The organism is Arsukibacterium sp. MJ3 (assembly GCF_000987765.1).
GTDB lineage: Bacteria > Pseudomonadota > Gammaproteobacteria > Enterobacterales > Alteromonadaceae > Alishewanella.
The window spans coordinates 1-57,083 of the sequence record NZ_LAHP01000022.1 but is presented as its reverse complement, the minus strand read 5'-3'; the positions used below and the strand labels follow the sequence as shown (position 1 = coordinate 57,083).

At 47.3% G+C, this 57,083-nt stretch carries 52 protein-coding genes; 37 read left to right on the top strand and 15 right to left on the bottom strand.

Features of this window, described 5'->3' with window-relative positions:
- Window positions 1-335 precede the first annotated feature (335 nt).
- A complete protein-coding gene (gene xseA, locus VT06_RS14410; RefSeq protein ID WP_046555024.1) occupies window positions 336-1,673 on the bottom strand; it encodes an exodeoxyribonuclease VII large subunit in 1,338 nt (445 codons plus the stop codon).
- A 153-nt stretch (window positions 1,674-1,826) separates the two neighbouring features.
- On the opposite strand from xseA, the gene guaB reads away from it, so the two are divergent.
- From guaB to VT06_RS14380, 6 genes are all read left to right on the top strand, one after another.
- Window positions 1,827-3,296, top strand: a complete 1,470-nt coding sequence (gene guaB / locus VT06_RS14405) for an IMP dehydrogenase (protein WP_046555023.1) — start codon at window positions 1,827-1,829, stop codon at window positions 3,294-3,296.
- Window positions 3,297-3,352: 56 nt separating this feature from the next.
- A complete protein-coding gene (gene guaA, locus VT06_RS14400) occupies window positions 3,353-4,930 on the top strand; it encodes a glutamine-hydrolyzing GMP synthase (protein ID WP_046555022.1) in 1,578 nt (525 codons plus the stop codon).
- Between the two features lie 174 nt (window positions 4,931-5,104).
- A complete protein-coding gene (locus tag VT06_RS14395) occupies window positions 5,105-6,019 on the top strand; it encodes a VacJ family lipoprotein (RefSeq protein ID WP_046555021.1) in 915 nt (304 codons plus the stop codon).
- Complete coding sequence (locus tag VT06_RS14390; protein ID WP_082122547.1) at window positions 6,003-8,438, top strand: RND family transporter; 2,436 nt, start codon at window positions 6,003-6,005, stop codon at window positions 8,436-8,438. The genes VT06_RS14395 and VT06_RS14390 overlap by 17 nt, the downstream gene beginning before the upstream one ends.
- Before the next feature lie 131 nt (window positions 8,439-8,569).
- Complete coding sequence (locus tag VT06_RS14385; protein ID WP_046555020.1) at window positions 8,570-11,224, top strand: hybrid sensor histidine kinase/response regulator; 2,655 nt, start codon at window positions 8,570-8,572, stop codon at window positions 11,222-11,224.
- Between the two features lie 18 nt (window positions 11,225-11,242).
- The gene (locus tag VT06_RS14380) at window positions 11,243-12,079 is read left to right on the top strand and encodes an HDOD domain-containing protein (RefSeq protein WP_046555019.1); all 837 of its coding nucleotides are present in this window, start codon (window positions 11,243-11,245) and stop codon (window positions 12,077-12,079) included.
- Here VT06_RS14380 and VT06_RS14375 read toward each other — a convergent pair.
- Complete coding sequence (locus VT06_RS14375) at window positions 12,076-12,981, bottom strand: recombination-associated protein RdgC (protein ID WP_046555018.1); 906 nt, start codon at window positions 12,979-12,981, stop codon at window positions 12,076-12,078. The genes VT06_RS14380 and VT06_RS14375 overlap by 4 nt on opposite strands.
- Before the next feature lie 44 nt (window positions 12,982-13,025).
- Window positions 13,026-14,774, bottom strand: coding sequence for a HAMP domain-containing sensor histidine kinase (locus tag VT06_RS14370; protein ID WP_046555017.1), 1,749 nt, complete (start codon window positions 14,772-14,774; stop codon window positions 13,026-13,028).
- Window positions 14,775-15,016: 242 nt separating this feature from the next.
- Here VT06_RS14370 and VT06_RS14365 point away from each other — a divergent pair, with 242 nt between their 5' ends.
- From VT06_RS14365 to ung, 7 genes are all read left to right on the top strand, one after another.
- Window positions 15,017-15,382, top strand: a complete 366-nt coding sequence (locus VT06_RS14365; protein ID WP_046555016.1) for a response regulator — start codon at window positions 15,017-15,019, stop codon at window positions 15,380-15,382.
- Window positions 15,379-15,993 carry a hypothetical protein gene (locus VT06_RS14360; RefSeq protein WP_046555015.1) on the top strand — a complete coding sequence of 205 codons (615 nt, stop codon included), beginning with the start codon at window positions 15,379-15,381 and terminating at the stop codon, window positions 15,991-15,993. The genes VT06_RS14365 and VT06_RS14360 overlap by 4 nt, the downstream gene beginning before the upstream one ends.
- A complete protein-coding gene (locus VT06_RS14355) occupies window positions 15,993-16,979 on the top strand; it encodes a sensor domain-containing diguanylate cyclase (protein WP_046555014.1) in 987 nt (328 codons plus the stop codon). The genes VT06_RS14360 and VT06_RS14355 overlap by 1 nt, the downstream gene beginning before the upstream one ends.
- 253 nt (window positions 16,980-17,232) lie before the next feature.
- On the top strand, window positions 17,233-19,689 hold the full coding sequence (gene thrA / locus VT06_RS14350; RefSeq protein ID WP_046555013.1) for a bifunctional aspartate kinase/homoserine dehydrogenase I: 2,457 nt from the start codon (window positions 17,233-17,235) through the stop codon (window positions 19,687-19,689).
- A gap of 5 nt (window positions 19,690-19,694) precedes the next feature.
- Window positions 19,695-20,687, top strand: a complete 993-nt coding sequence (gene thrB / locus VT06_RS14345; RefSeq protein ID WP_046555012.1) for a homoserine kinase — start codon at window positions 19,695-19,697, stop codon at window positions 20,685-20,687.
- 9 nt (window positions 20,688-20,696) lie between these two features.
- Window positions 20,697-21,977 (top strand): threonine synthase, encoded by a 1,281-nt coding sequence (gene thrC, locus VT06_RS14340; protein ID WP_046555011.1) that lies wholly within the window; start codon window positions 20,697-20,699, stop codon window positions 21,975-21,977.
- Window positions 21,974-22,642, top strand: coding sequence for a uracil-DNA glycosylase (gene ung, locus VT06_RS14335; protein WP_046555010.1), 669 nt, complete (start codon window positions 21,974-21,976; stop codon window positions 22,640-22,642). The genes thrC and ung overlap by 4 nt, the downstream gene beginning before the upstream one ends.
- A gap of 53 nt (window positions 22,643-22,695) precedes the next feature.
- On the opposite strand, the gene VT06_RS17855 is transcribed toward ung, so the two are convergent.
- Complete coding sequence (locus tag VT06_RS17855; protein WP_082122546.1) at window positions 22,696-22,869, bottom strand: DUF3545 family protein; 174 nt, start codon at window positions 22,867-22,869, stop codon at window positions 22,696-22,698.
- A gap of 170 nt (window positions 22,870-23,039) precedes the next feature.
- Between VT06_RS17855 and VT06_RS14330 the strand changes: the two genes are divergently transcribed.
- Window positions 23,040-23,768, top strand: a complete 729-nt coding sequence (locus VT06_RS14330; RefSeq protein WP_046555009.1) for an SDR family NAD(P)-dependent oxidoreductase — start codon at window positions 23,040-23,042, stop codon at window positions 23,766-23,768.
- On the top strand, window positions 23,759-24,664 hold the full coding sequence (locus VT06_RS14325) for an amidohydrolase (protein WP_046555008.1): 906 nt from the start codon (window positions 23,759-23,761) through the stop codon (window positions 24,662-24,664). Before VT06_RS14330 ends, VT06_RS14325 begins: the two co-directional genes overlap by 10 nt.
- Here VT06_RS14325 and VT06_RS14320 read toward each other — a convergent pair whose 3' ends face one another.
- Both VT06_RS14320 and VT06_RS14315 read right to left on the bottom strand, forming a co-directional pair.
- Window positions 24,665-25,840 carry a mandelate racemase/muconate lactonizing enzyme family protein gene (locus VT06_RS14320; RefSeq protein WP_046555007.1) on the bottom strand — a complete coding sequence of 392 codons (1,176 nt, stop codon included), beginning with the start codon at window positions 25,838-25,840 and terminating at the stop codon, window positions 24,665-24,667. It abuts the gene before it with no gap.
- A gap of 27 nt (window positions 25,841-25,867) precedes the next feature.
- Window positions 25,868-26,635: a class II aldolase/adducin family protein gene (locus tag VT06_RS14315; protein WP_046555006.1), complete on the bottom strand. Its 768-nt coding sequence runs from the start codon at window positions 26,633-26,635 to the stop codon at window positions 25,868-25,870.
- A 225-nt stretch (window positions 26,636-26,860) separates the two neighbouring features.
- Between VT06_RS14315 and VT06_RS14310 the strand changes: the two genes are divergently transcribed.
- The 3 genes from VT06_RS14310 (at window position 26,861) to msrA (ending at window position 29,306) form a co-directional block, all read left to right on the top strand.
- Window positions 26,861-28,306, top strand: a complete 1,446-nt coding sequence (locus tag VT06_RS14310) for a bifunctional 2-methylcitrate dehydratase/aconitate hydratase (protein ID WP_046555005.1) — start codon at window positions 26,861-26,863, stop codon at window positions 28,304-28,306.
- Window positions 28,307-28,368: 62 nt separating this feature from the next.
- Window positions 28,369-28,815 (top strand): peptide-methionine (R)-S-oxide reductase MsrB, encoded by a 447-nt coding sequence (gene msrB, locus VT06_RS14305; protein WP_046555004.1) that lies wholly within the window; start codon window positions 28,369-28,371, stop codon window positions 28,813-28,815.
- A complete protein-coding gene (gene msrA / locus VT06_RS14300) occupies window positions 28,812-29,306 on the top strand; it encodes a peptide-methionine (S)-S-oxide reductase MsrA (RefSeq protein ID WP_046555003.1) in 495 nt (164 codons plus the stop codon). Before msrB ends, msrA begins: the two co-directional genes overlap by 4 nt.
- 167 nt (window positions 29,307-29,473) lie before the next feature.
- On the opposite strand, the gene VT06_RS14295 is transcribed toward msrA, so the two are convergent.
- The 3 genes from VT06_RS14295 to tal all read right to left on the bottom strand — a co-directional run bounded on the left by VT06_RS14295 (window position 29,474) and on the right by tal (window position 33,554).
- On the bottom strand, window positions 29,474-30,628 hold the full coding sequence (locus VT06_RS14295) for a hypothetical protein (protein ID WP_046555002.1): 1,155 nt from the start codon (window positions 30,626-30,628) through the stop codon (window positions 29,474-29,476).
- 303 nt (window positions 30,629-30,931) lie between these two features.
- Complete coding sequence (pgi, locus tag VT06_RS14290; RefSeq protein ID WP_046555001.1) at window positions 30,932-32,563, bottom strand: glucose-6-phosphate isomerase; 1,632 nt, start codon at window positions 32,561-32,563, stop codon at window positions 30,932-30,934.
- Window positions 32,564-32,603: 40 nt separating this feature from the next.
- Window positions 32,604-33,554, bottom strand: coding sequence for a transaldolase (tal, locus tag VT06_RS14285; RefSeq protein ID WP_046555000.1), 951 nt, complete (start codon window positions 33,552-33,554; stop codon window positions 32,604-32,606).
- Between the two features lie 350 nt (window positions 33,555-33,904).
- Between tal and yaaA the strand changes: the two genes are divergently transcribed.
- Both yaaA and VT06_RS14275 read left to right on the top strand, forming a co-directional pair.
- A complete protein-coding gene (yaaA, locus tag VT06_RS14280; RefSeq protein ID WP_046554999.1) occupies window positions 33,905-34,681 on the top strand; it encodes a peroxide stress protein YaaA in 777 nt (258 codons plus the stop codon).
- 82 nt (window positions 34,682-34,763) lie between these two features.
- Window positions 34,764-36,062: an inosine/guanosine kinase gene (locus tag VT06_RS14275; protein ID WP_046554998.1), complete on the top strand. Its 1,299-nt coding sequence runs from the start codon at window positions 34,764-34,766 to the stop codon at window positions 36,060-36,062.
- Between the two features lie 55 nt (window positions 36,063-36,117).
- On the opposite strand, the gene VT06_RS14270 is transcribed toward VT06_RS14275, so the two are convergent.
- Both VT06_RS14270 and srmB read right to left on the bottom strand, forming a co-directional pair.
- Window positions 36,118-37,185, bottom strand: coding sequence for an LD-carboxypeptidase (locus VT06_RS14270; RefSeq protein ID WP_046554997.1), 1,068 nt, complete (start codon window positions 37,183-37,185; stop codon window positions 36,118-36,120).
- 127 nt (window positions 37,186-37,312) lie between these two features.
- Window positions 37,313-38,536 carry an ATP-dependent RNA helicase SrmB gene (gene srmB, locus VT06_RS14265; protein WP_046554996.1) on the bottom strand — a complete coding sequence of 408 codons (1,224 nt, stop codon included), beginning with the start codon at window positions 38,534-38,536 and terminating at the stop codon, window positions 37,313-37,315.
- Between the two features lie 76 nt (window positions 38,537-38,612).
- Between srmB and VT06_RS14260 the strand changes: the two genes are divergently transcribed.
- Window positions 38,613-39,332, top strand: coding sequence for a tRNA1(Val) (adenine(37)-N6)-methyltransferase (locus VT06_RS14260; protein ID WP_046554995.1), 720 nt, complete (start codon window positions 38,613-38,615; stop codon window positions 39,330-39,332).
- A gap of 57 nt (window positions 39,333-39,389) precedes the next feature.
- Here VT06_RS14260 and fldB read toward each other — a convergent pair whose 3' ends face one another.
- A complete protein-coding gene (gene fldB / locus VT06_RS14255) occupies window positions 39,390-39,908 on the bottom strand; it encodes a flavodoxin FldB (protein WP_046554994.1) in 519 nt (172 codons plus the stop codon).
- 132 nt (window positions 39,909-40,040) lie between these two features.
- On the opposite strand from fldB, the gene xerD reads away from it, so the two are divergent.
- The 10 genes from xerD to VT06_RS17850 all read left to right on the top strand — a co-directional run bounded on the left by xerD (window position 40,041) and on the right by VT06_RS17850 (window position 49,112).
- Entirely contained in the window at window positions 40,041-40,961 is a 921-nt protein-coding gene (gene xerD / locus VT06_RS14250) for a site-specific tyrosine recombinase XerD (RefSeq protein WP_046554993.1), read from the top strand.
- A gap of 37 nt (window positions 40,962-40,998) precedes the next feature.
- Complete coding sequence (gene dsbC, locus VT06_RS14245) at window positions 40,999-41,727, top strand: bifunctional protein-disulfide isomerase/oxidoreductase DsbC (RefSeq protein WP_046554992.1); 729 nt, start codon at window positions 40,999-41,001, stop codon at window positions 41,725-41,727.
- A 69-nt stretch (window positions 41,728-41,796) separates the two neighbouring features.
- Window positions 41,797-43,527 (top strand): single-stranded-DNA-specific exonuclease RecJ, encoded by a 1,731-nt coding sequence (recJ, locus tag VT06_RS14240; RefSeq protein WP_046555028.1) that lies wholly within the window; start codon window positions 41,797-41,799, stop codon window positions 43,525-43,527.
- Window positions 43,528-43,647: 120 nt separating this feature from the next.
- Window positions 43,648-44,746 (top strand): peptide chain release factor 2 gene (gene prfB / locus VT06_RS14235; protein ID WP_152659036.1). Its coding sequence is split into 2 segments (ribosomal slippage): window positions 43,648-43,722 and window positions 43,724-44,746, totalling 1,098 coding nucleotides; the frame shifts between segments, so codons are not numbered across the junction.
- Between the two features lie 40 nt (window positions 44,747-44,786).
- Window positions 44,787-46,307 (top strand): lysine--tRNA ligase, encoded by a 1,521-nt coding sequence (lysS, locus tag VT06_RS14230; RefSeq protein WP_082122545.1) that lies wholly within the window; start codon window positions 44,787-44,789, stop codon window positions 46,305-46,307.
- Between the two features lie 285 nt (window positions 46,308-46,592).
- On the top strand, window positions 46,593-46,916 hold the full coding sequence (locus VT06_RS14225) for a hypothetical protein (RefSeq protein ID WP_046554989.1): 324 nt from the start codon (window positions 46,593-46,595) through the stop codon (window positions 46,914-46,916).
- Between the two features lie 11 nt (window positions 46,917-46,927).
- Window positions 46,928-47,389, top strand: coding sequence for a hypothetical protein (locus VT06_RS14220; protein WP_152659035.1), 462 nt, complete (start codon window positions 46,928-46,930; stop codon window positions 47,387-47,389).
- Window positions 47,367-47,618 carry a hypothetical protein gene (locus VT06_RS14215; RefSeq protein ID WP_046554987.1) on the top strand — a complete coding sequence of 84 codons (252 nt, stop codon included), beginning with the start codon at window positions 47,367-47,369 and terminating at the stop codon, window positions 47,616-47,618. Before VT06_RS14220 ends, VT06_RS14215 begins: the two co-directional genes overlap by 23 nt.
- A 22-nt stretch (window positions 47,619-47,640) precedes the next feature.
- Window positions 47,641-48,744: an AI-2E family transporter gene (locus VT06_RS14210; RefSeq protein WP_082122544.1), complete on the top strand. Its 1,104-nt coding sequence runs from the start codon at window positions 47,641-47,643 to the stop codon at window positions 48,742-48,744.
- Window positions 48,745-48,935: 191 nt separating this feature from the next.
- The gene (locus VT06_RS17850; RefSeq protein WP_046554986.1) at window positions 48,936-49,112 is read left to right on the top strand and encodes a DUF1328 family protein; all 177 of its coding nucleotides are present in this window, start codon (window positions 48,936-48,938) and stop codon (window positions 49,110-49,112) included.
- 69 nt (window positions 49,113-49,181) lie between these two features.
- Here VT06_RS17850 and VT06_RS14200 read toward each other — a convergent pair whose 3' ends face one another.
- A complete protein-coding gene (locus VT06_RS14200; protein ID WP_046554985.1) occupies window positions 49,182-50,522 on the bottom strand; it encodes a sigma-54-dependent Fis family transcriptional regulator in 1,341 nt (446 codons plus the stop codon).
- Window positions 50,523-50,714: 192 nt separating this feature from the next.
- Here VT06_RS14200 and VT06_RS14195 point away from each other — a divergent pair, with 192 nt between their 5' ends.
- Together VT06_RS14195 and VT06_RS14190 are read left to right on the top strand one after the other, a co-directional pair.
- Window positions 50,715-51,170 (top strand): hypothetical protein, encoded by a 456-nt coding sequence (locus tag VT06_RS14195; RefSeq protein ID WP_046554984.1) that lies wholly within the window; start codon window positions 50,715-50,717, stop codon window positions 51,168-51,170.
- 170 nt (window positions 51,171-51,340) lie between these two features.
- Complete coding sequence (locus VT06_RS14190; protein WP_046554983.1) at window positions 51,341-51,904, top strand: BON domain-containing protein; 564 nt, start codon at window positions 51,341-51,343, stop codon at window positions 51,902-51,904.
- Window positions 51,905-52,029: 125 nt separating this feature from the next.
- On the opposite strand, the gene VT06_RS14185 is transcribed toward VT06_RS14190, so the two are convergent.
- The gene (locus VT06_RS14185; RefSeq protein WP_200897995.1) at window positions 52,030-52,500 is read right to left on the bottom strand and encodes a hypothetical protein; all 471 of its coding nucleotides are present in this window, start codon (window positions 52,498-52,500) and stop codon (window positions 52,030-52,032) included.
- Here VT06_RS14185 and VT06_RS14180 point away from each other — a divergent pair.
- Window positions 52,465-54,090 (top strand): choice-of-anchor B family protein, encoded by a 1,626-nt coding sequence (locus tag VT06_RS14180; RefSeq protein ID WP_235357439.1) that lies wholly within the window; start codon window positions 52,465-52,467, stop codon window positions 54,088-54,090. The two genes, VT06_RS14185 and VT06_RS14180, sit on opposite strands and share 36 nt — an antisense overlap.
- A gap of 36 nt (window positions 54,091-54,126) precedes the next feature.
- Here VT06_RS14180 and VT06_RS14175 read toward each other — a convergent pair whose 3' ends face one another.
- Window positions 54,127-54,540: a YccF domain-containing protein gene (locus VT06_RS14175; RefSeq protein WP_046554982.1), complete on the bottom strand. Its 414-nt coding sequence runs from the start codon at window positions 54,538-54,540 to the stop codon at window positions 54,127-54,129.
- A gap of 492 nt (window positions 54,541-55,032) precedes the next feature.
- Between VT06_RS14175 and VT06_RS14170 the strand changes: the two genes are divergently transcribed.
- The 3 genes from VT06_RS14170 (at window position 55,033) to VT06_RS14155 (ending at window position 56,973) form a co-directional block, all read left to right on the top strand.
- Window positions 55,033-55,221, top strand: coding sequence for a hypothetical protein (locus tag VT06_RS14170; RefSeq protein ID WP_046554981.1), 189 nt, complete (start codon window positions 55,033-55,035; stop codon window positions 55,219-55,221).
- A gap of 451 nt (window positions 55,222-55,672) precedes the next feature.
- On the top strand, window positions 55,673-56,185 hold the full coding sequence (locus VT06_RS14160; protein WP_046554979.1) for a hypothetical protein: 513 nt from the start codon (window positions 55,673-55,675) through the stop codon (window positions 56,183-56,185).
- A gap of 197 nt (window positions 56,186-56,382) precedes the next feature.
- On the top strand, window positions 56,383-56,973 hold the full coding sequence (locus VT06_RS14155; RefSeq protein WP_046554978.1) for a porin family protein: 591 nt from the start codon (window positions 56,383-56,385) through the stop codon (window positions 56,971-56,973).
- Window positions 56,974-57,083 lie beyond the last annotated feature (110 nt).

Sequence of the window (57,083 nt, the reverse complement as noted above, 5' to 3'; positions counted from 1 at the left end):
CCACTCTCTTTAGCCGACGCGCCCACCGCGACACCGCCTGACCAACTCCCCCAAGCCCTGCTAATATACTTACCGGCTATCCACCTGAAGTCCGGCAACCGTCATGTCTGAAATACCGTGAAAAATATATCAGGCGCAATTTATTACCTCTTTATCGCCCCTAGTCGCCATTATTTGCCGCATTAGCCCCTGCATAAACACATCAACATGTGTAATGGATAGCATTTCTGCTGTGCCTGTCCTATTTCTCGGGCGTTAGAATTGGCTTTAAAGCAGAGTGTCGTTTTAAGATCGCAAAGATTTTCTAAGTAATACCCCAAAGATTAAACCTAAGTTTAACCCTCAGAAACCCCACTCACCACCGCACTAAAACTGCCAGCTGCCAACTGGGTAGTCACGCTATCACCTGCTTTTAACGCTTTGCTGCTGGTGAGTACCTGCTGTTTCTCATCAAAGCTAATGCTGTAACCGCGTGCCAGAGTGGCTAGCGGGCTTACGGTGTTTAGCTGGTTGCTTAAACGGCCGAGGGTTTGTTGTTGCTGCTTAAGTTGCAAACTTATGCCGCGCTGTAGCCGCTGATGAAGCTGTTGCAAATGTTCGTGCTGCTGTTTTACGGCTTTGGCTGGTGATAGATGCTGCAGGCTTTGCTGTAAATACTGCTGTTGGCGCTGAGCGTTACTAAGCTGCTGGCCAATAACCCGGTTTAAGCGCAATTGTAGCTCGTCTATGCGCTGTTGCTGTTGTTGTAGCCGCCGTTTTGGGTGCAGGGCCAGTAAGCGTTGTTCCAGCTGTTTAAGGTTGGGTTTTAGCCGGCTTAACTGGCTACGCTGAGCTTGCACCATGGCGCTTTGTAAGCGGCGTAGGCGCTCTAATAAATGGCTTTGGTCGGGCGAGACCAGTTCGGCTGCGGCTGACGGGGTAGCGGCGCGTATATCGGCGACAAAATCAGTTAGCGTAAAATCTATTTCGTGGCCCACGGCGCTAACAATCGGAATAGGGCAAGCGGCTACTGCCCGGGCCAGTTGCTCGTCATTAAAACACCATAAGTCTTCCAGTGAGCCGCCGCCACGACCAATAATAAGCACGTCTACTTCGTTACGGCGAATGGCGATGCTAAGCATTTGCTTTAGCTGGCTGGCAGCCTGCTCTCCCTGCACTAAACAGGGGTAAATAATGACTTCAATAGCCGGTGCGCGGCGCTGTAATACACTTACAATATCGCGTATGGCGGCGCCGGTGGGCGAGGTAATTACCCCTACCCGGTTAATATGAGGGGGCAGCGGTTGTTTGCGCTCATCGGCAAATAAACCCTCGGCTTGCAGCCGGCTTTTTAGCTGCTCATATTGCTGTTTGAGCAAACCGTCGCCGGCGGGTTCGATTATCTCGGCCAGTAACTGGTACTCGCCGCGTGGCTCGTACACGCTAATGCGGGCTCGGATTAGCACTTGCTGGCCATTTTGTGGCTTAACGCTGGCCGTGCGGTTGGCTTGCTTAAACATGGCCACTTTAACTTGGGCGGCCTGATCTTTTAATGAAAAATACCAATGACCCGAGGCGGCCTGTACAAAATTAGACACTTCACCCACTAGCCATAAACGCTGAAATTGCAATTCTAAAATCAGCCTAACTTCGCTGTTTAAACGGGAAACGGTATAAATATCGGGGTTTTGCATGTGTGGCCCAGGGTTAGCTGTTCTGTTACTAGTTTACGCTATGCGCGGCGCTAAGCACAAAAAGAAAAAACCGATTGTTCTATCGCCATAATTCCGCTAAAATTGCATCGCAATATTCTCTGTCTTTTCATCCTTCACAGCGAGATTGTTGCAATGCTCAGGATCACGAAAGAAGCCCTTACCTTTGACGACGTGTTATTGGTGCCGGCGCACTCTACCGTTCTACCCCACACTGCGGATTTACGCACCCAACTGACCAAAAGCATCATGCTAAATATTCCTATGGTATCGGCCTCTATGGACACGGTAACCGAGGCGCGTTTAGCTATTGCACTGGCGCAGGAAGGAGGCTTGGGCTTTATTCACAAGAATATGACCATTGAAGAGCAGGCTACTAATGTTCGCAAGGTGAAAAAATATGAAAGCGGCGTGGTCTCAGACCCGGTAACCGCCTCGGCCGATATGACGGTGCGTGAAGTGCAGGCACTGGCGCAACAACATGGCTTTTCTGGCTTTCCGGTACTGGATAAAGATCGGAACCTGGTGGGTATTGTTACAGGCCGTGATATGAGCTTTGAAGCTGATTTACAAGCCAGCGTAAAAGCCGTAATGACTCCGCGCGAGCGCTTGGTTACCGTTAATGAGAATGCGCCACGTGAGCAGGCATTTAAACTGATGCATCAGCATCGGATTGAAAAAGTATTGGTGGTAGATGATAACTACAAGCTAAAAGGCCTGATCACGGTGCGTGATTATTACAAAGCGGCCAGCAAACCCAACGCCTGTAAAGACGATTTGGGCCGGTTACGGGTGGGTGCAGCAGTGGGCGTAGGCCCGGGCACTGACGAGCGTATTGCGGCGCTGGTAGAAGCCGGGGTTGATATTTTGCTTATCGACACCTCGCATGGCCATTCGCAAGGCGTTATCGACCGGGTAAAACAAACCCGTGCTCAGTACCCCGACTTACAAATTGTTGCCGGTAACGTTGCTACTGCTGCAGGCGCTAAAGCGCTGGCTGAGGCCGGTGCCAACGCAGTAAAAGTGGGCATTGGCCCGGGCTCTATTTGTACTACCCGGATAGTCACCGGTTGTGGCGTGCCACAAATTACTGCTATTTCAGATGCGGTAGAAGGCGTAGCCGGCACCGATGTCTGCATTATTGCCGATGGTGGTATTCGTTTCTCTGGTGATGTTGCCAAAGCCTTAGTCGCAGGGGCGCACTGCGTTATGGTGGGTTCTATGTTTGCCGGTACTGAAGAAGCACCAGGTGAAGTAGAGCTGTATCAGGGCCGTTATTATAAATCTTACCGTGGTATGGGATCGTTAGGTGCGATGGCACAGCGTAATGGCTCATCTGATCGCTATTTCCAGGGCACTAACAATGCCGAAAAACTGGTACCGGAAGGCATAGAAGGCCGGGTGGCGTATAAAGGACCGATTGAGAATATTATTCACCAGCAAATGGGTGGCTTACGTTCAGCCATGGGCTTAACCGGTAGCCAGGATATGCTAACCCTGCGCACCAAGCCTGAGTTTGTTAAAGTTACCGCCGCCGGGATGGGCGAGTCACACGTGCATGACGTGCAGATCACCAAGGAAGCACCTAACTACCGGTTAGGCTAACAACAATCAGTTTTACGCGTCGGGCTTGGCCCGGCGCCTTATTTTTAAAGGTTGTTATGAGTAAGAACATTCACCACCACCGTATTTTAATTCTGGATTTTGGTTCACAGTACACCCAGCTAATCGCCCGCCGGGTGCGGGAAATTGGTGTGTATTGCGAACTGTGGGCCTGGGATGTCAGCGACGAGCAAATTCGTGAGTTTAACCCTACCGGTATTATTTTGTCGGGTGGCCCGGAAAGTGTAACCGAAGTTAATTCGCCGCGTGCACCTGAATACGTGTTTAATGCCGGCGTGCCTGTACTAGGTATTTGCTATGGTATGCAAACCATGGCTGAACAGTTGGGCGGTAAAGTACAGGGCTCGGACTTACGCGAGTTTGGCTATGCACAGGTAGAAGTGATTGCCGCAAATAACTTTTTTGCCAACATTGAAGATCATATTGGTGGCAACGGCAATGCCTTGCTGGATGTTTGGATGAGCCACGGCGATAAAGTGATCAGCGTACCGGCGGGTTTTGTTACTTGCGCCCAAACCACTACTTGCCCGCATGCTGGCATGGTAGATGAAACCCGCCAGTTCTATGGAGTGCAGTTTCACCCGGAAGTAACCCATACCCGCCAGGGCCTGAGGATGCTGGAGCACTTTGTCGTCACTATTTGTGGCTGCGACAAACTGTGGACTGCCGCCACCATTATTGAAGATGCCGTAGCGCGCCTAAAACAACAAATTGGCAGCGATCGGGTTATTCTGGGGTTGTCGGGTGGAGTAGACAGCTCTGTCACCGCCATGTTGTTACACCGGGCTATTGGTGAAAACCTTACCTGTGTGTTTGTCGATAACGGCTTGCTGCGCTTAAACGAAGGCCAGCAGGTAATGGATATGTTTGGTGACCATTTTGGCCTGAACATTATAAAAATTGAAGCTGAGCAACGCTTTTTAGAGGCACTGGCCGGCCAGCATGATCCGGAAGTAAAACGTAAAACCATAGGCCGGATTTTTGTTGAAGTATTTGATGAAGAGTCGCAGAAGCTAGAAAATGCCAAATGGCTGGCGCAGGGCACTATTTATCCTGATGTAATTGAATCTGCCGGGTCAGCTACCGGCAAAGCGCATGTGATTAAATCGCACCACAACGTCGGTGGCTTACCGGCGCATATGAAACTGGGCTTAGTAGAGCCACTGCGCGAACTGTTTAAAGACGAAGTGCGTAAAGTCGGTTTAGAATTGGGTTTACCCTATGACATGCTGTTCCGTCATCCTTTCCCAGGACCGGGTTTGGGCGTACGGGTATTGGGAGAAGTTAAAAAAGAGTACTGTGATTTACTACGCCGCGCCGATGCCATTTTTATTGAAGAGCTCCACAAAGCCGATTTATACAATAAAGTCAGCCAGGCGTTTGCAGTATTTTTGCCGGTGAAATCGGTTGGGGTAATGGGCGATGCCCGTAAATACGATTGGGTTATTTCATTACGTGCGGTAGAAACTGTCGACTTTATGACGGCGCACTGGGCTCATTTGCCTTACGACATGCTGGGTAAAGTGTCTAACCGCATTATTAATGAAATAAACGGCATTTCACGGGTGGTATACGATATTAGCGGTAAACCGCCTGCTACCATTGAGTGGGAATAATTTATCTGTCACCCAGTCGATGATTTGGGATAAAACAAAACAGTAATTAAGTTAACGATAATGTTAATAAATTTTAAAAGGCGCCTAGGCGCCTTTTTTATTTATCATGTTATGCTGCTGTTTTAGTCTTGGGTGCAGTGGGCACCACACAGTTGAACTAGTTGGAGTGACAGGATGAAACATCGTTATGCTCTTAGCGCGTTACTGATATTGGCCCTGACCGGTTGCGCCAATAACGCTGAACCTGCAGCCAACACCGCCGGAAATAGCACCAGTGCTAGCAGTGAAAGTAACACGGCGGCCGGGTTATCTAAAAGCCCACCGCCGAGCGCGGTAGAGCAATTATCTGCTGGCCAGGCTACGCAAATTACCACTTCCCAAGGCACAATAACGCTGGTGCCTACTGTCGTAGATATGCAGCCCCTAGCGGCAGATACTGCAGCTACTGTCGCAGACAACCCTGAGCCTGCGCCGTTGTATTATGATCCGCTGGAAGGCTGGAACAGAGGCGTATTTCGCTTCAATCATGTGGCTTATACTTATGCCTTAATTCCACTGGCTAAAGGCTATGAAAAGGTGTTACCTGCGCCGGTACGCGATAAAGTGGGCAATGCATTTGCTAACATTCGCGAGCCGCTTAACTTGCTCAACAATGTCCTTGCCGGCGATGTAAAAGGGGCCAGCGCCAATTTTGGCCGTTTTGTGATTAATTCTACCGTCGGTATTTTTGGCCTGTTTGACCCTGCCAACGCCTGGTTTGAGATTGCCGAGTCAAAACAGAGTATTGCCGATACGCTTGGCTACTATCAGGTAGGTAACGGCGCCTATTTAGTCCTGCCTATTCTAGGGCAGAGTGACGTGCGTGGCGCTACCTCTGTAGTAGGTGAAGCACTGTTAAACCCGTTGAATCAGCTGGTTGATACCCCCGATTTGTATTACCTGCAAGGCCTAAACGTCATTAATAGCTTTACTTCCCGCGCTGATCTTTACCAAACGTTATATCAGCAAGCGAGCGATCCCTATCTGTATTTTCGTAACCAGCATTTGCAAGGTATAAAACGGGATGATGCCTATGTCAAACCAGAATAACCCAAACGGCATTACCCTTTGGTTGGCCGCCACTATTGTTCGTTGCCGCTGGGCCATTATTAGCGTGTTTTTGCTGTTACTGGCAATGGCGAGCGTTTTTTTAAGCCAATTCAGGATAGATGCCTCGGCCGAAACGTTATTGGTAAAAAATAATGCCTTGTACATTCAAACGCAGCTGGCCAACCAACGCTTTGCGCCGGATGAATTTATTTTAGTGGCTTATCAGCCAAAAAGTGGCGAGTTGTTCAGTGCTGCAACCTTTGCCGACATCGCGGCATTAAGTGCTGATTTTGCCACAATAGCGCGAGTGGGCTCAGTCACGTCAATGCTCAGTGTGCCACTGTTTAACGATGCCAGTGCGTTAACCTCAGGTACCGATGTTGCTGAGCTTACCTGGCTGCAGCAGCGCTATGCCCCAGCGCAAATGCGCCAGTTATTAACTAACCATCCTATTTTTACCGACTTACTGCTAAACAAGGCGCAAACTGCCGCCGGCATTCAAATTGTGTTTAAACCCAATGCCGAGCTGGCCGAGCTTGATCGGCAAATTCTGGCGATACAAGCGTTAACGCTAAGCCGTAAGCTGACCGCCAATGAAGTCGCAACGTTAGCGCAACTGCAACAAACAGCCGATCCGCTACGCCAGCAACTGACTACACAGCGCCAGCAAGAAATCGCGCAGATTAACCAGTTTAACCAACAAGTGAGCGAGCGGGCAGACACCTTTGTGGGGGGGGCTTATGTGGTAGGCCAGCACTTGGTCAGCATGATAAAAAGTGATTTAACCACCTTTGGTTTGACAATAGGGTTAATTATTGCCCTGCTGCTGCTGACGATTTATCGTTGCTGGCGCTGGGTGTTTTTTCCGTTGCTAAGTTGTGCGGTAAGCGTGCTGCTAACCTGCGGCTTATTTGGCTTGTTGGATATTCGTACCACGGTAATATCGGCTAACTTTATTGCGCTACAGCTTATTTTAACCCTAGCGGTAATGATTCATTTACTGGCAGCATATCGGGAGATTGCCCGTGATGAGCCCGATTTGTCGCAGCAGCAGCGAATTATCGGCATGCTGCAGCAAAAAATTTCCCCTTGTTTTTACGCCACACTGACCACGTCAGTCGGTTTTGGCTCGTTGGTATTTAGCGGTATTCAGCCTGTGGTTGATTTTGGTTTAATGATGCTAGTTGCCATGCTTATTACCATGAGCGTCAGTTTATTGTTATTTCCAGCGCTATTAAGTTTATTAAAAGCCCGCCATGAGACGGCAGAGTTCGGTTGGTTACAGCAAAGCTTGCAACACATAGCCGAAATGGTTAAGCGCTGGCCTTATCCGGTAATACTACTAATAGTGTTGATATTTGGCTTGTTGGCTGCGGGTATCAGCCGACTTAACGTTGAAAACAGTTTTATCAATTATTTTGCTAAAGATACTCTGGTGCATCGTGAACTGGCCTTTATTGATCAGCAATTTGGCGGCTCTACGCCACTGGATATTGTGATTACCCTCGACCCGGCTAAGCGGAAGCCAGATTTGCTGATCAGTGCCGCTCAGCTAAATCAATTGCATGTATCGCATGCGGCGGTTACGGCGTTTAGCGCCACCGGCAGTGTCACCTCACTAATTAACTTTACCACACTGGCCAGGCAATTAAATCAGGACCGACCGCTTACTGAGTATGAGCTGGATGCTATTTATGAAATGCTTAGTACAAAAGTGACTAACCAGTTGGTGGGGGCCTATTTAGCCGAACAACCGCAGCAAGTCAGGATTGCTACCCGCATTCAGGATACCACCCCGGGTTTAAACCGGGAGCAGTTAATGATGCAACTTAATCAGGATTTACAAGCCGTTGGCCTGGCGCCAGCAGACTATCAACTTACTAACCTGTTTGTGCTGTATCAGGATATTTTATCCCGCTTATTGGACTCGCAGGTTACCACCTTAGGCTTGGTATATTTGGCTTTAGGCCTGATGTTGCTGGTTATTTTCCGTTCATTAAAAATAGCCTTGATAGCTTTGGTACCCAACGTGCTTACTACACTGGGCATTGTCGGTTTAATTGGCTGGCTGGCAATTCCACTGGATTTAATGACCATCACTATTGCGGCTATAGCCATGGGTATTGCCGTTGATGACACCATTCATTTTATTCATAACTATTTGCAACAGCCACCAGACAATGCACTGAGTAATACTTATCAGCATACCGGTACTGCTATTGTCTTTACCTCGGTAATTATTGCGGCTGGCTTTGCGGTATTTGCTTTTTCTGATTTCTTGCCCAGTGTCTATTTTGGTGTGCTGACTGCTGCTGCGATGTTAATGGCGCTACTTACCGACTTAACTGTTTTACCAGCAATGTTAAGCCGCTTTGTTAAAACGGGCAGCAAGCAGCTTGCAACGGCAGAGCCCGCCTGAATGGCCAAGCTTTTAAATAGACAGTACGCTCAATTTTGGCCTGCTTTGCTGCAATAAGCTTGTCGGTTGCCCGTTAGCTGGTTATGCTGTGGCTACCATTATTGTGAAGTGTAAATCAGGCTCATGCTGTTATGAGGTTAAGAGAAACGCTGGTGGCTTATATGTTGCCATTACTGGTGCTACCGGTGTTATTGTTTGGTTATTTAGCGTATCAATACAGTCAACGCTATTTACAGCAACAAACGTATTATCAGGTACGCAGTGCATTGGCGGCACAACAGCAACAGATTTACGATTTAATCAGTACCCAGCAAACGCAATTGCAGATGTTAGCGCTTAACCCTAGTTTAGAAGCGTATTTGCAAAGTAACGACAACGTGTTTTTAACGCCACTATTTCAGCATTGGCAGCAGTTTAGTGCTGAACGGCCCAGCGTTGAAGCTATTAAGCTGGTGCGGTTAAACGGTGAGTATGCGCTGCACTTGCCGGTTATCAGTGACGAAGTGGCAATACCTAATCGCTTTCGCAATGAATATTTCTCATCGTTACAGGCAATGATTGATGAGCAAGGTTATTTTTTAGCGCCCTTGTCCGGCAGCCGTGAACGTAAACTGTATTTTGCTAAAAAACTCTATGTTAGCTCAGTAACGGAGTCGCGTCGGCTATGGGGTTATTTGGTGCTAATGGTAAGCCCGGCGTTACTGGATGCGGTGGTCAACGCGCCCTACAGTAGTAATAGCGTTAGTTTGATGATCAGTAAAACAGCCACTATTGCTTATGCGGCTAATCCAGCGCTGATTAACAGTGCTTTTGCGCCAAATAATTTTCGCCAAATTCAACAAAGTATCGCAGCCGATAGTCTAAAGTCAGTATTACTACTGGGGCAATATCGTGAATTACTTGGCCTGCCGCTGCCGGGAAATTATCAGTTGCTGTATGGCCTAGACGCACAACAGCTTTATGGCGAACAGCGCTGGTTATCGCGGGTATTGCTGCTGTTAATGGCTCTGGTGTGTTTTTTACTGCCGCTGATTGTCTATTGGTTACTAATAAAGCATATTTTCAGCCCGGTAAAAAAACTTACTGCAGCAAAAACTGCTGTGGGTCGTGGCGATTTATCGATATTACTCGACGTTAAAAAGCAAGATGAGCTGGGTGATATGTTTGCTGCCTTTAATGTTATGGTTCGTCAGCTAAGGGTATATCGGGAACGTGAACGTGCCTACAAACAGCAACTTGAAGATAAGGTATTGCGCCGAACGCAAGACTTAGCGCGTGCCAATGATGATTTGGCCGCGGCCAACCAAGAGCTGATTTTAGCGCGGGAGATTGCTGAGCAAGCCAACCGGCTAAAAAGTGTCTTTCTGGCCAATATGAGCCACGAGATCCGAACGCCATTAACGGCCATTATTGGTTTTAGTGATCAGGCATTACAAGAAAACGATCGGCACAAACGGCAAGATTATTTAAGCCGGGTATTGAAAAGTGGTGATCACTTACTGGGCCTGATCAACGATATTTTAGATTTATCAAAAATTGAAGCCGACAAACTTGAGCTAAACCGGGAGCAGTTTGATTGCTTAACTGCCATTGATGATATTTTCCAGCTAGCCTGTGAGCAGGCGCAAAGCAAGGGCCTTACTTGCCAGTTAAAATGGCAGTTTCCGTTGCCTAAAACCTTATATAACGACAGCCTGCGCTTTCGCCAGGTATTACTTAACCTTAGTAGTAATGCGGTAAAATTTACGCAGCAAGGTAAGGTGGTATTTCAGGTAAGTTATGATCAGGTAGCTAAACAGCTTAGTATTAAAGTAAAAGACACCGGAATAGGCATGAACCCGGACGAGCTACAGCGGATTTTTCGGCCTTTTGTGCAGGCTGATGCGACGGTTACTCGTCATTTTGGCGGTACTGGCCTGGGTCTGGTTATTTCCAAAAAATTAATGGCGCAAATGGACGGCGATATTCAGGTAGAAAGCGTTAAAGGTATTGGCAGCTGCTTTGAAGTGATTTTTAATTGCCAGCAACAAGATATTGAAATTGTTAACGACTACCAGGCGCCACAGAAAATACCAGACAGTGTTAACCCCTTACCGGCAGACAACTCGGTACGGGTGCTAGTAGCGGAAGATAACCCAGATAACCAGTTGTTAATAAAGTTGTTACTGGAAAAAAGTAATGCCTCAGTCGTGGTGGTTGATAATGGCCATAAAGCGGTGGAAAGAGCACTGCATGATGATTTTGATCTGGTGTTTATGGATATGCAAATGCCGCTGATGGGCGGTGAAGAAGCCACCCGGCTGATCCGTCATGCGGGCATAGAAGTACCTATTATTGCCGTAACGGCCAATGTGATGAGCGAAGATGTAGAACGTTATAAAAAAGCCGGTTGTCAGGCGCTATTGGGCAAACCGATAGTACAAAGTGAGTTTTTAACCATACTAAGCCGCTTTGCCAAGGTGCGTAAAAACAGCGATATTGATTGGCTGCAACAGCTAGAGCAAGACCCACAACTGCAAGCATTGAAGCGTCAGTTTGGCCGGCAATTACCGGTGTTATTAGTCGAGTTACAGCAATATTATCAGACAGAAAACTGGCGGGCACTGCGCTTTGCGGCGCACAGCCTGAAAGGCAGTGCCGGTAGTATGGGCTATCCGGACGTTACCCGGCTAGCCAGCGACATTGAATACGCCATTAGCCAGCAGCCAGCACTTATTACCGGCTTGTTGACAGAGATGAAACGACATATTGAACATACCCATGACGGTAGCAAGCATGCCACTTAACCGGCTACAGGAGATTTTATGAGCGCGCAGCGTGCCTTACTGATTATTCTTGATGAAAAAATTCGCGCAGATCGTCTGGTGCTGCCAACATTACCGGATATTGCCCTTAGAGTGCGCGAGCGAGCAGATGATCCGCAAGTGAGTCTGCAGCAAATGGCCGAAGTAATAAGCCAGGATCCGGCCTTATCAGCCCGCATGGTGAAAGTGGCCAACAGTGCTTTTATGGGTCGTTCTATTCAGGTAAATAGCCTGAATCAGGCGGTTACCCGTATTGGCCTTAGCCAGATAAAAAATATTTCGATTGCCATGGCAATGGAGCAATTATTTATATCGCAGCATCAGCAGGTACAGCAGCAACTTGACCGTTTGTGGCGTGACAGTGTGCAAACCGCCAGTATTGCAGTAGCCTGCTTGCAGTTTTATAAAGCCCGCCATAGTCACTGTAAACTGAGTAGTGATGTAATGACCTTGGCGGCACTGGTGCATAACATTGGCGCCTTACCGGTATTAATTGAAGCAGAGCGTCACCCTGATGTATTCGGACATCCGGCATTTATGCAAGTACTTATTGATAAAATAGCGGCGGTGGTTGGGCTAAAAATTATAAATAGCTGGGGTTTTGCTGCTGAATTTATTCCGGTAGTGGAGCGTTGGCGTAAGCCTCAACGCGAACCTGAACCGGCTTACACCGATTTTATTCGCTTGGCAGCACTTACCCGCAATTATTATCCGCCTGAGCAGGCTCAGGCGTTACTGGCAGACTACGTTGCCTGCGATCTGGTACCGGTACCACAGTTTATGCAGCAAAAGGACATTGCCGAGCGTTACCATGATGTGCGGGCATTGTTTACCTAAGGGTTGTCTGCACCTTGCAGTTGCTGAGTAATAGCCTTTAAGGCTTTATTCAGGCTGCTGCTCATTAGCAGTAAGTCGGCATCGAGCCGTAAGCTTAAATCTTCCCAACCCATTTCTTCGTTCTGGCCGGTAAGAAGCTCATGGTATTTAATACCTTTAATACTGCTGTCATCACTGACGTGTAAGCTCAAGCCTTCGGGTTGATGCAAGGCAATTTTGGTGACCAGTTTATCTTGCAGGTGGCTTTGCACGTCATCAGCACTTAGTACGTGGTTGCTAAATTTTACTTTGGCGCCGTCTTCATCTGGTGCTTTTAACTCGGCATCGTTGCCCAGGTTAAAGCCTTCTGGCAACGCTTGATTTTGTAACCACAGCTGTAATTGCGAATTAAGTTTGTGATTATCCAACCATGGCAGAGCGGGCAACGAGCCGAGTGCTTTACGCAGCAAGGCAAGAATATCTTCTGCTTTACTGGCACCGCCAGTATTAATTACCAGCCAGTTATGTTCGGTATCATAATAACCATGGGTTAGGGTTGAGCGGCTGAATGCCCTGGGTAGCAAGGTTTGAATCAGTTCTTCTTTTAGGCTTTGTTTTTCTTTGCGGCTAAGCGGACGGCCCAATTCAGCAGCCATCACGTCTATTTTAGGTTGCAGCTCCTCGTTAATAACCGCAGCTGGCAAGACCTTTTCTTGTCGTTTGACGGCAAATAACCAGCCCTGAGCCATCGGCTGACAATAGTGTTTAATACTGGCATGCAACGGAAAAGTAAAACCGGTGCGAACCGCTTCTTGGCCCGAACAAGGTGCAAATTGAAATTCAGCCAGCGCGGCGTCGAGTTGTTGCGAGTCGGTGCTCAGCGGGGCACTTAATTTATAAACCCGGATATTTTTAAACCACATAAAAACCTGTCCTTCACTTAACAAGTTGCCGAGTATAACGCGGATCAGCCATCAAGTTGCAGGTTTTTTGGAAAGCGAATATGGTAGTGCAAGCCTTGGCCTGGCTCACTGTTGACAGTAATACTGCCCGCCAGTGTTTGGCGTACCAGATTATAGGTAATATGGGTACCCAGGCCACTGCCGCCTTGTTCGCGTTTGGTCGTAAAAAACGGATGAAACAGGTTTTCCAGTTGCTCAGGTGCTAAGCCTTTGCCATTATCGCTAAAATGAATATCGACATTGTTGTCATCATCGAGCACGGTAATGCGGACTAAACCTTCTTTGATATCTTCAAAGCCATGAATAAGTGAATTCATTAATAAATTAGTGAAAATTTGCGAAATGGCGCCAGCAGGACAGCGTAAGATAATGCTATCCGGACAGTTTACTTCAATATGATGTTGCGTTTTCTTGAAGTTAGGCTGCAACGACCGAATCACTTCATTAATGTATTCTGCCAGATTAATAGTGCGGATGGCGTCGCTGGTCTGGTCAACCGCAATTTGTTTAAAGCTGGCAATCAGCTCTGAGGCCCGGCTTAAGTTTGACTGCAACAGATCAGTGCCTTGCAACGCCTCCGATATAAACGTTTCCAGTGTTTTAGAGGTTAGTGTTTTATCATTAAACGCGTGTTGCAGGCTGATGAGCTTTTCAGCAAGAAAACTGGTGGCAGTAACGCCAATGCCAACCGGGGTATTCACTTCGTGGGTAATACCGGCAACCAAGCCGCCCAATGCGGCCATTTTTTCTGATTGTACTAACCGGTCCTGCGCTTGATTTAAATGCTCTACCAGTTGTTCCAGTTCGGATTGTTGGCTGCGCAAGGCACCTTCAGTGTGGCGGCGGCGTTCAATTTCTTCGCGCAAGCTTTGTTGTTTTACTTCCAGTTCTTGTTTCTGTTGCTGTAAATCCATCATTGCTTGACTGAGCCCTGAGGTTTTACGAGCCACCTCCTGCTCCAGCACTAAGTTTTGTTGGTCCAACTTTTCATTCGACGTTATCAACTGTTTCTGCGTGTTACCCAGCTGTGCTTTATAGTCCTGCAGCCGATTAATCAAGCGGTTGTAAGCGTCGGCCATCAGCGTTAACTCGACTGATTCTGTTTGGTTAATGTCAACCCGGGCACCGTCAATTTGGTCAAGTTCTAAATCTTCAATTTGCCGGCTTAAATCGGCTAGTGGTTCGGTAAGTTGTTTGCGAAAGGCCATTAAAAACAGAATAATTAAAAAGGCCGTTTTTAGCATGGCATTGCCAATCAAGAAATAAATACCGACTTTGATCCGGTCGATAACGACCGCGCGGCTGGAAAACAGTGTGACATCTCCTACTTGTGTGGCTCGACCGGAAAATTCAAATATCAGCGGAAAAGTATAACCAAAAATACCCGACTGTTGTTCAGTTAAGCGCACACCTTCGCGCACCAGTTGGCTGCTGAAGCGCTCTTTAACATCAATATAACGACCGAGTTGGGTAATAACTGCGCCGCTATCGTCTCGCACAACTATGCCCTCAATAGCCGGTATAGACAGTAAGCCATCGGCAATAATTAACGCTTGTGGGGTATTCAATTCCCAAATCGCCCGGGTCAGGCTGCCAGAAAAAGTTTGTTGCAGTGTTTCCAGATCACTATTGATCAGGTTTTTTGTGTTGTAGTACTCGGCCACAATCTGACCGACGGTAACAATTAACGTCAGAATAAAATAGACTGACAACACCTTGGTAAGCAGATTGCGGGACAGGCTTTTTTGCTGCATGCAATAACCTTTTTTTCACCGGTTTAGTAAAAACTGATTCTGTTCTACCTTAACCAATAAAGCTGCTATTTAACATAGCTGATGCTAAATAACTGTAATAGCGTTAGCGGTGGTTCGGCAAATGGTTTTATCTCTGTCAGAGAATAGCGCTAATTATTGCCAGGATATTGCTTTATGCTGACCATCTGTATATATTTTTTAGCCAATAGACAGATATGACCACTTACTAACAGGCAGTACTGATGGCTTTAACCGCTTTAATTTGTGATGACTCACTTTTAGCCCGTAATCAAATGAAAAAGTCTTTGCCCGCCGATTTCGATGCTGACATTGTTACGGCTACCAACGGGCTGGAGGCTCTAACGGTGTTACGTGGTCAGGAGATTGGCGTGATGTTTCTTGATCTGACCATGCCCGAGTTAGATGGTGTCGGCGTGCTGGAAGTAATTAAAGCAGAGAAAATGGATGTTTTTGTCATTGTTGTCTCGGCTGATATTCAGCCAGAAATGCAAAAACGGGTAATGGACCTCGGTGCGCTGGCGTTTATTCAAAAGCCAGTGAACAGCGATAAGCTAAGCGCAGTAATGCGACAATATGGTTTGATATGACGGAACTGAGTTTTACCGAAGAGCAACGGGATTGTCTGCAAGAATTGATTAACGTGGCGATGGGGCTGGCCAGCGACAAGCTAGCACGCTTTTTAAACACCTTTGTCCATTTGCAGGTTCCGGCCATCGGTTTAGTGAATGCGGCCGATATTCCAGCGCAGTTCCGCGGCCAGTATCAGGGCTTGAACAGCTCGATGATTAGCCTTGGCTTTTTTGGTGACGGTGGCTTACGAGGTGAAACAATACTACTTTATCAGCTGGATAATGCTAGTAAAATTGCCGCTTTACTTGGTTATGATGATGATGCTAACAGTGAAGCAGAAATGCTGACGGACATTAGTTCTATTTTAACCACCACCTTTTTAAATGGCCTGGCTGAGCAGTTGGAAAATAGTTTTTCTTATGCCGCGCCGCGGATTATTTTTTCGCGCGATAATGATTTTATCAGTAAGTTGGAACAAACGGCATTCCACTGGCAATTAGCGCTGCAAGTGGATATTCGTTATCAACTTACCGACTATAGTTTTGATTGTAATATGATTTTACTGATCCCGGGTGAGGCAGTACTGAAATTAAAAACCATTTTGGATCATGTGCTGGCTGAATTTTGATGAATATTGACTGGTTAATCAACCCGCTGTTACAGCAATTAAACAGTGGTGTGATCCTGCTTAATCGCCAGTTTCAGATTGCTTACATCAACCCTTACATTTGTCGCCGGGCCGATATCAAGTTAGAAGAGGTGCAGGGCAAAGAGTTGTTTAGTCTATTTCCTGACGCCCCCAAAGCCTGGCTTACCCGTAAACTCGATAGTGTACTGAGTTTGCAAAGTCCGGCTTTCAGTTCATGGGAGCAGCGCCAATATTTATTTAAATTACCCCATTTACGCCCCGTCAGCAGTACAAATCAGTACATGGCGCAAAATTGTAATATGTTACCGCTAACCGAGCCGACAACGGGTGAGCAGTTTGTCTGCTTGCTGATTGAAGATGCGACCGATGCCTATGTCTACCAAAGCCAACTGCAACAAAGTAATTTTCAATTGCAGCAGATTAACCGGCTTGATGGTTTAACCGGAGTGCTTAATCGCAGTTATTGGCAACAGCAGCTTGAAGTTGAAGTTCAGCGTGCCGGGCGCTATCGACATCCTTTGTCGCTGCTATTTTTCGATTTAGATAAATTTAAACGCTTGAATGACGATTACGGCCATCAGGCGGGTGATGTAGTGCTAAAAGAGGTGGCTAAATTGATTGGCAGTTTGTTGCGGGAAACAGACTTGTTTGGCCGTTATGGTGGAGAAGAGTTTGCCGTTACTCTACCCGACACGCCGCTGGAAGGGGCTATTGAAGTTGCTAAACGCATTTGCCAGCGGGTAGCGGCAACTGCGGTGGAATATCAACAGCAGCACCTGGCTATTAGTGTCAGTGTCGGTGTTAGCGATTTTAACAGTGCCAGTAGTGTTAATGGTGCGAATTGTGGTGATACTCTTATTCAACAAGCCGATTTGGCCTTGTATCAAGCTAAACGCAATGGCCGTAATCAGGTAATAAGTTATTACCCTGAACTGATAGATTCTCTTAAAAAGGTAAAACCCTAATCTAGGTTACTTTTTGTTTGACAGACGTCTACAAGTCTGTGCATAGTGGCTATATGAAAATAAAAACAGCAGATCTCACCACCATTATTATTACCACCAGCCCTGCGGGGTAGGAGGTCGGCGGTGTGTTGTCTGTAAAAAAGCCCGTGACCTAAAATGTCACGGGTTTTTTTTATAATATTTATCAGGTGTATACCTGGCCTTGGTCGGCAATAACAACACAACAACTAATTTCATGCGCAAGGAGTAAAACATGAGAGTGCTAAAATTTGGTGGCTCGTCGCTGGCGTCATTGCCACGCTTTGCCGACGTTGTACAAATCGTGCAGCAGCAAGCGGCAACCAGTCCGGTTTGTCTGGTATTGTCGGCGCCGCAGGGGGTAACCAATATGCTGGTAGAGTTAACCGACTTGGCTTACCTGGGGGCTGATTATCAACCTGAACTGACGGCGTTGGCAGAGCGTTATCAGCAGTTACTGCTTGAAGCGACTCACTTAACGGCCGAGCAGGTGAGCACCGTAGCGGTGTTATGGCAGCAGCAACTGGCTAAGCTGGCACTGCATTTACAGGGTATAAGCCTGCTGCGGCATTGTCCTGATCATATTAAAGCGCAAATACTGGGTTTGGGTGAACAGTTTAGTGTCGCGTTAATGACCGCTTTGCTGCAAGCGAAGCAGTTACATGCAGTGGCACTGGACGCGGTAACGTTAATTAAGAGCCAGGGCGATTATCTGAATGCCAGTGCCGATATTGCCAGCTCTGAACAAACGTTGCAGCAGGCTATTACTAACCAAACAGCCGCGGTGTATGTTATTGCCGGTTTTGTGTCCAGCAATAGCCAGGGCGAGCCGACATTATTAGGCCGCAATGGTTCTGATTACTCAGCTGCCATCGTTGCGGCCAGCCTCCGCGCTAACGCCTGTGAAATTTGGACTGACGTTGATGGCGTATACAGTGCCGATCCACGTCAGGTTAAGCAAACCCGGCTGATTGACCGGCTATCGTATGATGAAGCGATGGAGTTGTCCTATTTTGGTGCAAAAGTATTGCATCCGAAAACTATCGGACCATTGGCGCGTTATCAGATCCCTTGTTATATTAAAAACACCCTCAACCCTGCCGCGCCCGGAACCTGTATTGATAGTAACGGCGATGGTGAAGCTTTAGTTAAAGGTATTTCCAGTTTAGAGCATCTAGCCTTGTTTACCGTATCTGGCCCTGGGCTAAAAGGGGTTGTCGGTATGGCGAGCCGGGTGTTTGCCTCGATGGCTCGCGCACAAATTTCCGTCAGCCTGATAACCCAGTCATCATCTGAATTCAGTATCAGTTTCTGTGTATCTCAACTTTATCTTTCGTTGGCTAAAAAAGCGCTGGAGCAGGAGTTTGAGCTAGAGTTGCAAACCGGTTTATTGCGCCCGGTAAGTATTTTAGCGGATATGGCCATTGTTAGCCTGGTAGGCGATGGTATGCGCCAGCATCGAGGTGTTGCCGCTAAATTTTTTGCATCATTAGCGCAGGCAAGGGTTAATGTGGTAGCGATTGCACAGGACAGCAGTGAGCGGTCTATCTCTGCGGTGGTAGAGCAGGCGGTGTGTAAAGATGCCGTGCGGGTGTGTCATGAAAACTTTTTTAGTCATATTCCCAGCATCGACGTATTTCTGGTGGGCTGTGGCGTGGTAGGGGCTGAGTTATTGGCTCAAATTGAGCGTCAACAAGCCTTTTTGCAACAGCGGCAAGTTAAATTAACAGTGTATGGCATTGCTAATTCGCGCCAATTGTTGCTGGTAAAAGAGGGGATAAACCTGGCAGACTGGCAGAGCGGGCTTGGCCAAAGTCAGGCCAGCTTTTCGCTGGCAGCTTTAACCGAATTTGTACGCCAGCAACACCTGACCAATCCGGTGCTGGTCGACTGCACCAGTGACGAGGGGATTGCCAGCCAGTATGTTGACTTCTTGGCTGCTGGTTTTCATGTGGTTACGCCGAATAAAAAAGCTAATACCGCAAGCTTAAATTATTACCGGCAACTGCGCCTGGTAGCGCAGCAGCAGCGCAGAAGGTTTTTGTATGAAACCACGGTTGGTGCAGGCTTGCCAGTTATCGATACCTTACAAGGCTTGCTGAATGCTGGTGACGAATTACTGGCATTCGAGGGTATTTTATCGGGCTCATTGTCTTACATATTTGGTGAGTTAGACGCTGGGGCCAGTTTGTCTGAGGTTACCGGCAGAGCGAAAGCAAAAGGCTTTACTGAGCCCGATCCAAGAGACGATTTATCCGGCATGGATGTGGCGCGTAAGCTACTGATTATGGCTCGCGAAGCCGGTATGCAATTGGAGCTGTGCGATGTTGAAACAGCGCCGGTATTGCCAGCTGATTTTGACGCCAGCGGCAGTGTCGACGATTTTATGGCCCGCTTGCCGCTGCTTGATGCTGCCTTTAGCCAACGCGTGGCTGCTGCTAAAGCAGAGGGCAAGGTGTTACGTTATATTGGCGAAATACATCAAGGGAAATGCCGGGTTGCTATTAAAGCACTAACGCAGGCGCATCCACTGGCCAGCGTAACCGCTGGCGAAAATGCGCTGGCTATCCATACTCGCTATTATCAGCCTATCCCTTTTGTGCTGCGCGGTTATGGTGCTGGCGCTGCGGTAACTTCTGCCGGGGTATTTAGCGATATCATGCGCACTCTCAGCTGGCAGCAGCAGGTATAACAACTATGACCACAACAACACTATGTCGCTATTATGCGCCGGCTTCAACGGGTAACTTCTCTGTGGGGTTCGATTTGCTGGGAGCCGCTTTTGAGCCGACTAATGGTGAGCTATTTGGCGATGTACTGGAAATTCAGGGCCAACAACCACAGCTAAGCCTGCACATTAGCGGTCGTTATCGTCACCAATTACCAGCTGATAACCATGATAATCTGGTATTGCAATGCTTTTATGCTTTTGAGCAAGCTGTGGCTAAACCATTACCACGTTTAGCGTTGCACCTGCAAAAAAACCTGCCGGTAGGCAGTGGTTTGGGCTCCAGTGCCTGCTCAATAGTAGTAGCATGCTTTGCTTTTAATGATTATTTTGGGCAACCGCTTAATCCGCAGCAATTACTTCAGTTAATGGCAGTGGCTGAGGGCGGGGTAAGTGGCAGTGTGCACTATGATAACGTGGCACCGAGTTTACTGGGTGGGTTACAGTTAATGTTACCGGGTAGCAGCACATTAAGCCGCACTTTGCCCTGGTTTAAGCATTGGCGGGTCGTATTAAGTTACCCTGGTACCTCTTTGTCGACGAAAGCCGCCCGGGCCCTGCTGCCTAAGCAACTCAGCTTGTCGCACAGTATAGAGTTTGCTGGCTTGCTTAGCCGTTTTGTCAGCGCTTTATACTGCCAGGATGAAGCCGAGGCTATTGCCGCCTTGCAGGATCGGGTGGCTGAGCCAGCACGAACACCACTTATTCCGGAGTTACCGGCATTACGAAAAACCTTAATGGCAAAGGGGGTGTTACACCTGGGTATTTCAGGCGCCGGCCCTACTTTATTTGCCTTGTGCCCGGATGATAGCACTGCCGCTTCGGCTGCCGCTTACCTGCAGCAGCATTATGGCAAAAACGCCGATGCTATTACCCATATTTGCCAATTATCAGCGACCGGTGCCAGAGCGCTACCAGAGCCGGTACTATCATTGGCAGCATTGCCACAATGTCAGTCGTAGGAATAGATTATGCACTTAACTAATTTAAAAGTAGCCACTGAACAAGTGAGTTTTTTACAGGCCGTACGCCAAGGCTTGGGCCAGCAACAAGGTTTATTTTTCCCAACAGTATGGCCAACGCTGGATATTGACGCTTTGCTGGCGTTACCGCTGGTTGAGCGCAGTAGTAAAATTTTAACAGCGTTAATTGGCGATGAGTTACCAGAAGCTGAAGTACGGGCCATGCTGGAGCAGGCTTTTACCTTTCCAGCGCCTTTAGTTAAGGTTACTGACAACATTAGTGCTCTGGAGTTGTTTCATGGGCCTACCTTGGCGTTTAAAGACTTTGGTGCTCGTTTTATGGCGCAGGCGCTGGCAAAAGCACAACCAGAGCCTACGACTATCGTGACCGCTACTTCAGGCGATACCGGGGCCGCAGTAGCACATGCGTTTTTCCGCCAGCCAGGCGTACAAGTGGTTATTTTGTTTCCAAAGGGCAAAATCAGTATCTTGCAGGAAAAGCTGTTTACTACCTTGGGTGAAAATATCACCACCCTGGCGGTAGAGGGCGATTTTGATCAATGTCAGGCATTGGTAAAGCAAGTGTTTGATAACCCAGCGCTGGTCGCTGAATTTAATATTACCTCGGCCAACTCGATTAATATCAGCCGGTTGTTTGCGCAAATTTGTTATTACTTTGAAGCACTGGCGCAGGTGCCTGCTGCACAGCGTGATCAAGTGGTTATTGCCGTGCCAAGTGGTAATTTTGGTAACCTGAGTGCGGGGTTAATTGCTAAAGCGTTGGGGCTGTCAATTAAGCGCATAATAGCGGCAACCAACAGCAATGACACGGTACCACGTTATTGGCAGAGCCAGCAGTGGCAACCGAAAACGACGGTGGCCACCTTATCTAATGCTATGGATGTCAGTGCGCCTAATAATTGGCCCAGAATAGAGGCATTATTAGCGCAAGGTGTTATTAGCCGGGCTGATATTGCAGCGGTGGCGGTAGATGAAGATGATACGCAGTTAGGAGTGCGCCAACTCTGGCAACTGGGTTATTTAAGCGAGCCACATGCCGCGGTAGCCTACAAGGCGCTAAAACGCAGCTTAGCACCTGGTGAGTTTGGTATTTTCTTTGGCACTGCCCACCCGGCTAAATTTAAAGAGCAGGTTGAAAATATCCTCGGCAGCCCTATCGCTTTGCCGCCGGAATTGGCAGCCTGTGCTGCGGAGCCTGGACTTAGTCGAAATATTACGGCAGACTTTGCTCCCTTAGAGCAGGTAATTAGGGCGCTGAAAACGCAATGACCGATTGGCAGCAACTATTAGGTGAGCAAAAGCAGCAGCCGTATTTTACCGCGTTGCTGGCCGAAGTTACTACAGCACGCGCGGCCGGCACGGTAATCTATCCACCGCAAGCTGATGTGTTTAACGCTTTTAAACTTACTGCGCTTGTACAGTTAAAAGTGGTCGTGCTGGGGCAAGACCCTTACCATGGCCCGAATCAGGCGCATGGTTTAGCGTTTTCGGTACGGGACGGGGTGAAAGTGCCCCCCTCACTGGCCAACATTTATAAAGAGCTGGCGCTGGAGTATGCCGACTTTACGCCACCAGCGCATGGCAACTTGCAAAGCTGGGCTGAGCAAGGGGTGTTGCTGCTGAACACGGTGCTCACCGTTATTGCCAACCACCCTAACTCGCACCGCAAATTGGGCTGGGAGCAGTTTACTGATAACGTTATTAGCAGTATTAGCCAACACTGCGAGGGCATCGTGTTTTTATTGTGGGGTAGCCATGCGCAGAAAAAAGCTCGCTTAATTGACAAAGATCGCCATCATATTTTAACGGCGCCCCACCCGTCGCCGTTATCAGCGCATCGTGGTTTTCTAGGCTGTGGCCATTTTTTACAAACCAATAGCCTACTGCAAAGCAGCAATCGTACCGCCATCAACTGGCAGTCGGTTGGCCGTTAAAGCAATGCCCATAGCGAAAACCGCAACGGCCAATCAATGATTGGCCGTTGGCGTTATAACTCGATATTGGCTAACTCTGGCTCTATGGTCCAGTCCATATCGCAGAGCTCTTTTTTCAGGCGGTGACGCTCTTTTAACTCTTCAATTTCGCGCCATTTACGCTTAACCGCTTTCGGTTTTGCTGCCGGGCGTTCCAACATGTTCAGTAATTCTTCGAAGCTTTCCATAATACGGCCTCTGCTGATGTTGTTGTTATTTTCAACGAAAGTTCTACCACACTTCATTGCAAAATAAAATAGTTAAGTGACAGCAACGTTACAGTCATGGTAAATAATTAAAATTATTTGGCTTTAGCCGGTATCGGCGTAAGCTAGCGCAAGCTGTAAAAGGATCTGCTATGAAAAAAATTGCTATTGTTACTGGTGGTAGCCACGGTATTGGCTACGCTATTGTCGAAGAATTATTAGTTGAGCATTATCAGGTGTTTAACTTAGATATCGTGCCGGGCGAATTGGGCCAGTACCGCCATTGTGATGTCAGTCAGGTTGCGGCGGTTAACACCGTGATCCGGGCAATAGTAGCCGACACCGGCCGGGTTGATGTACTGGTATCAAATGCAGGCCGCCATGTTAGTGCCAATATTGAACAAACCGACGAAGCCACCCTCGATGCCTTGTTTGCGTTAAATGTAAAGGGCGCTTATGCGGCGCTGCAAGCGGTACTGCCGGTAATGCGCCAACAACAAGCGGGTGCTATTGTGCTGATAGCATCTGATCAGGCGTTAGTCGCTAAGAAAAATTCTTTTGCTTATAATCTAACAAAGCATGCGCTGGCCTCAATGGCCAAAACTACGGCGCTGGATTATGCCGCTTTTAATATCCGCGTTAATGCCGTATGCCCGGGCACGATTGAAACGCCGTTGTTTCATCAGGCAATTGACCGCTACTGTGCAAAAAGTGACGCTGATAAAGTTGGTGTTGTTGCCGAAGAAGCCGCGTTGCAGCCACTGGGCCGCTTAGGGCAACCGGCTGAAGTGGCCGCCTTGGTGGTTTTTTTGGCCAGTGATCAGGCCAGTTTTATTACCGGCAGCCTGCAAGTAATTGATGGTGGCTATACGTGTCAGTAAATACCGCCAAACGGTTGCAGATTGTTGACCCGCATTTACACCTGTGGCAACTACGTGCGGGCCACTACCATTGGCTGCGGCCTGAAAATGCACCTTATTGGCAGGATAAAGCCTTACTGCAGCAAGATTACTCAGTCGAAGCACTGGAACCCGGGCCCCATTTTCAATTAGCCGGGTTGGTGCATATTGAAGCCGGTTTTGATAACAGTGCGCCACAGCGCGAACTGGCCTGGTTAGCCGGCCAGCAAATCGCTTGCCCGCATCGTGCGGTGGCGTTTTTAGATTGCAGCCAGCCGCTTAAGCAGCTACAGGTTAATTTGCAGCGCTTGTTAGCATTCAGGCCGGCCGGAGTGCGGCATATTTTTGAGGGCGATGACGAGCGTTGGTTACATACGCCGCAGTTAGAGCACATCGCCAGCATGTTGGCACAGCACCGGCTTATACTGGAAGTTCAATGTCAGCTGGCCACAGAAAAAAATGTAGCGAAAATAGCTCAGTTAGCTGAGCAATTTCCTGATTTAGCGCTGGTAATTAACCACGCGGGTTTAGTGCAGCCCGAACATTTTCAGGCCTGGCAACAGGCTAGCCAAATATTGGCGGCTTTTCCCAATATTGCGCTAAAGCTGTCGGGTTTTGAAATGCTTCATGCTGGTCGCTATAGCCTGCCTGATCAAACTTGGCAGCAACGGGTATTTGCTGCTGTGCTTAACCACTGGCAGCCTTCGCAGTTAATGCTGGCTAGTAATTTTCCGTTATGTTTATTCCAAGGCAGTTATCAGCACTTGTGGCAGCGTTACTATCAGTTGCTAACGGGCTTAGGGCTTGATGCTTCTGGCTGGCAGCAATTAAGTGCTGACACAGCCAGGCAATGGTATGGGCTGGACGTGCTTAGTTAATTATTTAATTTCAACACGCTGTGAGCGCATAACTATTTCATCATTTAGTTCAATGCCAATACCTGGCGCTTCTGACACTTCAAAAAAACCATTAACCGGCTGTGGATCTTGCAGACACAGCTCGCGGTTCCATTTTTTAATGGCATAGGTATGGTGTTCATGAATTAAAAAGTTAGGAATGGCGGTTTCCAGATGTAGCGCCGCAGCCGTGGCAACCGGCCCGCCGCAGACATGAGCCTGAATGCGTACATCGAAGATATCGGCGTAGTCGCAGACTTTTTTGGTTTCGGTAAAACCACCACATAAACCGATATCGGGCTGCAGTACGTTAATACTCTGATCTTCCAAATAAGGCCGCACACCCCAGCGGTTATATAGGCGTTCGCCACCGGCAATGGGTACTGCCACTTTGTCGGCCACTTTGGCATGCAGCGAGTGGTTCAGGTAATTAACCGGCTCTTCAAAAAACATGCAGTCGAATTCTTTGGCAATTTCGCCAAGTTGAATGGCAGAAGTAACGCCAGGCAGGCTGTGGCATTCAAAAATAATATCGACTTCGTCGCCAACCGCATCGCGAATGGCCTGCATTCTGGCACGGTATAGCTTCATTTCAACCCGCGAGATAATATTGGTGCGGTCGTAATAGGTTTTACCATTTTTATCGTACTGAATAGGGTCAACTTTTACCGCGTCATAACCTTCGGCAATAGCCTTTAATGCGGCTTCAGCATATTCTTCAGGGTGAACCAGTGCTTTAAATTCCGGGCCCCAGTCAAATTGCAGCTGCGAGGCATAGGTGCGCAGTTTATCGTTTACTTTACCGCCCAGTAGCTGATACACCGGTACGCCCAGTGCTTTACCTTTAATGTCCCACAGCGCAGTGTCAATGGCGCTCATGGCGGCATAAATAACCGGACCGCCACCCAGGCCCCAGAAACTTTCCCGCAGCATGCGTGACCACAGTTTTTCAGTTTGAAACGGATCGTGGCCGATTAAAAAGGCTTCGGCCATTTCTTTAATCATCGCCGCGGCGGCACTGTGGCCTAAATCGTAAGCCAGACCGGCTTCACCTACACCGCTGATGCCTTCATCGGTATGCACCCGGACAAATACCGGGGTCCAGGCTGGCCGATCCGGACAAAAAATATCAAACACTTCTACGCGGGTAACTTTCATAGACACTCCTGTTGAGGGTAGTAACGGTTACTGGGCAAAACTGGCATCAAGCCGGTAGGCTTTTCGCAGCATCGCCGGCCAAGCTAACTGCCCGCCGGTGCTGCCACTGTGCACGACCTTGGCTTGTTGGCGAATATTATCTACTATTGCTTGCGCAATCGGTATGGCCGGCTGGCCACTGGCCTGAATGGCCAGCTGAATTTCGCAGGCGCGCTGTAAATCGTAAAAGCGCATAAAAGCATCGCCAACCGTTGGGCCAACGGTTAAGCCGCCATGGTTCACCAGCAACATATGGTTATTTAGGCCTAAATCGGCCTGTAGGCGGGTTTTTTCTTCTTGGTTAACAGCTAACCCTTCATAGCGGTGATAAGCCAGTGACGGCAGCGAAAACAGCGAGTATTGGCTTAGCGCCAGTAAACCTTGTTGCTGGCTGGCTACGGCAATGGTTTCTTTGGTATGCAGGTGAATAACACAATGCGCATCTGGCCTAACCTGATGAATAGCGCTGTGAATAGTAAAGCCAGCCGGGTTAATCTGAAAGGGGGTATCGTTCAGAATATTACCCTGTAAATCGACTTTTACCAGGTTAGAGGCGGTGACTTCATCAAACGTTAAGCCAAAGGCATTCACCAGATAATGTTCAGTGCCTGGCAGCCGCGCCGACAAATGCGTATAAATTAAGTCACCCCAGCGATGGTGCTCGACCAGCCGGTAACAAGCTGCTAAATCTAGCCGCAGCTGCCATTCTTCGGCGCTAACGTGGTCACGTAAATTAAGTGTTGGTAAGGGCTGCAACGTGCTACCTCCGGCAAATAACCGGACGTTCTGCCGGTAAATAGATGTACAGAAGTCTAAGGGACTTAGCAGGGGGGATCAATGCTGGCGCTGAAATAAAGTGGCATAAACGGCGGCAAATACCAGCTCGTTTTTTAAGAAGTGCGCCACCGCGCTTACATAAGTTGGCTAAAGGGTGTTTAATATACTGTTACATAAGTGAACGACCATTATTTGGAGTCACGCATGAATACGAATGTTGAATCAAATACTAAACCCGACTATGACCGCCCCATTAACGATATTGCCTGTTATGTTACAGACTATGTTATTGCACATGACACCCTGTACGACACCGCCCGTTATTGTTTAATGGATACGCTGGGGTGCGGTTTTTTAGCACTACGATACCCGGAATGCGCTAAACATTTAGGTCCGGTTGTGGCCGGCACCTTGGTACCTAACGGCGCCCGGGTTCCTGGTACGCAATTTGAACTTGACCCGATTAAAGCCGCGTTCGATATAGGGTGTATTATTCGCTGGTTAGATTTTAATGATACCTGGTTAGCGGCCGAATGGGGCCATCCATCAGACAATATGGGTGGCATTTTAGCCGTAGCAGATTATGTGTCCCGTCAACGTTTAGCGCGCGGCCATAAACCATTAAGCATGAAAGACGTGCTGACAGCGATGATTAAAGCACATGAAATTCAAGGTGTACTGGCGCTTGAGAATAGTTTCAATCGGGTTGGGCTGGATCATGTTATTTTAGTAAAAATTGCCTCTACTGCGGTGGTGACCCAACTGTTGGGTGGCAATAGGGCTGATATTATGGCAGCGCTGTCCCAGGCCTTGGTCGATGGTCAAAGTTTACGCACCTATCGGCATTCGCCCAACACCGGCTCGCGTAAGTCGTGGGCTGCTGGCGATGCCACCAGTCGCGCTGTGCGTTTAGCCATGATGACCCTGTCTGGTGAAATGGGCTATCCCAGTGTGTTAAGCGCCAAAACCTGGGGGTTTTATCAGGTATTGTTCAACGGTAAAGCCTTCACGTTACCCCAGCCCTATGGCGAATATGTGATGGATAACGTGTTATTTAAAATTTCTTTCCCAGCAGAATTTCATGCTCAGACCGCGATAGAGTGCGCCGTTAAATTGCATCCGGCAGTGGTTAATTGTCTGGCCGATATTGATCGTATTGAATTAACAACGCACCAGTCTGCCATTCGCATTATCAGCAAACAAGGTGCGCTGCATAACCCTGCCGATCGAGACCACTGTTTGCAATACATGGTGGCGATAGGGCTACTGTTTGGTGAGTTAAATGCCGATCACTATGAAGATGAGATTGCAACGGATAGCCGCATCGATGCGCTAAGAGAAAAAATGCAAGTCGCTGAAGACCCGCAATATACTAAAGATTATCTTGATCCAAGCAAACGTAGTATTGCCAATGCCGTACAAGTCTTTTTTAAAGATGGTAGTAGTACTGAACAAGTAGTCGTGGCGTATCCGCTTGGACATAAATTTCGAAGGGCTGAGGGTATTCCATTGTTACAAGCTAAATTTGCGCGCAATGTAAAAACCCGATTTCCGGGTAAGCAGGCGAAGGCCATTGTAGAAATCTGTAATGACAAAGCGGCGTTTGAAAAACTGCCGGTGAATGAGTTTATGGCCTTACTGATTATCTGAGTTAATGTTGTTCTGACCCTAAACGTTTCTAATAATTTCTGATGATTGGGAGAACTTACCAAATGAAATACGCGAAGACCGAGGAAGCATTAGCGAAACTCACCCGTGAACAATTCCGGGTAACACAAGAAAGTGGAACTGAACGTGCCGGTACGGGCGAACTAAACAGTAACAAACAGCCCGGCATTTATGTAGACATTGTGTCGGGCGAACCGTTGTTCGCGTCATCGGACAAGTTTGAGTCTGGCTGTGGCTGGCCGAGTTTTAGCAGGCCAATCGTGACTGAACACGTAACTGAGCATTCTGACCATGCGCTGGGTATGGCACGCACCGAAGTGCGTTCTAAACATGGCGATAGCCATCTGGGCCATGTTTTTACCGATGGTCCAACTGATCGGGGTGGTCTGCGATATTGTATAAACTCGGCGAGTCTGCGTTTTGTGCATCGTGATGAGATGAATGCGCAAGGCTACGGCGAATTTGTGGATCAGGTGGAGGAGAGTAAATGACAGCACGTGCAGTTTTCGCCGGCGGTTGCTTTTGGGGAATGCAGGATTTGATTCGTAAACTGCCGGGTGTTATTACCACTCGTGTCGGTTACACCGGTGGTGATGTTCCAAAGGCAACATACCGTAATCACGGTAGCCATGCCGAAGGGATCGAGATTACCTTTAATCCTGACGCGATCAGTTACCGTAAATTGCTGGAGTTTTTCTTTCAAATTCACGATCCTACCACGCCACTTCAGCAAGGTAATGATCGTGGCAGCGCTTATCGTTCAGCCATTTATTATATTGACGAGGCGCAGCATGCTGAAGCGCTTGAAACCATTGCTGATGTCGATGCTTCAGGGCTTTGGCCGGGCAAAGTTGTGACCGAGGTTGAGCGGGTAGGCGATTTCTGGCAGGCAGAGCCCGAGCACCAAGATTATCTGCAGCGCTCGCCGAACGGTTATACCTGCCATTTTGTTCGACCCGATTGGGTGTTGCCGAGGCGTTGAAGCCACGGTTTACGCCTTATTGGTTCAGCTAGCGAAAAAATAGCCGGTTTAACGAGGCACCACTACTCCGGTGTCTCGTTTAAGCTTAGTTGTAGCTGACCAATAACTCAGCGGCGTCGTTTTCATGGCAAGCCTGATACTTAGAGGCAAAACCGCTGCGCCGCTGATTAAAAGCGGTAAATTGCTGCTGCTCCTGTCTCGCTGGGTAGGCGCTGCGGTGGCATTACCATGATGTCGCCGCCGTTTTGAATTACGGTCAGCACTAGCTTCTCCAGCATATCAGGGTGCTCGTTACTGGCATGGTGCTTATCTATCTTAGCAACGTCAAGCCTGTCGTCACTTACCAGCAAAGTTGCAACCCGGCCGGTTTCAGCTGCGTGCTCAATGTCTGCCAGCTTGTCAGAGGCAAGCCCCTGATGTTGCGACTGACTGTATTGCTGCAACATCTCATCAACTTTCTCACTATAATGGCTAGACATCAGTTGCCAGCACTGCTGTCGCAGGTCCTCAGTGTCCAGATTGCCCAGATCCGGGGTAAGGCCTTGCTCCTGTAAAAAGGGGTTATGACTAACCCCACGGAAGAACGCCTGGTTTTCGGGTAGTGCCGCTAATAACAGAGGCAGATCAGAGGGGCGGGAATGGTGTTGCAGGATCGCTTTGTCAACCGCGCGAAAATAACGCTGCCGGTCAATATCTATTTCCTCCTGCTTACCACCGCCACCTGATTCATTGGCATAGACAGAGCCCTGCACACCTGAGGCACTAAAACCCTGGCTAAAACCCTGATTATAACCCGACTGATCGGACGGTGTTAACTCGCTGCCGAGTGCTTGTTCTTTCGTGCGCGGCACGTCAGGATGCAGGCTCACGTCCGATATCGAATCGCGGTTGCCTTCAAACAGCTGGATATTATCGCGGGTTAAACACAGTACCTGATAATTATCGGCAGCCTGGGTGATCCTGATTAGTGGTGTTAAATAAGGGTGGTTACAGATGAAGGTACGGGCTGGAACGGACTGCGGCAAGGTAAATACTTTAAAAAAGTCGGCACCAGCAATAATGGCAAGACCGTTTCGCTGGTGCATCCAGAAGTCTTCATCTTCCTGCAGCTGCTCAAAAGGTTTTAGCAGCTTATTATGATCGGCGTCTGGCTGTTGCGATGCCAGCTGCTGGCGCAGCTCACGCAGCAGGTTCTTAAATAAAACAGGGTTTTCGTTGCGTTGCGGAAAAGCCCGGTGCGTAGGCATATACAATGAAATACAAATGGGCTCGTTAATCTTTGATAATTCATTTATTGTAGTTTTGGTTAGTTGTTCAACCATTTCAGCGTCCTCCATCGGTCAGAAAAAGTACCGGATTGTGACAATGCATATTACTGCAGCTGCAGGGTCAAAGTATGCGTCCTTAATCTTAGGACGAAATTAACGGCATTGAGTTCAATAAACTTCCACACTTTCGGCCTAAGCCGGCCCGAGTTTTCAAACAATCAGGCGCGATCAGCGGCCCTAGCCAACCGGGCCACCTGAAATACTGGCTGCCATAATAGCAACGGGTGCTGCTAGGGATAACAACCATGCAAATTATCAGACAGGAACAGCAATAAAAAAACCGCTTTGCCCGTTTAATTAATCCTGGGCAGCCAAAAACTGCGTAATTAAGGCTGAGGTAGAGTTATCAAAACTATGGCTGCTATTACCTGCCAATGCCTGATAGATCGGGCCAGATAATTGTTTACCCAGTTCTACACCCCATTGGTCAAAACTGTTGAGCTGCCAAATAGCGCCCTGACAAAATACCTTGTGCTCGTACAGTGAAATAAGCGCGCCTAAATAATAGGGTGAAAGCTCAGGTAACAACAAGGTATTACTGGGTTTATTGCCCGGCGATACTTTATGTGGTGCGAGGGCGTTAGCGTGTTGCTTGCTCATGCCTTGCGCCAGACATTCTGCAATGGCTTCTGTCAGCGTTTTTCCCTGCATTAACGCCTGGGTTTGCGCAAAGCAGTGGGCTGCCAAGCGCTGGTGATGATTTTTTAACGGATGCTTTACCTGCAATGGCAGAATAAAGTCGGCCGGCACAGCTAAAGCGCTTTGGTGTAGTAGCTGATGATACGCATGCTGGCCGTTGGTGCCGGCATCGCCCCAGATCACCGGTGCAGTGGCATAAGGTAGCGCTTTGCCGGTGTGATCAACGCTTTTACCGTTGCTTTCCATATCCAGCTGCTGCACATACGACGGTAATAAGCGTAAATAATGGCTATAAGGTAATAATGCCTGTGCCTGACAAGCATGGCCGTTGATATACCACACGCCCAGTAACGCCATAATTACCGGCATATTTTCGTGCATCGGCGCGCTGAAAAAATGCTGATCCATTGCTTCGGCGCCAGCCAGAAGTGCTTTAAATTGCTGGTTGCCAATCATCAGCGCAATTGGCAAGCCGATAGCTGACCATAACGAATAACGGCCACCAACCCAGTCCCACAGCGGCAAAATGTTTTTCTGCTCAATACCAAATTCTGCTGCCGCAGTAATATTAGACGACGCGGCCCAAAAATGATGGGCAATCGCCGCTTTATCAGCACCATGCTGACTAAACCATTGGCGAATAGCCAAGGCATTTTGTTTGGTTTCTTCTGTGCCGAACGATTTTGACGCTACTACCACCAGCGTAGTAGCTGGGTTTAAGGTGCTGAGAATGTCGCTGACCACGGCACCATCAATATTACCAGCAAAATGCAATTTTACCGGACTGCAGTGATAGGGGGTAAGTGCTTCTACGGCCATTTGCGGCCCTAGAAGCGAGCCACCAATGCCAACCCAGATAAGGTCGGTAATCGCCTTACCCTGATAACCCAGATACTGCTGCTGGTGCAAGTTATCTACCAAGGCGGCCATTTTGGCCCGGCACTCAGTAATTTGCTGGCCTATATCTTCACCATCCAGCATTAAGCCTGTTACATCTTGCTGGCGCAGCCGGGTATGCCATACCGCGCGTTGTTCAGTATTATTTATAGCCACACCTTGTTGCATTTGCTGGCGTAAACTGTTGATGTTGCTGTTAACCGCAAGCTGTTGTAACGCCTGCCAGCTGCTGTTGGTAATTAGATTTTTTGAATAATCCAGGCTAATACCGCAGGCCGTTATTGAAAAGCGCTGCGCTCGCTGAGCATCGTCATTAAACGCCTGACGTAAATTACAACGTTCACTGGCCAGTTGCTTAAGTTGATTAAGCTGCTTGGTAAAATTGCCCGACATATGCTGCTCCTGCGCAAGTATCCTGTTATTAACGTCTTACTTAAAGTTGATCCGAAATCAGCTGTTCCAGCTTGCGTTGGTCGACGGCAAATTTGCGAATACCTTCGGCCAGTTTTTCGGTGGCCATTGCATCTTCATTTAGTTGCCAACGAAATTCACCTTCACTCAGTGCCGTTGGTTTAGCGCTAGTTGCACCGCTATCTTGTAGCTTCACATCCAGGGTGCCATTTTGTTTACTGAGTTCATCCAGCAGGTTAGGGCTAATGGTTAAGCGATCACAACCTGCCAGGGCTAATACTTCGCCGGTATTACGGAAACTGGCGCCCATAACCACGGTGGCGTAGCCATGTTCTTTATAAAAGTGGTAAATATCCCGAACTGATAGTACGCCAGGATCAGTTTCGGCAGTATAGTCTTGCTTAGTGTTGGCTTTGTACCAGTCAAGAATACGGCCAACAAAAGGTGAAATAAGGTAAGCGCCTGCTTCTGCGCTGGCACGGGCCTGAGCCATATGAAACAGCAACGTTAGGTTACACTGAATACCCTGTTGCTCTAACTGGCGAGCCGCCTGAATACCTTCCCAGGTTGAGGCTACTTTAATCAGAATACGCTCGGTGCCAATGCCGTTTTGCTGATAAAGTTCAACCAGTTGTAAGGCTTTGCCAACAGTCGCTTCAGTATTGAATGATAAACGTGCATCTACTTCAGTCGACACCCGGCCTGGCACTAGTTTGCTGATAGCCGTACCAACGTCAACCGCAAATTTATCACAAGCCAGTTCTAAAATAGCGGCATCACCACTGGCATGCGCTTTAGCATAACGAATGGCGGAAGCTAGCATGGGTTTAGCAAACTCCAGCTGGCTGGCATTAAGCAGCAAAGAGGGATTAGTGGTGGCATCTACTGGCCGAAATTGTTCAATTGCGCCCAAATCACCACTATCTACCACTACCGTAGTAACGGCTTTAAGTTGAGTTAATAAATCATTCATATTGTTTAATTACCATTTTTTTAAATTATTTTAGGGATTTTAATGCTTTCAGGCAATAAATGTAGAAATATTACAACAAAAAACCGCAGCATAGGATACTCACGCTAAAAACCATTGCGTCGCTATCGCGAAGTTACTATATTGCGATGGTACTAGTACACTACTGCCTGCCAAGGGCCGCAGTCTACCGCTTACCTTAGCACAGGATGCTAATAATCAGACAAAGCGGCTGCGATAAAGTAAAAAATTATTGTTAATTGCCGAACATTTTAAGCGGTAATCAGACTAGAGTGGTGTTAGTAGCGTAACAATAATGTTACTCAAATAAATTTTCATTACAGGTATTGTTTATGTTGATGGTTGTGTCTCCGGCAAAAGATCTTGATTTAAGCCCCATATCATTAAAGCTGGCTACTGACACGCCGGCTTTACTGTCTAAAGCCACCGAACTTACGGCTATTTGTAAAAAACTCAGCCCGGCTGAGCTAGGCTCGTTAATGCATATTAGTGATAAGCTGGCTGGTTTAAATGCTGCCCGCTTTAGCCAGTGGCAGCCTGACTTTACAAAAGATAACGCGAAAGCGGCACTCTTTATGTTTAACGGTGATGTGTATCAGGGGCTGGATGCCGCCAGCTTAACCGAGCCACAACTGCAGTTTGCGCAGCAACACTTACGTATTTTAAGTGGTTTATATGGCGTGCTGCGGCCACTGGATTTAATGCAGCCGTACCGGTTGGAAATGGGCACTAAGCTCAAAAATGATCTGGGCAACGATTTATATGCTTTCTGGCAGCAGTATATTACCGATAACCTGAATAGTCAGCTGAGCGAACTCAATTCAGCGTTAGTGCTTAATCTGGCGTCGCAGGAGTACTTTAAAGCGGTTAAACCTAAAGTATTAAAGGCTAAGGTTATTACGCCGATATTTAAAGACTATAAAAACGGCCAATATAAAATAATTAGTTTTTTTGCGAAAAAAGCCCGTGGTTTAATGGCGCGTTATATTATTCAGCAGCAAATTACTGATGCTAAAGCTATTAATGAATTTAACTTGGCGGGTTATCAGTACAATAGCGCCGCATCTACTGCCGATAAACCGGTGTTTTTACGCCATCAAGCAGAATAATTGGCCAAAGCCGCAATAAGGCGCTTAGGGTTTACCGACATGTTTGCTAAAATAGCTACTTGTCTGTTGTTGAGCCCTTAGCATGAAATTTCCTGGCCTGCGTAAAATAAAACATTACTTTCCTGTGTCTCAACCAAAGCCGCAGTTGCCGAGCTTTGAAGTGCGACCTGAGCTTGATACCTATATCGTTGGGCTGGACCAAACCATTGTCGATGTGGTGGCCAGCGTAACCGATGATTTTCTTGCCCGCTACAATATTCAAAAAGGGCTATCTAACCTGGTTGAGCATGCCAAAGCCAATGCTATTTATCAGGAGTTGGTGATTAAACAAGCTATTTCTGACCATTTTGCTGGCGGCACTATCGGCAACACTATCCATAATTACTCCGTTCTGGCCGACGATAAGTCGGTATTACTGGGCGTAATGTCGGCCAATATTGCGCTGGGCTCTCCGGCCTATCATTACGTATGTCATACCAGCTCGAAAGTAGATATGAATCATTTACAAGGAGTAGCAGGCGATATTGGCCGTGGCATTACCATGATAACGCCAGATGGTGAGCGCACTTTTGTCATTGACCCCAGCGATATGGATCAGTTAGAACCCGATTATATTCCGACCGACATTATTGCTGCGGCGTCAGCTTTTGTGGTGAGTGCTTATCCCCTTAGAGCTATCGGCCAGCCTATACAGCGGGCGATGCAAAAAGGGCTGGACGATGCCAAGACCCATCAGGTGCCAGTAGTGATGAGCTTGGGAACCCGCCATTTGGTGGAAGAAAACCGCGAGCAAATTATTAGCACCATTATTAATTACGTTAACGTGCTGGCGATGAACGAATTGGAAGCTGAAGCACTGACCGGCTGTGCCGATCCGTTAAAAGCCGCCGAGGCAATTTTAGAGCACACTGATATGGTGCTGATTACCGCCGGGCCACAAGGCCTGTATTTATGCGGCTACACCGATGACAGTGTTAAGCGGGAAAGCAGTAACCCGATTAAATCGGCCAGCCTGGCCGACTTTAACCAATTTGAATTTAGCCGGCCAATGCTGCGGCGAGATTGCCAGCAGCCACTAAAAGTGTATTCGCATATTGACCCTTATTTAGGTGGCCCGGAGCGGATTAAAAATACCAATGGTGCTGGTGATGGCGCATTATCGGCTATTTTACACGATATGGCGGCGAATCATTTTCATAAGCAAGTGCAGCCATTATCGGGTAAACATGAAATGCCGTATCTGGCGTACTCCAGTTTTGCGCAAATATGTAAATATGCCAATCGGGTCAGCTATGAAATTTTGGTGCAAAATGCATCGCGTTTATCAAAAGGCTTACCCGAGCGGGAAGACAGCTTGGAAGAGGCGTACTGGGAGCGTTAATTCGGCTCGGTTTCGCCTTAGGTCGGTAATCAGTGACTTGTCGCTTTTAACATGCTTAAGGCTGAAATACACTACTTAACATGCGGAAGGTGCCGGCGTCGGCATCCATTTCTACCCGCGCGCCATGCGGTACAATAAACTGCTTGCTGATATGGCCAATCATAGCGCCTCGATACGCCGGAATATTCAGCGGTTTTATATGGTCATCAAAAATTTGGTCCATGGTTAACCAGCCAAAACCGCCACCGGGCCGGCACGCTGTGCATTCACCAAAGATAAAACCTGCAATTTTATCCAATGCACCCATTAGCTTTAAGGTACTGAGCATCCGATCAATCCGATACGGCGCTTCTTCTACGTCTTCTAAAAATAAAATTTTATCGGTAAAGTCCGGTAAATAAGGCGAACCCGCCAAGGCGGTTAACACCGTTAAATTACCGCCCATCAGCTGGCCTTGCACTTTGCCGGCGGTAATGGTTTCAATGCGGTTTTGCCGCGGCACCAGCTCATCTTTGGCATTTAACTCATTTTGGTAAAGCATGTGTTCGCGCTGAAAAAACACCCGCTGAAACTGCTCGGCATTAAAACTGTTCCAGCTGCCGGTGCCATTTGGGCCATGAAACGTGACCAGCCCGGTTTGGGCATTAATGGCGCTATGCAACGCGGTAATGTCAGAATAGCCCAGTAATACCTTCGGGTTACGCTGGATTAACGGGTAGTCAAGTAGCGGTAATAATCTGGCTGCGCCAGAGCCACCGCGTAAACAAATAATGGCACTAACGTCAGGGTCGGCAAACATGGCATTAATATCGCTGGCGCGCTCTTGGTCGGTGCCGGCTAAATGACCACGGCGGTTATCCAGATGTTGCCCCAGTTTTACGTTTAAACCGAGTGCCTGTAACACTTCGGTGGCTATTTGAATATCCAGCCGCTCATCGGTGGCTTTAGACGGGCTAACCAAGGCAACAGTGTCGCCCGGGTTAAGTTTTTTCGGTAAAACGATACCGCTATTGGCTGCACCGGCATTATTGCCAACCGCCGCGTTGCTACTAAGAGACAACAGCCCCAGCGGTAACACACTTAATGCCAGCGCGCTGGACTGTAAGAATTGCCGTTTATTCATAGCTTGTCGCCTCTTAGTAATAAATTATTCCAAGCAAGTGACTATTGATAGCATGCTTTTGCTGCAAATGCAGTAGTGCTGGCGCAAAAAAGCGCCAGTGTGTTACTGCAGAGAAGAGTTGTAGGCGTTATTTTTTAGTGGCTTTTTTTGCCAGCTTTTTTGCAGCGAGTTTACCGGGCTTTTTCTTCTTAGTGCCTATTTTTGCTTCTTTATGCTTGGGCCGCAGGCTATCCACCACTCGCCGTTTCAGCTTTTGTTCGGTATAACGCTCTACTTTGGCCACCATCGCCATATCGTGCGCTTCCACCAATGAAATGGCGGTGCCTTTTTTCCCCGCCCGCCCGGTGCGGCCAATCCGATGTATATAAGTATCGGCGGTGTGCGGCATATCGTAATTAATAACGTGGCTTATATCATCAATATCCAGACCGCGGGCCGCTATGTCTGTGGCGATGAGCACCGGTACCTGGCCCTGACTAAACCGTTGCACTGATAATAGGCGTTTATCCTGCGGCATTTCACCTTGCAACCAGCAACATTTAATACCGGCACTTTCCAGTTGGCCGGTTAAGCTGGCTAGCCGCTCGCGGGTTTTCACAAAAACGATGGTTTTGGTGACATCTTGCTGTTTCAGTAAATAAATTAACAGCGCTAACTTATGCACGTTGTCATCTGCCAGATGCAGCCATTGCAAAATTTTGGCTTTTTCTTTGCGCGAGGGCACCGCTTCAATCATTGACGGCTCTTTCAACGCGCGCGCTGCAAAGCGCTCCAGTGAAAGCCCTTCTAAGGTTGCTGAGAATAAAAAGGTTTGGCGACGACGGCGCGCTTCCAGCACTATCCGGTTCATTTCACCAATAAACCCCATATCGAGCATCCGATCGGCTTCATCCAGAATAAGTACTTCTACTTCATCCGCCTGAAAACTTTCCTGGTCTAAGTACTCGGTAAGCCGCCCTGGAGTAGCCACCAGAATATCGTTGTTTTTTTCCAGAGTGTCTTTATGACTGCCGTAATTAATACCGCCGGTAATCACTCCAACATTCAGGTTAGTATATTGTGCCAGCTGTTTAAACTCATCAAATACCTGAAAAGCCAATTCGCGGGTAGGGGTCATCACCAGAACGCGGGCAAAGCCAGGGTCGCGCCGCGGAAAGTCTAATAGGTATTGAATGGCTGGCAGCACAAAGGCCAGCGTTTTACCGGTGCCGGTTGGTGCACTTGCCAGTACATCGCGACCATCCAGTGCCGGTGGAATGGCCAGCTGCTGAATCAGGGTTGGCTCAGTAAAACCGGCTTGCTCCAGTGCCTGGTTAAGTGAGTCGTCGAATTGAAAATCGGCAAAGCTCATAAAGGTGTTCCTTAGAATGGCAGTATTCAGATGACAAACCTGGTCAGCAGCCAGTAAACTAATGGCAGAGGTGAAGATGTCAGCTGGTTTTAAGTGTAAACAATTTTTTGTTAGCCATGATCAGTGTGCGATGAAAGTCGGCACCGATGGCTTACTGTTAGGCGCCTGGGCCAATTTACCATCCAGTACTGCTGCTAATGGTCAGGTTTTATTAGATATTGGTGCCGGCAGTGGGTTAATCAGCTTAATGCTGGCTCAACGAGCCCCTAACACTTCTATTTATGCTATTGAGCTGGATACCAATGCTGCTGCTCAAGCTGAGCAAAATTTTCAGCGTAGTCCCTTTGCTAGCCGCCTACAGCTGCTAAAAGGTGATATTCTAACCTATCAGCCAGCAGAGCGTTACGCTTTAATCGTGTCTAACCCGCCTTTTTTTGAGCAGGCACTGCTAAGTAATGATCCGCAGCGAAACCGGGCCAGGCATTCGGCCAGTTTGCCGTTGCCATTATTGTTAAATAAAGTGGCAACGCTATTAGCGCCAGGTGGCAGTTTCGCCCTTATTCTACCTGAAACCGCTGCTGTCGCTTTTGGTGCGCTGGCTACAGCGCAGGGCTGGTATGCCAGCGCCAGCTGCCTGGTGTTAAGCCGTGAAGGCAAGGCGCCGCTGCGCCGCCTAATGCAATGGCAGCGAGAGCCTTGTACTTCGCAGCAACAGCAAATTATTATTCATGATGCTAATGGCGGTTACAGCGAGCAATACCGGCTACTGCTGCGCGATTTTTATCTGAATTTTTAAACAATTAGCTACTCAGGCTGGCAGCTGGCCGAAGCAGGCTGGTTTATGTCACTGCTGTTATAACTGCTCGGCCATTTCCGTTAAAATCTGGCTTACCCATATATTTAACCGCTCATCGGTTTGCTCGTATTGGTTTTCATCATCAAGTGCCAGGCCGAAGAAGCGCTCGCCATCGGCAGTTAAGGCTTTTGAGGTAATAAAGTCGTAGCCGTCGATAGGCCAAAAGCCAATGCGCTGTGGGTTACTAGGCGCAATAGCCTCATGCAACATACCCACCGCATCAATAAACCATTCGGCATAGCCTAGTTGATCACCCATGCCATAAATAGCGATGGTTTTACCGCTTAAATCAACACGGCTAATATCATCCCAGTGCGCTTCCCAATCTTCTTGAATTTCGCCAAAATCCCAGGTCGACAATCCTAAAATTAACAACGGGTAGTCAGCCATTTTACTGAGCGGCACCTGTTTAATATTGTGCAAGTCGACGATGTCAGCACCAATAAGTGCCTGAATTTTTTCAGCTACCATTTCGGTGTAGCACGTGGTTGAGCCGTAAAATAAGCCTATTTTCATCTGAGTCTCGCCATCGGGTTCAGGCCGGCATTGTAACAGAAGCTAATAGCAGAGCCCAAGCGCGACTATGCCGGGACAGGGTAATCGGCTAAGATAAGCCAATACAAACGCATTATAACAGCCAAGCTCAGCATGATTAAACTAGAACAACCAGCGCCCCTCGACCCTGCAGAGCATGCGTTAATTCAGCAATTTCTTGACCAGCTATGGTTGGAAAAAGACGTCAGCCCTAACACATTAAGTGCTTATGGCAGCGACTTAACCCTATTTGGCCGTTTTTTGGCAGCACAGCAGCAGCAGTTGCTGGCCGTTGACAGCCAGCTGATAAACCAGTTTTTGGCTACACGTTATCAGCAGCAAGTCAGCCCGCGTAGCAGCTCAAGAATGCTCAGCAGCCTGCGGCGTTTTTACCGGCATTATCATAAAACGGGGCGCTGTGCGGTTAACCCGGTAACTGAACTGGTTAACCCAAAAATCGGCCGCAGTTTACCTAAAACCCTGTCAGAGCAGGATGTGGATGCGCTATTGCAGGCCCCTGACTGTAATGAATTAATTCAGTTTCGTGACAAAGCCATGCTGGAATTACTGTACGCCTGTGGCTTACGGGTAACCGAGCTAATTAGTCTTACCTTGCAGCAGGTTAGTATTAATCAGGGCGTATTACGGGTGCTGGGTAAAGGCAGTAAAGAGCGGCTGGTGCCAATGGGAGAAGAAGCTCAAGACTGGCTTAGTCGCTATTTGCAGCAAGCACGAGCAGATATAGTGAATGCCGATAGTAACTTAGTGTTTGCCAGCAGTCGAGGCAGCCAGATGACCCGGCAAACCTTCTGGCACCGAATTAAGTTTTATGCGAAAGTAGCCGGAATTGAGGCCGAGTTGTCGCCGCATACCCTGCGCCATGCCTTTGCCACCCATTTACTGAACCATGGTGCCGATTTACGGGTAGTACAAATGCTGTTGGGCCACAGTGATTTATCCACAACGCAAATCTATACCCATGTAGCACAAGCACGTTTGCAACAGCTACATCAACAACATCACCCGCGCGGTTAGCTATTTGGTTATAGCGCAGCGCTAATTAGGAATGTATATGAATAACTGGTTATCTGTCGGCCTTACCCTTGGCATGTTAGGTTTTGGTTTAAGCGCTAGTGTTACAGCGCAACAACAAAACGAGGCCCCTGAGCTTGCTGAAATTAGCCAAAGTCTGGCACCACTTGGCTTGCAAGTTAATGCGGTTGCTAATAGTCCGATGCCGGGGTTATTGCAGGTATTTACCCAGCGAGGGCTGTTTTTTACCAGCAGTGACGGTCGGTTTTTTCTTGAAGGCAATATTTACGATCTGCAGCAGGGTGAATTGGTCAACGATGTACAAATGCGTAATTACATTAAGCAAAAACTACCATCAGTGGCCGGCAGTTACATTGAATATAAAGCCCCGGATGAAAAATACGTGGTGTATGCCTTTACTGATCCAACGTGCGGCTATTGTCAGAAGCTACACAATGAAATGAAGCAGTATAATGATGCCGGTATTACCCTTCGTTATCTGGCGTTTCCCCGCGGTGGCTTAACCAGTAAAACGGCTTTAGATATGCAGCACTTATGGTGCTCACGCAATCAGCAAAAAGCTATGGATTTAGCCAAAGACAACAAACGTAACCCGCCGGCAATGTGTGATAATCCGGTAAAAATGCATTATGAGTTAGGGCAGTCCTTTGGTATTAACGGTACGCCTGCTTTGGTACTGGCTAATGGCCGGCTTATTCCCGGCTATCAGCCGGTTGCAGGTTTATTAAAGCAGCTAGAAACAAATTAATTACGCTAATGCAATCGATTATGCCATTTGGCTATATCATCAGCTAGCAATACCAAGCAGGTAACCAGTGTGCAGTTAAAACAGATCAGCCGGCGCGAGCCGCTAACCGGGCAGGTTATCGCAGAGCACCTGCATCCAGTGCTGCGCCGATTATACCAAAACCGGGGTATCAGCAGTGCGGCAGAATTAGAGCGTGGCGCTGCCAACTTACTGCCTTTTAGCGCATTAAAAGGAATTGACCAGGCAGTTCAGTTATTAATTACAGCGTTAACGCAACAACAACATATTGTGATTGTTGGCGATTTTGACGCTGATGGTGCTACCAGTACTGCTGTGCTAATGGCGGGGTTAAAGGCGTTTGGCTTTAAATACCTTGAGTACATGGTGCCTAATCGCTTTGAATATGGTTATGGCCTGACCCCAGAACTGGCAGAATTAGTGGTTGCGCAGGGTGCCGAGCTGATTATTACCGTTGATAATGGCATTTCTGCCATTGAAGGCGTGGCATTGGCAAAAAAAGCCGGCGTTAAGGTGCTGGTTACCGACCATCACCTTGCCGGGAATACCTTGCCAAATGCGGATGCCATTGTTAACCCTAACCAGCCAGGTTGTGCTTTCCCGAGTAAGGCCTTAGCGGGCGTTGGTGTAGCGTTTTATCTGTTAATGGCGCTGCGCGCGGGGTTACGCTCACAACAGCATTTTGTTGGGCAAGGTTTGGTTGAACCCAATATTGCCGAACTACTGGATTTGGTGGCGCTGGGTACCGTCGCTGATGTGGTGCCGCTGGATAGCAATAACCGAATTTTAGTGCACCAGGGTTTAATGCGTATTCGCAGTGGCAAATGCCGGCCGGGTATTCAGGCACTAATTGATGTAGCCAACCGCCAGGCGGAAAAGCTTACCGCCAGCGATTTCGGTTTTTCTTTAGCGCCGCGTTTAAATGCGGCAGGTCGTTTAGACGATATGGCACTGGGGATAAGCTGTTTATTGGCACCAGAGCTTGGGTTGGCCCGTCAGTACGCGGCAGAGCTTGATGCTTTAAACGTCGAGCGCCGGGCTATTGAACAAAGCATGCAATTAGAAGCGCAAGCTTTTTTAAGTAAATTGTCGTTTGATGGCAGCAGCTTGCCTGAATGTCTGTGCCTGTACCGCAGTGATTGGCATCAGGGCGTAATTGGTATTTTAGCCGGCCGTATTAAAGAGCAATTTCACCGGCCGACCATAGTGTTTGCAGAAGGTGACAACGGTGAGCTTAAAGGCTCGTGCCGCTCGATTGCCGGGTTGCATATTCGCGACTTATTAGAAGAAATTTCCAGCCAGTACCCCGGCCTGATTAAAAAGTTTGGTGGTCATGCCATGGCGGCTGGTCTGACTATAGCCGCCGATCGGCTGGATACTTTTCAGTTGGCGTTAAGCCTCACAGTTAAAAAGCATTTAAGCGCCGAACAACTGACCGCCGTGGTGTATAGCGATGGGGAACTGGCGGCGGACTGTTTTGATATCGGCTTTGCTCAGTTGCTGCAAAATGCCGGCCCTTGGGGGCAGGCCTTTCCTGAGCCAGTATTTGATGGTGAATTTACGCTCGTTAGCCAAAAAATGTTAGCGGAGCGTCATCTTAAACTGATGTTACAGGGGCCTTCTGGGTTATTAATCGACGCTATTTGGTTTAATGCTGATAACAAAACCTGGCCTGATGTGAATGTTAAAAAAGTCCGGCTTGCTTACCAGCTGGATATTAATGAGTATCGCGATCAGCAAAACTTGCAGCTGATTGTGCGTTATATGACAGCGGTAAATTAACAGCCTGCTGCTAGCAGCAGGCTGTTAATAAAAAAATCATCTACAGATGGCTGCACTGCCAGCTATATCTTTGCTATAATCCGCAGCAATTTTTCGATTGTTTTAGGCCTAAGGCAACCCATGTTTGAAGTGAATCCGCTTAACAACAGCATTAAAGATCTGACTGAACGCACCAATGTGCTTCGGGGGTATCTTTGACTATGATGGCCAAAAAGAGCGCTTAGAAGAAGTTACCCGTGAACTGGAAGACCCTAACGTTTGGAATAAGCCAGAAAAGGCGCAGGCACTTGGCAAAGAACGCTCTACTCTGCAACAGATTGTAGGTACTATCGACAACCTTGACCAAGGGTTGGAAGATGTCGCCGGATTACTGGAACTGGCGGTAGAAGCTGAAGACGAACAAACCTTTGAAGAAGCCAAAACTGAATTAGCCGATTTAGAAAAACAGTTGGCGCTGTTAGAGTTTCGGCGGATGTTTTCGGGTAATAACGATGAAAATAACTGTTATTTAGATATTCAGGCGGGCTCCGGCGGCACTGAAGCACAAGACTGGGCCAGTATGCTAATGCGCATGTACTTGCGTTGGGGTGACGATAAAGGTTTTAAACCTGAGCTGTACGAAGTAACCGATGGTGACGTGGCCGGCATTAAAGGCTGTACCATTAAGTTTAGCGGCGATTATGCCTACGGTTGGCTGCGCACCGAAACCGGTGTTCACCGTTTAGTGCGCAAAAGCCCGTTCGACTCTGGCAGTAGGCGCCATACGTCTTTTGCTTCGGTGTTTGTAGCCCCGGAGATTGATGACGACATTGAAATTGAGATTAACCCAGCTGACTTACGAATTGACACTTATCGGGCGTCAGGCGCAGGCGGCCAGCACGTTAACCGAACCGATTCGGCAGTGCGGATCACCCACTTACCGACCAATATTGTGGTGCAATGTCAAAATGACCGCTCGCAACATAAAAACCGCGATAATGCTTACAAGCAATTGCGCGCTAAATTATATGAGTTTGAACTGCAAAAGCAAAATGCTGAAAAGCAAGCACTGGAAGATACCAAATCGGACATCGGCTGGGGCAGTCAAATTCGCTCATATGTGCTGGATGACTCGCGCATTAAAGATTTGCGTACCGGTGTTGAAACCCGGAATACTCAGGCAGTGCTTGACGGTAACCTCGATAAATTTATAGAAGCCAGCTTAAAAGCCGGTTTATAAGATTGTAAACGCTAATACTCACATGACTCAGGAATCAAAAATGGCTGAACAGCATAACCCACATGACGACATTCAGGATGTTAACAAACTGATTACTGAGCGAAAACATAAGTTAGCAACGTTGCGTGCAGGCGGTTTTATGTTCCCTAATGATTTTCGCCGGGACAGTATTTCCAGTGATCTTATTGCCAAATATGATCATCTAACGAAAGAGCAGCTGGAAGCCGAGAATATTACCGTTAGCCTGGGTGGCCGTATTATTACCCGGCGCATTATGGGTAAAGCCAGTTTTACCACTATTGCTGATATGGGCGGTAAAATTCAGTTGTATGTGGCGCGTGATAGCTTGGCAGAAGGCCTTTATAACGATCAGTTCAAAAAATGGGACTTAGGCGATATTGTGGGTGCCACCGGCCATTTGTTTAAAACCCAGACCGGCGAATTAACGGTATGGCTGAGCGACATACGTCTGCTAACCAAGGCACTGCGGCCACTGCCTGATAAATTTCATGGCTTAACCGATAACGAAGCGCGTTACCGCCAGCGTTACTTGGACCTGCTGTCGAATGAACAATCACGTAAAACTTTTTTAATACGTAGCAAAACAGTGGCGTATATTCGCCGTTTCTTTAATGATCACGGTTTCTTAGAAGTAGAAACACCCATGTTACAGGCCATTCCTGGCGGCGCGTCGGCCCGGCCATTTGAAACGCATCATAACGCGCTTGATATGCAAATGTTTTTGCGTATTGCCCCCGAGTTGTATTTAAAGCGGCTGGTGGTGGGGGGGTTTGAGAAAGTATTTGAACTGAACCGTAATTTCCGTAATGAAGGCGTTTCTACCCGCCACAACCCGGAATTTACCATGTTAGAGTTTTACTGGGCTTATGCAGACTACAACGATTTAATGGACTTAACTGAAACGTTATTCCGCGGTTTAGCGCTAGACGTGCTTGGTAGCACCGAGGTGCCGTATCAGGGTGAAATATTCGACTTTGGTAAGCCGTTTGCGCGAATGTCGGTAACGGAATCTATTTTGCACTATAATCCAAGCTTAACCCAAGTACAGCTAGCTACGCGTGAAGCGGTAGCGGAGTTGGCAAAAAGCCTGGGTATTCAGGTAAAAGCCAACTATGGCCATGGCCGTATTTTAATGGAAGTGTTTGACGAGTTGGTTGAAACCAAATTGCGGCATCCCACATTTATTACCGATTATCCGGCAGAAGTGTCGCCATTAGCAAGACGTAACGACCATAACCCGACCATTACCGACCGTTTTGAGTTTTTTATCGGTGGCCGTGAGCTGGGGAATGGCTTTAGCGAGTTAAACGATGCAGAAGATCAAGCTGAACGTTTTCGGGAGCAGGTAGCGCAAAAAGATGCCGGTGACGATGAAGCCATGTTTTATGATGAAGACTTTGTTACCGCATTAGAGCATGGCTTACCACCTACCGCAGGCCAGGGCATTGGTATTGACCGTTTAGTCATGTTGTTAGCCGACGCAGCGTCTATTCGCGACGTGATCTTATTTCCGCATATGCGGTTGCACCACGATAAGTAAGGGGTATGATTAACGCAAAAAAGCCAGACCTCGGTCTGGCTTTTTTGTAGCCGCATACTTCGGTAATGTTTACGCTGAGCAAGTAACTTCTACACTATATTTGCTAGTACCTGACACATCTGTGCTATAGTGCTCCATTAAGCTTCTGATTTATATTGATTTATATTTAGCCTTTGCTCTGGCACAAGCTTTGCAAAATACACTAGGTAATGAACAAGATACATACTGATACAGGCTGTGCGGTATGCACAGTTGTGTCTTCGTTAAACAAGCAGGAGGTTTATCATGGCAACAACTCAAGCAAATAAAGCAAGCAACCCGACCGAAGATCCGTTAACTAATTCACCGGTTACCGAAAGAGCTTCAGAAGCAGCACATCACGCGGTGGATGCTATGGCTGACAAAGCGGCAACCGCCGAAGACATGCTGCGCAGAACTGCCGCTGATTCGAAAGCGACTATTGATCAGAAACAGGCAGAATTAAAAATGCAAATGCAAAGCTCGTATGAGCGCAGCAAGCAATTTGCTCAGGAAAATCCATTAGCAGCGGCAGGCATCGCCTTTGCTGCTGGCATGGTGGTAAGTGCCTTGTTGCGTCGCGACCGTTAGTTATGGGGCAAATGCCAGATCCTGAGTCGCAGCAGACGGCCACTGAGCCATTACCAGAGAAAGTATTTGCTCAGTTAACCGAAATAGCCGCGTTGCTAAGCCTTAGCGTTGAGCATTATCAACAACAAGCACAGCAGGCTAAACAAACGGCTCAAGCCGAAATGGCGCTGTCGCGGCGCAGCCTAATTGTCGCCTCGGCCTTACTGTTGGCGTTAGGCGCTGGAGTAATTGTGTTTTGGGGCTCACTATTGGTGTTTGCCGGCTATTTGCTATGGCAGGCTACTGAGTCCGTGCCGATTACGGCTGCATTGCTATTTATTTTGCAGCTAGGGGCATTATACTGGTGCTGGCGAAATGTTCGTTATCTACTAAAGCAAGTAGGTTTTAAGCATACCTTGGCACAAGTAAAGGGACTCTTTCGTTTTTCGGTACAACCAGCAGGAGCTGACAATGTTAATCGATCTGCTGATTAAAAAACACCAGCTAAGATTACAACAGTGTACAGAAAGCTATCATCAGGATCAGCGGTTGCGATGCGCCTACCTGTGGTTACTGCAGCAGCGGACCAAGCGGTTCTTGAGTTCTGCACCTGGCTTAGCGATAAGCTTTACCGCAGGCATGCTAATGCCACTTCGCCACCACTCGGCGATTAAAATGCTGCGTGCATCTGGTGCGTTGCACTGGCTCAAGCAATTATTGTAGACCGGATAATAGTCTCACCATTATGCCTACAACCGACCCTTCATCTTCAACAACATCAACCTTAACGGGTTATCGCTATAGTACCGAGCTTGCTCTAAAAATACTGACGTTACTGGCACTAACCTACACCTTTTATTTTTCCCGCAGCTTAATATTACCCATCATAGTGGCCGCTTTTATTGCGCTGTTTGCCAGCCCGGCATTGCGCTTTTTAATCCGCATCAAACTACCGAAACCGCTTGCGGCCTTAGCGATAATTCTTATATTGATGTTAGTAACAGGCTACGGGTTTAGTTTACTTTACAACCCGGCAGCCGAATGGCTGGAGCGCCTGCCATTATTAGGAAACAAGTTAGCATTACAAGTTGATGATGTGGCTGCCTCACTCGATTCTTTAAAAAATGTGGTATTACCTGACAACGCCGATGAACAAAATTCGTTGACGTCAGCAATGGGCTCAGGGTTGCTACCTTTGTTGTCGATCCTGGCGCAAACTACTGCCATGGCACTGTTTCAACTGGTAACAGTGATTATACTGACCTATTTCTTTTTAGTATTTGGCGGCACCTTGTTGCGCAATGTTATGCGGGCTCGTTCATCGCTTAACGAAAAAAAGCAGTTGGTCAGAATGTATCATATGATTGAAAAAGATATTTCCCGCTATGTATTAGTGATTACCCTTATTAATGTCATGCTGGGTGTGGCGACATTTGGTGTGATGAGCCTGCTAGGAGTGGCCGATCCGGTGTTATGGGGAGTGCTGGCAACCATTTTAAACTTTGCACCTTACCTGGGGCCTTTTGTGCTAACGCTACTATTAATGGCGGTGGGTTTTATAGAATATGACACGCTTGGAAAAATGCTCCTGATCCCCGCCGCGTTTTTACTACTTAATATTATTGAGTCGCAACTGGTGACACCAACGGTGTTAGGCAAGCGGTTTAATATGAACCCACTGCTGGTGGTCATTTGGATGTTTATCTGGGGCTGGATCTGGGGAGTGGTCGGCGTGTTGATCGCCATACCATTATTAGTGTGTTTGAAAATCATTGCTTTTCATCTGGGCCTGCTTTCATACTGGCTATTGCTGCTTAACGCTGATAGTCAGTCGCCAGAGCATGAATAATGGTCAGGAAAAAGTTACCCGGTAGTCAGTAAAATTTGCTGGTTATTGCCAGAGTTTAGTTACCATTGAAAAAGCTCGTCTTAAAAATGCATATAAAACAACGATATATTTTTTTAATTTATTGGCATAACATTCGCAAAGTGTTTACTGCATATTTTAAGTTAAGTGCGAACAGGCACTAAGGAGCTACAATGTTAGGATGGGCCTTAACCTTTTTAGTTATTGCGTTAATCGCAGGTGTGTTGGGCTTTGGTGGTATCGCCGGCGCTGCTGCAGGTATTGCTAAGATTATTTTCTTCATTTTTATAGTGTTACTGGTTATTTCGTTAATAGCCGGGGCAATGAGAGGGAAATCACCTAAAATGTAGCGGTGTTTAAACCGATGTAACACGATGCCGGCTACTGTCTTTGTTACAACAGCCGGCATTTTTTATCGTTCAGCGATCTAATTGATATTTTTCCAGCTTGTTATAAAGGGTTTTTACACTTACCCCCAATTGTTGTGCGGTATCGGTTTTATTACCCCCATTTTTGGCTAAAGTAGTTAAAATAGCGGCTTTTTCTAATTCATCTAAGCGAATTCCCGTTGGAATATCTATCGTCGTTAACTCACTGCCAGCGTTAAGCTCATCAAGCAGCAAATGCTCTGCTTCAATGGTGTTGTCGGCCAAAATATAGGCGCGTTCAACCGCATGTTTTAATTCTCGGACGTTGCCGGGCCAGCCATGATTTGCTATCAGGTTTTTCGCTTCAGTTGAAAATTTCTTACTCTGTTGCTCCTGCACATTACGATAAGCCAAAAAATGTTGCGCCAGGCCAACAATATCCCCAGCCCGGTCGCGCAGCGGCGGCACGGCTATCGGAAATTGAGCCAGGCGAAAATATAAATCTTCCCTTAACATATCTTCGGCAATCGCTTGCATTGGGTCACGGTTGGTGGCGGCCGCTATTCTAACATTAGCCGTAAACGTTTTATCGCTGCCAACTGGCCGGTACTCGCCGTTTTCCAGCACTCGCAGCAATTTCACTTGCTGCTCTATTGGCATTTCAGTAATTTCATCCAGGAATAAAGTACCGCCTTCAGCCTGAGCAAATACCCCCTGATGATCGCGGTGAGCGCCGGTAAACGCCCCTTTGATATGACCAAATAATTCACTGTCAATAAGTTCAGGGGTTAATGCACCACAGTTAATAGCAACGAAAGGTTTATCGGAACGAAAACTGGCCAGGTGCAATGTGTTGGCAACTAATTCTTTACCGGCACCACTTTCTCCGGTGATAAGCACATTGGCTTCCGTTATTGCTACCTTACGAATAGTGCGATACAGCTTTAGCATGGGTTTGGCCGAACCGACTAACGAACCAAACTGATCCAGTTCACTGCAGGTAGCTTTAACCTGTTTGCGCTCGGTGCTGAGTTGTTGATAAAAATCCTGCAGGGTGTCAATTACGGAATGAAAATCCAGGGGGGCCCGAAAATGATAGCCAGCACCCCGGCGCATTAACTGATCAAGTAATTCATTTTGGCTGCCACTACTGATGAAAATAAAATCAATTTCAGTTAATACCTTACTCAGCAACAAACGCTGATAATCATCATTGTCGCAGTCGTCTGATTCAATAAGGGCGAGATCGCAATGTTGTTGTTGTAATTGTTCTGACCAGGCGGAACTATCACTGCTTTTAACAATAATAAATTGTCTGATTACCGGTGATTGTAATAGTTTTTCTGCAAGTTGCACGTCACGCAGATGAATAAATAGCCTGGGTTGGCTCATGCGGTCACTCCCTGTAATTGACGATTACTCTAGTATAGCAATGTAAAATTAACAACGACTATTAGTAAAATTTACCATTTTTGACTAGAGTGCGTTTTCTTGCCAGTATTTTCCTTTAAAAAACATGAGTTTATACTTGGTACATGAATTGAATATGAATTGTAGTAGACCGATATTTTAGGAGACATTGTAGTGGTGGCTTATAATCCGAGAATAATAAGAAACTGTGCCGGGGATCAGGCTATCTTAAGTCTGGTATTGGCCGTTAGTGAGCAGGCAAAGCCTTTTTATCAACAGGCGGCAGCGTTGGAAGACAACAATAATATTCGTCGCTATTTTCTCGAGCTTGAGCAGCTGCATCAGCAAGCAGCGCAATGTGTCGCTACTGATTATATCAGCGTGGTTACCGACAAGGACATTAACCAGATTTGCCAGTGGTACCGTTATTCTTACGCTAAGCTTAAGCAACTAAACCGTACCGGGATGGCAGAACTACCTCAGCAACTTCGACACCAACTTAGCGCTTTTAAACGGCTTAGCCGCGAATTAACTCAACGTGGTAATGCCAAAGCATTGGCTAATTTAACGGCGGGCCTACAAATAATAGCCGATCAAATTTTTCTGTTATTACTGAGTAATAAAAGATGAAATTTTTACCTGTAACCAGGTTAAAAGTACAGTAGAAAAATTAACAATAAATGAACGGCTTAAGCATTACCTTATACTTTACAATGCGTTAGTGGTTTGAGAATAGTTGGCATTAAACTGGCAACATTATGTATGTCTCACATTAGGTCTGACAACAAAGGAGTGACTATATGAAACGCACAACTATCGCTGTAATGCTTACCGTAGCCTTGGCAGGTACCTCTATAGCAGTAAATGCCAATGATTGGAAAGAAGGTGCTAATGATGCTTGGTTAGATGGCAAAGCCGAAACCACTTTGCTGCTAAATGGTAACCTTAATTCATTCGACATTGAAACTGATGTGAAAAACGGTAAGGTGATTTTAACTGGTAAGGTGGGCAGCGAAGTCGATAAAGCACTTGCTGGTGAATTGATAGAAAACTTGGATGGCGTCAAATCGGTTGATAACAAGCTAACCGTTGTGGCCAACGAGCGCAGACGCGTTAAAAAAGATTACGACAATAAGGGCAGTGGGCTAACAGACGCCAAGGTAGCTACTGTAGTTAAAACACGTTTATTGTTCGAATCTGAAACCAGCGGTACCAACATTGATGTAGAAGTAAAAGATGGTGTGGTAATGCTGAAAGGCGAAGTAAACTCTGATTCTGAGAAAGATTTAGCCGAAGCTATTGCCAAGAAAACCAACGATGTTAAGCGCGTTGACAACCAGCTTACGGTCGCTAAAAACTACTAAGCGTCATAATCTGAGGATGATGCTTTATGCAACGTCTTTAACGCTAAAAACCGGTCTGGTAACAGGCCGGTTTTTTTATGCTAAGCACTTAACCGTTCCGTTAAGGTAAGCAATGGTCAGCGAAATTACGGTTGTAGTATTGGCCAGGGATCGCTGTGCGCGGGGTTGGTAATAAATTGTTGGTCGGTAAGCCCGTTTAAAAAAGCCAGGACAGCGGTCCGTTCACTGGGGGTTAAACTAAATCCACGAATAAACTGGCTTTTTGTTGGGTGCAGCCTGCCATCGCCGGCATAATCCCCTTCGTTAATGATTCTGCCGCCTGCGGCATAAAAGTCGACGACTTGCTCCAGCGTCGCCAGGCTGCCATCGTGCATATAGGGCGCGGTAAGTGCAATATTACGCAGGGTTGGCGCCCGGAAGCGGCCATCATCGGCAGGGTTCATGCTAAGTTCTGCCAAGCCGCGATCATGCTGCGGGTAACCTGGAAGAGCCGTGGCGCTCGAGGACGTAAAGTATAAACCGGTGTTATTAAACGGTCGTAAATCTAAAGGTTGCTTACTGTGGCTGGTGGCCTGGGTAAAATTAAAGCCGCACATATTGCCGGCCAACCGGCGCAAGGTGGTGCGGTGTCTAGTTACAGCCTGGCTAACCCGTTACAACTATCGGCTAACTGGTTACAAACTGGCGCCAGCCGCAGCAACTACAGCCATGATATGGCCTCAATGCTAGTGACTGATCTGCGGGCACTAAACCAATGCGATCGGCCTGAGTGTCAGGTGTTATTTGATTTTAACGAACAAAATATTAAGCTGTGGGATATTAGCGGTGCCAGTAATCTGGCCGCGACGTATAGCGGGCCAACCCGGGCTATTGATCATAACGGCTTTGTGCGCGGTAATCGTTACTATATGTCGAATTATCAACGTGGTTTAACCATTTTAGATATTACAGACCCGGCTGCACCAGTACAGGCCGGGTTTTTTGATACCTTTCCGGCGTCTGACAGTGCTGCGTTTAACGGCATGTGGGGGGTGTATCCGTATTTACCATCAGGCTTAATTTTGGGCAGTGACATTAACAGTGGCCTGTATTTGTTTAAAGAAAACACCATTAATAGCCAAGCCGGAGCGCTGGCATTTAGTCAGCGCGAGCTGAATGTTAGCGCCGGGGACACTGCACAGCTGCAAGTACAGCGCTTAGGCGGCAACACCGCGGTCAGTGTCGGTTACGAAATACTGGCCGGGCGGGCCGAGCCAGGGCTGGATTATCAAAACAGTAGCGGCCGTTTAAGCTGGGCAGCTGGCGATAGCAGCAGCAAAACCGTGAGTATTACCACCCTTGACCGCGGGTTAGCGGCGCAGCGCGAGTTATTTATCCGCTTGTTTAATCCGGCCAATGGCGTCAGTCTGGCCAGCCCGTCCTATTTACGGCTGAAGTTTGGCGAAGACCCTGCCAGGGCCGGTATAGTAACTCTGGTCGACTCATCGTTGTCGGTAGTAGAGGCGAACACCAGCATTGCGGCAACCGTGCGCCGGTTGGGCGGCAGTGATGGTGCCATTACTGTGGGTTACGCATTAGACAGTGGCAGCGCTACTGTTGATGTCGATATGGTGGCTGCCAATGGCGAGCTAAGTTGGGCTGCCGGCGATAGCAGCGAGCGACAAATTATAGTGCAGATTATTGACGATGAGCTGGTGGAAGCTGACGAAACCGCCGTGCTGCGTTTATTTAGCGTGGCGGGCAGTGAACTTGGCGAAATAACAACGCTAACACTGAATATTTTGGACAATGATGCCAATACCGCACCCACAGTAAGCATTGGTGAAAACCGCCAAGTTAACGCCGGCCAAAGTGTTACGCTTAATGCACAGGCCAGCGATCAGCAGGGCGATGCTATTAGCTACCAGTGGCAACAGGTTAGTGGGCCAACGGTTAGCCTGCAAAATGCCAATAGTGCGGTGGTTAGCCTGGTTGCACCGGCCACTAATAGCCAATTAGTGCTTAGCGTAACCGCTACCGACGCCAGAGGCGCCGCGGCAAGTGCTAGTATTACTCTTACCGTAGTAGCCATCGCATTGCCGCCGCCAGCAGCAGTGGCAGAATCATCGGGTGGCAGCATGTCGCTTGCTATGTTGTTAGTGGCATTGCTGTTAATACGCCGGCGACCCGTGTGCCAACCGCATTAACCTAATGCGTAACGGGTTAATGGCGGGTGGCACGGGTTAAATAATGCCGCGTGCCACCACGGTTTTACCTACGGGTGCCAAGCTTAACACTGCCAGTTTCAGGTGTTGAATACCAAACGGAATACCAATAATACTAATAAAACAGAGTAGCGCATGGCCCAGGTGGCCTATTGCCAGCCAGATACCAAATAGCAAAAACCAGACAATATTGCCGATAATACCTAAACTGCCAGTACCAATATCATCATAGCGGTTTATATAACGCCGGTTTACCGCATCTTGGCCAAAGGGCCAGAACGCCATTTCACCAATAACAAAGCAACTGCGGCTAAAAGGAATGCCAATAATGCTAATAAAGCATAGCAAACCCACCAGCCACCATAGCAGGCCCATTACAAAGCCCCCCAGCACAAACCATAAAATATTAAATAATAACCTGAACACGCTCATTTTCTGCTTCCTTTATTAACGGTACTGCTTAGTAAGCAGAAAACAGGCCAGCTTTATATTGAATATAAACAATGGTTTATAAATTTAGTGTTTTTGCTAAATAACATATTGGCTAATTTTTAGTAGAAATAACTAATGGGTATTTCAATGTTTTGCCAGCAAGCTTCAAAAGCCTTAACCGTTTGCGTTATATAACGACGTGCAAACCTAAATTCAGTAACGTGCTGTAAAAAACGATGGAATAAGCAATACCCCTAAAATAAATTGACATGTATAAATACACAGCAGTTGATGAATTTATTGTAAACATGTAAATCGCAAGCCCAAACCACGCTTTCCCCACGCTGTTCCTATACAACTTACAAAAATTTGTTGATTTACCGATGGTTATTAGATAATGTATTTTTTTTACAAAAGATAGAATGGAATTTACACTGCGTGAAAGCGTGGATATTCCAAACTAATAAGTTGTTATGAGGTGCTCTAGATAATATGCAAAAAATTAATCCATGGCTTTGGTCTGCTTTTTTTTTGGCTCCTTCAGGTATCTTTTTTAGGTGGGTGTTTGGTAATACGTTGGTTAGTTTTTTTCTTGCTGTATTGCTAGCTTTAGCGGTAGTGCTTTTTGTTAAAAAAATTCAGAGTAAAGCTAAACAAAATGCTAATCAGCATAGCAACTAATAACAAGGCGCATCACTCGCTCCCGTTGGTCGCTGTGACATCAAACCGCTGCGCGGCTTGTCGCCCGTGTGCTTTGCGTTATGTGTTTTCAGAGGTACTCGTTTAATGTCAAACGTCTTAAATGTGGTTAAGTCGCGGAATGCTAAATCGGATTTCAAAATTCTGGTTGTTTTGGCATTTTGCTTCGTTGCTTTGTCATTTTTTGCAATAGGTTTTATGTATGCTCACGCACCAGAAATTGGCATTTTAGTTAAGCTTCTGGCAATCATGGGTACTGTTAATATTGCTATGGTTTTTTACGTCATTAAAAAATACAATGCTATATCAAACACATAACAAGGCGCAGCACTCGCTCCCTGCGGTCGCTGGGACGCCAAACTCGCTGACGCGTTTTTGTCGCCCGTGTGCTTCGCGTTAAGTTAGAAACCAACCACCATAGGAGTATTAGCCAATGAAAAAGGGAATCGCCCTTGCTTTATCTTTACTGAGTTCTGCTGTTTTTGCAGATCCCGTCATTTTCGGCATGGAGCTAGGAAAAACTACGGAAGAACAGTTCAAAACCATGTACAACGCAACACGCTCTGGCACGAACAAATATAGCAATGGAAACATGTATTCAGTTCCTGTTAGCGCTATAAATTTTGAAGGCCTACAAGACGTTACGGCTATATTCGGAACTGACGGAAAGCTTTTGGCCGTACTAACCACATTGCCAAAATCAAAATTCGAATATCTTCATGGCACACTGGGCAAAAAGTACACATTAGAAAATCAAAACATCCCCTTTGTTGGCAATAAATCTGCATCATACAGAAATGGTGCAACAAAAATTACACTTGACGCTCCTCATATGAGCTTTGAAATGTCAATGAACTATATTCGTGATGACCTCATGAAAAAATTCAATCAAGAAAGCCAAGCCGAGAATCAGAAACAGAAGAGCACCGAAGCTTCGCAACTATAAACTTAACAATGCGTTGCAGCACCGTTCCGCTTCGCTTCACTGGACAGCTTTTAAGTCGCATTTTTGTGGTTTTGCTGCGCAAAAGTATTCCACAAAAAAACAACTTAAAAGCTGCCGCTGAACTTAACGTTAGGCTTTTTACGCCCGCCTTTCAGCTTGAATATAACTAGGGTGTAATATGAAAAAGGAAGACAATTATGTTTAAGAAAAATATCATTTTAGGGGTTATATTAGGCTCAACAGCTTTCTCGGCTGTGGCAGAAAATAATTTCTCCGGTGAGATTTTACTGGGTACAGCAGATCAAAAAATATCAGCTAGTGGTGAATCAGCATCAGGGGATGACCTTTCTTTTGGCGTTAGAGGAGCTTTCTCATTAAGTGAAAATCTTGCAATAGAAGCAGCGTATCAAAGTTATGGCGAAGCTGATGATACTTACATTGATAGCTTTGGCGATACAATTAACGATAAATTAACTACTACAGCATTAAATATAGGCGTTAAAGGAATTATTCCTCTCGATAATGGTGTTTCTTTAAATGGTCGGTTAGGTATTTCTTTCTGGGACGCTGAACTAAAAGAGACAGACTCGTCTTTCCCTGGCCAAACATTTAAAGCAGATGATGATGGTAATGATTTCTACTATGGTGTCGGCATTCAGTATGAAATAAATTCAAAGATGTTTATTGGTGCAGAGTACACAATAACGAAAATGGATATATCAACAAATGGTGTTTCGGCTGACCTTGATGTTAAAAATATGTCTTTGTCTTTAGGTTTTAAATTCTAGTCCATATAGCCTAATAAACAAGGATAGGTCGCGCGCAGCCGCGACTTAATCCTGTTGTTGGACAAGCCCGGTGGTTGGGTTTTCTGCTTATATAGTAGATATATCGATGG

Bases quoted from the DNA above. Each gene is read 5' to 3' on its own strand.
- xseA (WP_046555024.1), bottom strand. From the start codon at position 1,673: ATGCAAAACCCCGATATTTATACCGTTTCCCGTTTAAACAGCGAAGTT.
- guaB (WP_046555023.1), top strand. From the start codon at position 1,827: ATGCTCAGGATCACGAAAGAAGCCCTTACCTTTGACGACGTGTTATTG.
- guaA (WP_046555022.1), top strand. From the start codon at position 3,353: ATGAGTAAGAACATTCACCACCACCGTATTTTAATTCTGGATTTTGGT.
- VT06_RS14395 (WP_046555021.1), top strand. From the start codon at position 5,105: ATGAAACATCGTTATGCTCTTAGCGCGTTACTGATATTGGCCCTGACC.
- VT06_RS14390 (WP_082122547.1), top strand. From the start codon at position 6,003: ATGTCAAACCAGAATAACCCAAACGGCATTACCCTTTGGTTGGCCGCC.
- VT06_RS14385 (WP_046555020.1), top strand. From the start codon at position 8,570: ATGAGGTTAAGAGAAACGCTGGTGGCTTATATGTTGCCATTACTGGTG.
- VT06_RS14380 (WP_046555019.1), top strand. From the start codon at position 11,243: ATGAGCGCGCAGCGTGCCTTACTGATTATTCTTGATGAAAAAATTCGC.
- VT06_RS14375 (WP_046555018.1), bottom strand. From the start codon at position 12,981: ATGTGGTTTAAAAATATCCGGGTTTATAAATTAAGTGCCCCGCTGAGC.
- VT06_RS14370 (WP_046555017.1), bottom strand. From the start codon at position 14,774: ATGCAGCAAAAAAGCCTGTCCCGCAATCTGCTTACCAAGGTGTTGTCA.
- VT06_RS14365 (WP_046555016.1), top strand. From the start codon at position 15,017: ATGGCTTTAACCGCTTTAATTTGTGATGACTCACTTTTAGCCCGTAAT.
- VT06_RS14360 (WP_046555015.1), top strand. From the start codon at position 15,379: ATGACGGAACTGAGTTTTACCGAAGAGCAACGGGATTGTCTGCAAGAA.
- VT06_RS14355 (WP_046555014.1), top strand. From the start codon at position 15,993: ATGAATATTGACTGGTTAATCAACCCGCTGTTACAGCAATTAAACAGT.
- thrA (WP_046555013.1), top strand. From the start codon at position 17,233: ATGAGAGTGCTAAAATTTGGTGGCTCGTCGCTGGCGTCATTGCCACGC.
- thrB (WP_046555012.1), top strand. From the start codon at position 19,695: ATGACCACAACAACACTATGTCGCTATTATGCGCCGGCTTCAACGGGT.
- thrC (WP_046555011.1), top strand. From the start codon at position 20,697: ATGCACTTAACTAATTTAAAAGTAGCCACTGAACAAGTGAGTTTTTTA.
- ung (WP_046555010.1), top strand. From the start codon at position 21,974: ATGACCGATTGGCAGCAACTATTAGGTGAGCAAAAGCAGCAGCCGTAT.
- VT06_RS17855 (WP_082122546.1), bottom strand. From the start codon at position 22,869: ATGGAAAGCTTCGAAGAATTACTGAACATGTTGGAACGCCCGGCAGCA.
- VT06_RS14330 (WP_046555009.1), top strand. From the start codon at position 23,040: ATGAAAAAAATTGCTATTGTTACTGGTGGTAGCCACGGTATTGGCTAC.
- VT06_RS14320 (WP_046555007.1), bottom strand. From the start codon at position 25,840: ATGAAAGTTACCCGCGTAGAAGTGTTTGATATTTTTTGTCCGGATCGG.
- VT06_RS14310 (WP_046555005.1), top strand. From the start codon at position 26,861: ATGAATACGAATGTTGAATCAAATACTAAACCCGACTATGACCGCCCC.
- msrB (WP_046555004.1), top strand. From the start codon at position 28,369: ATGAAATACGCGAAGACCGAGGAAGCATTAGCGAAACTCACCCGTGAA.
- msrA (WP_046555003.1), top strand. From the start codon at position 28,812: ATGACAGCACGTGCAGTTTTCGCCGGCGGTTGCTTTTGGGGAATGCAG.
- VT06_RS14295 (WP_046555002.1), bottom strand. From the start codon at position 30,628: ATGGTTGAACAACTAACCAAAACTACAATAAATGAATTATCAAAGATT.
- pgi (WP_046555001.1), bottom strand. From the start codon at position 32,563: ATGTCGGGCAATTTTACCAAGCAGCTTAATCAACTTAAGCAACTGGCC.
- tal (WP_046555000.1), bottom strand. From the start codon at position 33,554: ATGAATGATTTATTAACTCAACTTAAAGCCGTTACTACGGTAGTGGTA.
- yaaA (WP_046554999.1), top strand. From the start codon at position 33,905: ATGTTGATGGTTGTGTCTCCGGCAAAAGATCTTGATTTAAGCCCCATA.
- VT06_RS14275 (WP_046554998.1), top strand. From the start codon at position 34,764: ATGAAATTTCCTGGCCTGCGTAAAATAAAACATTACTTTCCTGTGTCT.
- VT06_RS14270 (WP_046554997.1), bottom strand. From the start codon at position 37,185: ATGAATAAACGGCAATTCTTACAGTCCAGCGCGCTGGCATTAAGTGTG.
- srmB (WP_046554996.1), bottom strand. From the start codon at position 38,536: ATGAGCTTTGCCGATTTTCAATTCGACGACTCACTTAACCAGGCACTG.
- VT06_RS14260 (WP_046554995.1), top strand. From the start codon at position 38,613: ATGTCAGCTGGTTTTAAGTGTAAACAATTTTTTGTTAGCCATGATCAG.
- fldB (WP_046554994.1), bottom strand. From the start codon at position 39,908: ATGAAAATAGGCTTATTTTACGGCTCAACCACGTGCTACACCGAAATG.
- xerD (WP_046554993.1), top strand. From the start codon at position 40,041: ATGATTAAACTAGAACAACCAGCGCCCCTCGACCCTGCAGAGCATGCG.
- dsbC (WP_046554992.1), top strand. From the start codon at position 40,999: ATGAATAACTGGTTATCTGTCGGCCTTACCCTTGGCATGTTAGGTTTT.
- lysS (WP_082122545.1), top strand. From the start codon at position 44,787: ATGGCTGAACAGCATAACCCACATGACGACATTCAGGATGTTAACAAA.
- VT06_RS14225 (WP_046554989.1), top strand. From the start codon at position 46,593: ATGGCAACAACTCAAGCAAATAAAGCAAGCAACCCGACCGAAGATCCG.
- VT06_RS14220 (WP_152659035.1), top strand. From the start codon at position 46,928: ATGCCAGATCCTGAGTCGCAGCAGACGGCCACTGAGCCATTACCAGAG.
- VT06_RS14215 (WP_046554987.1), top strand. From the start codon at position 47,367: ATGTTAATCGATCTGCTGATTAAAAAACACCAGCTAAGATTACAACAG.
- VT06_RS14210 (WP_082122544.1), top strand. From the start codon at position 47,641: ATGCCTACAACCGACCCTTCATCTTCAACAACATCAACCTTAACGGGT.
- VT06_RS17850 (WP_046554986.1), top strand. From the start codon at position 48,936: ATGTTAGGATGGGCCTTAACCTTTTTAGTTATTGCGTTAATCGCAGGT.
- VT06_RS14200 (WP_046554985.1), bottom strand. From the start codon at position 50,522: ATGAGCCAACCCAGGCTATTTATTCATCTGCGTGACGTGCAACTTGCA.
- VT06_RS14190 (WP_046554983.1), top strand. From the start codon at position 51,341: ATGAAACGCACAACTATCGCTGTAATGCTTACCGTAGCCTTGGCAGGT.
- VT06_RS14185 (WP_200897995.1), bottom strand. From the start codon at position 52,500: ATGTGCGGCTTTAATTTTACCCAGGCCACCAGCCACAGTAAGCAACCT.
- VT06_RS14175 (WP_046554982.1), bottom strand. From the start codon at position 54,540: ATGAGCGTGTTCAGGTTATTATTTAATATTTTATGGTTTGTGCTGGGG.
- VT06_RS14170 (WP_046554981.1), top strand. From the start codon at position 55,033: ATGCAAAAAATTAATCCATGGCTTTGGTCTGCTTTTTTTTTGGCTCCT.
- VT06_RS14160 (WP_046554979.1), top strand. From the start codon at position 55,673: ATGAAAAAGGGAATCGCCCTTGCTTTATCTTTACTGAGTTCTGCTGTT.
- VT06_RS14155 (WP_046554978.1), top strand. From the start codon at position 56,383: ATGTTTAAGAAAAATATCATTTTAGGGGTTATATTAGGCTCAACAGCT.